We start from the raw sequence: 57,671 nt of genomic DNA on the forward strand, positions 1-57,671 counted from the left end.
CCTGCAGTTGCAACCTCGTGATCATCATCTACTGTGCTTCCGCTTACACCGATGGCTCCGATGATGTTTCCGGTAGAATCTTTAATTAAAACTCCGCCGGGAAAACTGATCAGTCCGTTATTCGAATGTTCGATGTTGTACAAAGGCTGTCCGGGTTGAGATAATTTTCCGATTTCACCGCTGTTCATATTAAAATATCTTGCGGTTTTGGCTTTCTTTTGCGCAATATCGATGGAGCCCAGCCACGCATCATCCATTTTTGCGAATGCTACAAGATTTACACCGCTGTCTACGACGGCGATATTCATTTTTACTCCTAATTCTTTCGATTTTTCAAGGGCGGCTTCAATGGCTTTTTGAGCCTGTTCTAATGTAATGTTCATATAATTTGGATTTGATAGTTTTGTAAATCTACACAAAATCGTGCCGATCAATGAGAATATTATCAATTACTATATTAAATTTCAGATTTTTAGTTTTTCAACCAAATCATCAATCTGCTGATACATTTTATTAAAAAATATTTTACGGTCACGGTTTCCGGAAGTGCTCAGGGATTTTGAGTTTTTGATCTGATGCTCAAAATAATTATAGGTTTCACTGCAGGTTTTGATGTCATTAATCAGAATATATCCGAAAGTATTCAGAGGCAATGCTAAAAGTGAATTTTTGGGATGATTGAAAAATATGTCGTTGGAAAGCTGCATCAGTTCGTTTTCGTAAATCTGATATTTAGGATTGCTGTCTGTTTTCTGTTCGATGTATTCAATGACTTCTTTTACTTCTTTGAGGATAATTCCGGCTTCATTTTTAAGCAAAAGTCTGGTATCGAAATAAAATGAAATTTGCTGGAGAATGCTGGAGATCGTGGTGTCATTCCAAATCTCAATCACGTTTTGTGCTTCATATTTTCTGCGTAGTTCTTTTGTATTTAAATTAAAATTCGGCGGTGAAAATTCTGAGAATGGAACGAAAAACTGTTTTGCATTCAAGAGATTCATCCAGACATAAATTTTAAACCGTGAAAGCAAAGTATCTGAAAGTGTATAGAAAAATGGAATATCTTTCGCCGAATAGTAAATTTTCATCTCATCTGAAAGCGGAAGTTTATCAAAGACACTCAGATTATTCTGAAAAAACGACTGTAAATCATCTGTTGAAATGACAGGCGGAGTTTTCTGTACCACCAACTGATTTTCAGAACTTATAAATTCATTCAGTGAAATCTGATAGTATTTTGCCAGTTCCAGAGCCTCTTCAAAACTGAATTTTGCTTTGAGCGAAGTTCTTCTGTGCGCCGCATCATAGCTGATGTTGAGGATATTGGCGATTTCATCATTCAGAGATTTGTCCCCGATTTTCTTTCTGATCTGTTTCAGCAAAACTTCCTGATGCATATTTTTGCGATTTTCACAAATGTAGAGATTTATTTTAATTTTTTTTCGCATTCGGGTGAGATTGTTCTGTGGGTAGCTTTGAATTATAATTTTAAAAGAACAGTCATGAAAAATTTAATTTTTTATTTATGGTTATCGCTTCTGACAGTGAGCTGTGCAGGTTTTAAAAATATTCAGCCTGCGAAAACTAATAACGGAAAAAATGTTGTTGATAACATTGATGGGACTTATGGAAATCTGCCTTCTTCAGGAAATGGTTTTTATGTGAGGGCGCTTACGGATGTTTTTGACAGGAATACAAATATGTTTAACTGGAAAGAAAAATATGTAGGAGAACAAATAAAAGTTAAACTGCAAATGATTAATAATAAAAGACTTAATGTTTTTATTTCTCAGGATGAAAAAATACTGTTCAATAAAAATCTGAGGGTAAAATTGAAAAACGACGGATACCTGTATTTAAAAGGGAAAAGATTAATGATTGACGGAATTCCTCTGGTTTTAGGAGGTTGGAATATTCAAAAATCCAGGTTAAGAATTGATGAGAATAATAATTTGATTGTGCAAAGTAATTATTTCTTTTGCAACGGTTTTGCGGTTGTAATGAGCGATTGGAAAACACTTCATTATACTTTAACTTTTGAAAAGCAGAAACCATGAAAAGTCTGATAGTATGCATTGCTGTTTTCTTTTCAATATCACTCAAATCCCAGTTGGGAAATGAAAAAGACTGGAAGATCATAGGAATAATTATGTGCACAAGGCTGGAGGCTACCTCTATTGATAACAAAACTTTTTTATCGCTTGGCCCTAAAATCCCGATTAATGAAAATAATTATGTGAGTTTACGGGGTCACTTCAATTGGTGGGATGTTCCCGGAAGGAAATTCATCGTAATTCCCGAACTGGATTATTTCCGGAAAATAGGTTCGTTTTCGGACGATTCAATCACAAACTTGTACCTGGGTGCAGGGATTACTCCAAATGCAGTGTCTCCAAAAGTCGGCGTTAATTTCATCCATCTTTTTTCAGCTGAATTCGGTTACAATTTCGAATATAACACATATAAACATTTTGCTACCGAAGGTTTTAGATTTTCAATCGGAATCAATCTCGTGCTTTAATTTTTGAAATTTTATTATGAAAACAATACCTTATTTACTAATCGCAATACGGTTTCTTTTCGCGCCCATAATCTTTGTTCTTGCTTATTTCATTGGCGAAGAATCACGTTTTTTAATCTTAACTTTAATGTTTCTGGGATTGCTCACAGACATTTTCGACGGAATCATTGCCAGAAAAGTTGGTGTTTCATCGGAAAAATTAAGACGGCTCGACAGTCAGGTAGATTTAGTATTCTGGCTTTCCATAGGTTTTGCAGCGTATTATCTAAATTCTGATTTAATTAAATCTGAATGGAAAAGCGTTTTATTGATTCTGATTATGGAAGCGCTTTGTTACATCGTCAGCTGGATAAAATTTGGAAAAGAAACCTGCACGCACGCATGGCTCTCAAAATTGTGGGGACTGAGTTTACTGCTGGCTTTCACTTATCTCATCGGTTTTCAGAAGGCAGGCTGGGCTTTTGATCTGACGGTAATTCTCGGTTTTATTTCTCATCTGGATGTTATTCTGATTATTTTAATCCTTCCAAAATGGCAGTACGATATTCCGAGTTCATTCCATGCCTGGAGAATCCGTAAAGGAAAACAACGCAAAAAATCAGTATTTTTAAACTGAATCTGATTTAAATTTAAATAATTGATATTCTTTTTAAATAAACGGCGTAAACTTTAATTTGCGCTGTTTTTTTGTAACTTTGCAAACATTAAATTTTCAGACAAAAATTTTATCATCAACAAATGAAAAAGCAAACGATTAAAGAAGTCCTACAAGACTACAAAAAAGTATTACATCATGACATTACAGTTTACGGCTGGGTAAGAGCCTTCCGTTCAAACCGCTTCATTGCACTTAATGATGGTTCTACAATTAATAATTTGCAAATTGTTGTTGATTTCGAAAATTTTGACGAAGAGATCATCAGTAAAATCAGCACTGCTTCTTCACTTAAAGTAGTTGGCGAGGTGGTTGAAAGCCAGGGAGCCGGACAGACCGTGGAAATCATTGCTAAAAAGATTATTATTCTTGGAGATAACTTTACTGAGGAGAGAGATAAAACAATCCTGCAGCCGAAGAAACATTCACTTGAAGTGTTAAGAGAGCAGGCGCATTTGAGATTCAGAACCAACCTTTTTGGGGCGGTTTTCAGAGTTCGTCACGCCGTGAGTTTTGCAATTCACTCCTTCTTCAATAAAAACCAGTTTTTCTACATCAATACGCCGATCGTTACCGGAGCTGATGCAGAGGGAGCTGGCGAAATGTTTGGCGTAACCAACTTTGATTTAAATAACATTCCGAGAGACGAGCAGGGTGATATTGACTTTGCACAGGATTTCTTTGGGAAGAAAACCAACTTAACGGTTTCCGGACAACTTGAAGGCGAAACTGCAGCAATGGGATTGGGAAGAATCTACACTTTCGGACCGACTTTCCGTGCAGAAAATTCAAATACGACCCGTCACTTAGCTGAATTCTGGATGATTGAGCCGGAAGTTGCTTTCAATAATCTTGAAGATAACATCGACCTGGCAGAAGATTTCCTGAAATACGTGATTCAATATGTTTTAGATAACTGTAAAGACGATCTTGAGTTCTTAGACAAGCGTTTTGAAGAAGAGCAAAAAACAAAACCGGAAAAAGAAAGGGCTAAAGAAGGTCTTATTGAAAAGCTGGAAAATGTAATCGCAAAACGTTTCAAAAGAGTTTCTTACACCGAAGCGATTGAGATTTTATTAAACTCAAAAGAAAATAAAAAAGGTAAATTTGCATTCCCAATCGAAGAGTGGGGTGCAGATCTTCAGTCTGAGCACGAAAGATTCTTGGTTGAGAAACATTTTGAATGTCCTGTAGTTTTATTCGATTATCCGAAAGAAATCAAGGCATTCTACATGAAACTGAATGATGATAATAAAACCGTAGCTGCAATGGATGTACTTTTCCCGGGAATCGGCGAAATCATCGGTGGTTCTGAAAGAGAAGCGAGATTAGATGTTTTAAAAACCAAAATGGCAGATATGCACGTAGATGAGCATGAGCTTTGGTGGTATTTGGATACGAGAAGATTCGGGTCTGTTCCGCACGCAGGTTTCGGTCTTGGATTGGAAAGGCTGGTGCTTTTCGTGACAGGAATGACCAACATCAGAGACGTAATTCCTTTCCCGAGAACTCCGAAGAATGCAGAGTTTTAAATTCAAATAAAATTATATAGAAAACCGCTGAAGATCATTGATTTTCGGCGGTTTTTAATTTTCTCCCAAATTTTCAATTTCAGAATTTTTAAACTGATGAATATGTTGAAATTTAATTTTCAGATATCTGTAGTAAATAAATGCTGATGAAAACCCTGCAAAAAATGACGCAATATGGATGATGAAAATGTTTTCTATAATGATTTCTCTTGGATCAAATGAATCGCTGAAATTCATTGTGAGATATGAAATTAAGAAAGTTGCCAAAAATTTCAGACCGAAAAAAAGCAGCAACGCAATAAAGATAGGAAGTCCTCTTTTTTCCTGATACCGGTCGCAGAGATTTCCGAAAACTACAAAGATTATAATAAAAGGTATGAGATAAAAAATGCCCAATAGTAACATAATATTTTTTATTAAATATAAATAAATTATTTCCGCAAAATTTATTTTACCGACTTAAACTCAAAAATACAATGAATTTTTTACAGAAAAAAGCCCTAACGACGTATCGTTAAAGCTTTTAAAGTTCCTAATAGTTTATTATGCTGTCTTTACATCAAAAATCGTGCTAAAATTATTTTTTGTCGAATTTTTTTTATAAATTCGTAGAATAACATTTACATACACCAGATAATAATATGCTAAAACAACATTTACAACTTAGACTTGGTCAGAAACTGGCTCCACAACAAATTCAGTTGATGAAGTTGATTCAGCTCCACACTCTGGAATTTGAAGAAGAACTGGAGCGTGAGCTTGAAGAAAATCCTGCTCTCGAAATTGCCAAGGAAGATAATACAGAAGATGAATATTCGGCTCCTGATGAAACATACGAAAGTGAAGGCAGCGAGAGCATAGAAACCGATTTTGATGTTGATCAGTACTTATACGATGATGAGCCGGGATATAAAACTGCCTCAAGCAACTATTCTGCAGACGATGAAGATTTTGACAACGAAAGTCTGCTTACAGAAGGGCAGTCTCTGTATGATTATCTTAATGAGCAGGTGCATTTGAGCAATATTGCTGAAGACGATCTTAAAATAGCAGAATACATTATTGGAAATTTAGATACCGACGGTTATCTCAGAAGAGAAATAAAAGCAATTGTTGACGATCTCGCATTTTCTCAGGGCGTTTACACCACAAAGGAAAAGGTAGAAGACGTGCTTGAAAATTATGTTCAGAAGCTGGATCCGCCGGGAGTAGGTGCAAGAAGCCTTCAGGAATGTCTTCTTTTACAGATTGAAAAGAAAGTAAGCTCAGACAAAGCCGTTTCTCTGGCAGCGAATATTCTCAGAAATCAGTTTGATGCGCTTACCAACAAACATTATAATAAGATCATTCAGAAATACGATATTGAAGAATCGGATCTGAAAAAAGCTTTGGAGGAAATTGCAAAATTATCACCGAAAGTAGGAGGGAATTTTGATACTCAGACCATTACAATCAATCAGGAAATTATTCCGGATTTTGTGATTCAGGTGAAAGACGGAATGGTAATCCCAATGCTGAACAGCAAAAATGCACCAACCTTGAGGGTAAGCGAAGAGTATAAGGATATTCTTTCTACGTATTCTCACGATAAAAAATCTTCGGAACATAAGCAGGCAGCTTTATTTATCAAACAGAAACTGGATGCTGCAAAATGGTATATCGACGCGATTAATCAGCGCCAGAATACTTTATTACAGACTATTAATGCAATTGTAAAGTTTCAGAAAGCTTATTTTCTAACGGGAGACGAGAAGTCTCTCAGACCAATGATCTTAAAGGATATTGCTGATATCACCGGTTTCGATATTTCAACGATTTCGAGAGTCGTAAAAAGCAAATACGCCGATACACCTAACGGAATTCTCTATCTGAAAGATTTATTCTCAGATTCGTTAACGAATGATGATGGCGAGGAAGTTTCAACAAAAGAAATCAAAAATCATCTTCAGGAAGTCATCAGTAAAGAAAACAAAAGAAAACCTCTTACAGACGACGCTTTGGTAGTAATGCTGAAAGAACAGGGTTACAATATTGCCAGAAGAACAATCGCTAAGTACCGTGAACAGCTCAATATTCCGGTTGCCCGATTGAGGAAAGAATTATAAAAAACGAAAAAGCATTTCAGAACGAAATGCTTTTTTTTATGCTGAAAATTATCCTTAAAAAATTAATTTTCCTGAGAATCAATATCTTTTAACTGTTTTAAACTTTTATCCAATCTTCCCATAATGATGCCGTAAACCAATCGGTAGTAAAGCCAGATCAGAATGACGCAGAGAACAGTACTGATGATAATTCCTGCAATGAAGCCTGTTTTTTCGGAAGATTCCAGATGAACGTTCTGGTGATTGATCACATAAAATACAAAACAGGTAAAAACACTTGTAAATGTGATGAAAAGAATAATATTAATTAAAATAAAGGCATTAACGGTCTTTTTAAAATTAATAATTCTAGTTATAAAAGCCTTAAGATCTTCCTCGATTCTTATTTTACGGTAATTCTGATAAAATTTAATCACAAAATAACCTGTGACCAAAAGGGTAATCGTTTTGATCACAAGATAGATATTTTCAAGATTACTTTTGAGCTCGGCATTTTTTTCCACACCCAATTTCTGAAGGGAAGACATAAAAGAACTCGATTCCTGATCCTGAATAATGTAATAAAATCCGAATAGAGTAAAGAAGAAAAACTCCGCTGCACTGATCCAGAAAATATATTTCATGTAGTTGCGCGATTTTTTGTTGAGCATCTTCAGGATCTCACTGTCGTTATATTTATCTTCAACGGGTTGCTTTTGCCAGGTCGTTTTAAAGCTGTCTAAATCAAAATCAGGCATATTTTTCCATCTTTTCTTTAAGAATTTTTTTCAGTCTGTTCATTTTTACACGGGCATTCACTTCAGTGATACCAAGGTTTTCTGCAATATCTCTGTAAGGAAGATCGTCCAGATACATCATTACAATGGCTCTTTCTACATTGGGCAGCGTTTTGATCACCTGATAAAGTAGTGAAATCTGTTGCTGCTTGTCGTCGTTATCATCCTCATAATCTCTAAGGTTGATGTCGAGCTCATTGGTCTGTAAAGATTTGCTTTTTTTTCTGAATAACGTAATGGCAGTATTTAGCGCCACACGGTACATCCAGGTAGAAATTTTAGAATTTCCTTTAAAGGAATCATAGCTTTTCCAGAGTTGAAGAACAATTTCCTGAAAGAGATCTTCCTCATCCTCAAGAGAATTGGTGTAAAGACGCGACACTTTGATAATCAATCCCTGATTATTCTTGATCAGCTGCGCAAATTCTTTTTCTTTGGTCACCAATTTAGTTTTTCAACTGCACGAAGATATGATATAATTTGAAAGTTTGAAAATTACTAATTTGAAAATGATGCTGCTGCTCATTTTTTAAAGGAAAAAAAGTGTCAATTCATTATCGGAAAAACATTCGATCAACATTGCTGTCATTAATGCGAGTAAAAAAATCTTCACAAGATTGCAAGGTTGGAGAAAATTTTAGGTTGTGGAGAATACGGGGATCTAACCCATAACCTCTAGACTGCCAGTCTAACACTAAATGACGTGTAAACTGAAAATCTGCAAATAATAAGTGAATTTCCACGTATAATAAAATTTACAAATTATCTCATTACTAAATTTTCAAATTAGCTATCTTTGCACCCACGAGAAAACCGGCCTGTTGATTCTCATTTTTTTGAGGGTAGGAAAGTCCGGACACCACAGGGCAGCAAAGCGGATAACATCCGTCATCCGCGAGGATAGGACAAGTGCAACAGAAAGCAGGTACAGTTCGGCTGTAGTGAAACCAGGTAAACTCTTTGCGGTGCAATGGTAAGTATATCGGTTCTTTTCAGATACGAAAATAGGGGCGGCCCGTCCTGAAAACCGAGGGGTAATCAGCTCAAGTTGTGCAGCAATGTACAACGCAGATAAATAACAGGCGTCCTGATTTTTTGGGATACAGAATCCGGCTTACAGGTTTTCTCGTGATTTTTGTTGGGTGCTGGATGTATAAACACCGCAAATCTCATTTACTTCTTGCGTTTTTACCTGACTTCTCTTTGAAATTTTTCAGAAATTTGGACGAGCTTGGTATTCCACTTTGCTCATTATACCTTTACTCTATTTTACAAAAGTTCATAGTGTTATAAATAACATTTCTGAGTTAGCGATGTTATTATCTGTTTCTTTTTACTTTTGCCCTGGCTCTTCCTTACTCACTCTCCAGCTGTTTTTTAGCTTCATCCAAACCTTTTTTATCTTCTTTCGAAAGTTGTGGGAATTGTAAATCCATTTTCTCTAGAGTTTCAATAATAATCTGAATGGCGGCCAACCTCGCAAACCATTTGTTATCCGCAGGAATTACGTACCAGGGTGCATAGTCTTTTGATGTCTCATTGATGGCGGTTTCGTAGCAATCCATGTATTTGTCAAACAACGCTCTTTCCGGAAGGTCTGCAGATGAGAATTTCCAGTTTTTTTCCTGTTCGTTGATGCGGTCCAGGAGTCTTTCCTTTTGCTCGTCTTTGGAAACATTCAGAAAAATTTTGATGATAGTTGTACCGTTATTAGCAAGATGTTTTTCAAAATTGCTGATGCTTTCGTAACGGTTTTTCCAGAATTTGCCGTCGAAATCTTTTACATCTTTCCAGGTCTTTTCACTTAAATTATACTCAGGATGCACTTTGCAGACCAAAACGCTTTCATAGTGTGAACGGTTAAAAATTCCGATCATTCCTTTCTGAGGAACGGCTAAATAATGTCTCCAAAGGAAGTCGTGTGCATATTCTTTTGAGCTTGGTGTTTTGAAACTCATCACATTGCATCCCTGCGGATTTACACCTCCGAACACATGCTCAATTAAAGAATCTTTTCCTGCTGCATCCATTGCCTGAAGTACAACCAGCAAAGATTGACTTCCGTCAGCATACAGTTTTTCCTGCAGGTCACGAAGTTTTTCTTTTTCCTTCATGATCATTTCTAAACCTTCCTCTTTTGTGAGTTTTCCTTTGTATGAAGTTTCTGTTTTTTTAATTGAAAATTTACCGTTTACTTTAAATTCTTCTGAAAAATCGCTGTTCATTTTTTAATATTTTATCTAAAATAGCAAAAAAAAACCATCTCCGGTGAGAGATGGTTTATATAATATTTTATTTCTAAAATTAGTTTGCCGCTTTAGCTTCTTTTGCCGCTTTTCTGGCTGCCTTTTCTGCTTTCTTAGCTTCTTTTGCTGCAATTTTAGCTGCTTTTTTATCAGCTTTTTCTTTAGCTTTTAATTCTTCTGGAGTTAAAACTATTGGCTCAGGCGCTGGTTCAGGTGCTGCTTCTACAGCGTTAGCATCTACATTTCCTTTGATGTAGATAATACTTCTGCTGTTAACAGGGTCATTAGAAAATACTTCAATCATTTTAGTGAAAGGTCCTGCCAAAGCAGTGTTGTATCCTACCTTAATTTTTGAAGATTTTCCTGGTAAAATAGGATCCTGGCTCCATTCAGGGGTTGTACATCCGCAAGATGGTTTCACGTTTGAAAGTACCAAAGGCTTGTCTCCGGTGTTTGTTACAGTAAAAAATCTTGTGCCGTCTGATCCGGGTTTGATTGTTCCGTATTCAAAAGTTGTATTGTCAAATGTGATGGTCTGCGCAGATGCAAAAGCAACTGTTCCCAATAAAGCAATTCCAGCTAGTAAGTTTTTCATATACTTAAAGTTAATATGTATGTTAGATAATTTTGAGGAACAAAGTTAAAAATTATTTTAATTAGTGCTTACATTTTTTTACTTTAAACTATTTTTGCAGATTGTAAGATATAGAAATTAGAATTTATGCAGATTTCAGAAAAATATAATCCTCAGGAAACAGAACAGAAATGGTACAAATACTGGCTGGAAAACAAATATTTCCACTCAGAACCCAACGAAAAGCCGCCTTACACTATTGTAATTCCGCCGCCGAACGTCACAGGAATTCTACACATGGGTCACATGTTGAATAACACCATTCAGGATATTCTGGTTCGCCGTGCAAGAATGCAGGGATTCAATGCCTGCTGGGTTCCGGGAACAGATCACGCTTCAATCGCTACGGAAGCGAAAGTGGTTGCCAAACTGAAATCTGAAGGAATCAATAAATCTGATCTTACCCGTGAAGAATTTTTGAAACACGCATGGGAATGGACTGACAAATACGGCGGAACTATACTTGAACAGCTGAAAAAACTGGGTTGCTCGTGCGACTGGGACAGAACGAGTTTCACCATGGAACCGAAACTTTCGAGTCAGGTGATTAAAGGTTTTGTTGATTTGTATAATAAAGGTTTGATTTACAGAGGTTACCGAATGGTGAACTGGGATCCGGAAGCGAAAACCAATATCTCTGATGAAGAAGTAATTTTTAAAGAACAGAACGGGAAATTATATTTTCTTAAATATAAAATTGAAGGAACTGAAGAATTTCTTTCGGTAGCAACTACACGTCCGGAGACTATTTTTGGAGACACCGCAGTTTGTATCAATCCAAATGACGAAAGATATGCTCATCTGAAAGGTAAAAACGTTATTGTTCCGATCGTTAACAGAGTTATTCCGATTATCGAAGACGAATATGTTGATATTGAATTTGGGACTGGAGCACTTAAAATTACTCCGGCTCATGATCTTAATGACTACGAAATAGGAAAGAAACACAATCTTCCAATGATTGATTCTCTGGATGACGACGCCAATCTTAATGAGCACGGACTGCATTACGCAGGAAAAAACAGATTTGATGTAAGGAAACAGATCGCAAAAGAACTTGAAGAAAACAATCTTTTGCTGAAAGCAGAAGATTACGCCAATAAAGTAGGAACTTCCGAAAGAACAGGTGCTGTGATTGAACCTAAAGTTTCTGTTCAGTGGTTTTTAAAAATGTCTGAAATCGGAAAACCTGCTTTGGATGTTGTGATGGATGATGAAGTGAAATTCTATCCCGAAAAATTCAAAAACACCTATAAACACTGGATGGAAAACATCCGCGACTGGAATATTTCCCGCCAGCTCTGGTGGGGACAGCAGATTCCTGCGTATTATTATGGTGAAGGTGAAAATGATTTTGTTGTTGCTGAAGACGAATATCAAGCTCTTGTAGTATTAGAAGAGCAAAAAGGAATTATTGCTGATTTAAATGACTTGAGGCAAGACGAAGACGCACTTGATACTTGGTTTTCATCCTGGTTGTGGCCAATGTCGGTTTTTGACGGACTGAATAATCCTGACAATAAAGACATCAATTATTATTATCCAACTGCAGATTTGGTAACTGGTCCGGATATCATCTTCTTCTGGGTAGCCAGAATGATTATGGCAGGGTTGGAATACAGAAAAGAAATTCCTTTCAAAAATGTTTATTTTACAGGGATTGTGAGGGACAGACTGGGCAGAAAAATGTCTAAATCTCTCGGAAATTCACCAGATCCTTTGGATTTGATCGAGCGTTACGGAGCTGATGCAGTAAGAGTAGGAATTATGATGAGTTCTGCAGCCGGAAATGATTTAAAATTTGATTCAGAACAGATTGATGAAGAAGGAAATGTTCTGACTGAAAAGCAGATCAAACAGAGAATGGAAGAGGGTAAAGATGCAGTTTACACTTCTCCGTTATGTGATCTTGGAAGAAATTTCGGGACTAAAATCTGGAATGCTTTCCGTTTGATCAACATGTGGAAGCATGAGGACAAACCGGCAAATTCCACAGAGATTCAGACTATCGAATGGTTTGAAAATCAACTCAATAAATCTATCACAGAAATCAATGATCAGTTTGATAAATTCAGGATTTCGGATGCTTTAAATTTAATTCAGAAATTAATCAAAGATGACTTCTGTGGCTGGTATCTTGAAGCTGTAAAACCAAATTTCGGAGAAGGAATTTCAAAAGAAGTTTATACAAAGACCATTGAGTTATTCGAAGAACTGATGAAGCTGCTTCATCCGTTTATGCCTTTCCTTACAGAAGAATTGTGGCAGACGATTGCAGAAAGAAAGACGGAAGATGCTCTGATGATTGCTCAGCAGAAGAAATCAGAAACATTTGACGAAACAGTCATTAAGAATTTTGAAACAGCATCTGAAGTGATTTCAGGAGTAAGAAACTACCGTCAGACCAAAGGAATTTCTCCGAAAGAGTATGTGGAAGTTTACACGAATGCCGCAGAATTTGCCAATGAATCTGTCATTAAAAAACTGGCGAATCTTTCAGAAATTCATTTCGGAACAAAAACAGATAAACCAAGCTTCACATTTCTTGTCGGTTCCACAGAAATTTCAATTCCTTTAAGTGAAAACTTAGATTTAGGAGAAGAAAAAGAGAAAACCGAAGAAGAACTGAAATATTTAAAAGGCTTCCTGATTTCTGTAGATAAAAAGCTTTCCAACGAAAAATTTGTTGCCAACGCAAAACCGGAAGTGGTAGAAGTGGAGCGCAAAAAACAGAAAGATGCTCAGGATAAAATCGCAATTCTGGAAGAGAAACTGAAGAGTTTATAAATAAGTTTTAGGCTGAGATTAAGTTTCAGATTGATCTTTAATCTCAGCCTCTGCCTTAACCTTAAAATTATAATGCAATATATAGAAAATATAAAAAAACTGTTCTCAAAAAACTTCGTGGAAAGTCCACTCATAGAAAGTTTTGAGGTTGGGAAAATCTATCTTTCAAGCGGAAAACTGGTGGCTTGCGATCCGGTTCTGACCAATGATATGAAACCGTTTACCACAGATTTCCCTAAAGGTGAATTTCAGGTTTTACTTCATAAAGAGAGGGAAAGCAACTGCGTGGCATACGGCGAAATTGTTTTTGCAAAAAACGAGATTTTGAATTGGGAAATGGCTACAACACAAGGTCAGAATATTAAGGATCTCGCTAACGAAGAAGTCTTTGGGTATCCTGTGGAAAGCGGAATGGGATGTTTTATGGACCTCGAAAGTCAGAACAGTCTCAATGACCTTGAGCAGAAGCTTTTCCAGAGAAAAGGAGATGATTTCATGGGAATTTATGAAGAATTTTTTCACGAACATTTTTTTGATGAAAACGGAGCCATCGATCAGTACGCATTTTTGAAACCGGATGAAGAGCAGCCAAGAAATATTTTCGCTTTTGAAACCGGATATGGTGAAGGATTTTATGCAAGTTACATCGGATTTGACGTAAATAATAACCCTGTGAAGATAGTTACGGAATTTATTGAAATTCAGTAAAACATATTGTTTTTTGAGTTAAATTAGTCAGCATATTCATATGTAAATGAAATTTTCAAAATCTCAACCCAAAGTAATTGTAGTCGGAAGCTGTACTATCGATCAGATGGTCACGGCAGACAGATTGCCGAAGCCTAACGAGTTTGTTACCGCAAGAAAATCCGAATATTTTTTTGGCGGAAAAGGAGCCAACCAGGCAGTTGGGATGTCGCGTTTGGGAGCTCATGTCTACTTTATCGGTTGTGTTGGGATGGATCCTGCAGGTCAGCAGATCATGAGAAATCTGGTGAAGGAGAATGTGAATGTAGGTTTTGTTACCGAAACCGATCAGGAAACTACAGGAAGTGCCTTTATCACAAAAACAGATCAAGACTATTCAGTCGTAGTTATTCCGGCAGCAAACCAGTGTTTAACAACCCAAAAGATTGATGCCGCAGATAAATACATACGCGAAAGCGACATGCTGCTTGTACAGCTCGAAATTTCTGACGAACTTCTGAAACATACCGTTTTAAAAGCCAAACTTCATCATAAAACTGTAGGTCTTTACGCTTCGCCTGCCCGTAAAATTGATCAGATTATTTTAGATCAGGCTGATTTTATTATTGTAAGAAGCAACGAACTTCCTTTACTTTTTGAAGATGAAGATCTTGAAACTATTGTAAAGAAATTTTCCAATAAATTATTTGTGCGTGACGAAACCAATTCCACTGTTTATCATGATGGAAAAGAAATGAAGTATCAAAGGGAGGAAAATGAGACGATGAAATATCAGATTGGAATGGGAGATGGCTTCACATGCGGATTTGCATACGCTTTGGCCCATGGAAATCAACTTGAAGACTGTGTACACCTCGGAAATAGAGTTTCGGCAGAAGTTTCTCTGAAAACAGGCGCTCAGACCGGGCTTCCATATCTGAAGGATCTCCTTTAAAAGTTATTTACAGCATATTTAAAAAGCGTTTCCAAACTTTTTTAATCACATAATTTTTCCACCTTTGAGGTGGAAATTTTCTTTATGGAAAGAATATATCTTACCAATCTGAGTGGTGCTAAAATCTGTCTTCATATCTTCAGTCCTGACATTGAAAGTGACAGCAAAAAAGTTCTGCTCATCAACTCTGCCACCGGCGTTCGGCAGCAGATTTATTTTTCCTTTGCGGCGTTTGCCAGAAGAAATAATATCACTGTAATTACCTATGATTACGAAGGAATAGGACTTTCAAAGCCTGCAAATCTAAAAAAATCAAAAGCTTCCATGCGGTCGTGGGGAAATTCTGATTTTAAAACGGTCACTGATTTTATAGTTAAAACTTTGCCGGATCATACAAAATATTGCCTCGGGCATTCAGTTGGAGCATTGATTTTAGGGATGAATAAAGATTCTGCAATATTTGAAAAATTTTTCTTTGTCGCCACCCAAAATGCATTTATCGGAAACTTAAAATGGAAAACAAAAGTTGAAGCTTTTTTCGGTTTTGGTATTGTACAGCCATTTTTCACAGCGTTATTCGGTTATTTTCCAGCACATTGGTTTGGGCTTGGAGAAAGTCTTCCAAAAAATTGCGCTTATGACTGGAGAACCTTAATTTTGAACCGGAAATCCACCAATAAATTACTGGGTAAAACGAATGATTATTCTAAAAATTTAAATCAGAAAGTTTTGGTTCTGTATGCTGAAGATGATACGTGGCTGACGGAAAAAGGAGTGAAGTCTTTACTGAATGAAACTTATCCAAATTTAAAACCTCAATTCAGAATTCTAAAAATTTCGGAATCTGAACAGGAAAAAATAGGTCACATTAATTTTTTCAGAAGCTACAATGAAAATCTTTGGGATATTATTCTGACTGAAATTGTATAGTTGGTTGAGACACGAATACATGAATTTTTTCTTTATTGAAAACTGAAAAATATTCGGCTAAATAATATTCGTGCGTTGGTGGCAAAAATAATTAAAACTTAAAAAATGAACAGCACAATCCAAAAAACAATAGAATTCGTAAAGCAAAAACTGGAAGGAGCAGAAGCCGGTCACGACTGGTTTCACATCGAAAGGGTCTGGAAACTTTCAAAAAAAATTGCTAAGACTGAAAACTGTAATATGGAAGTCGTTGAATTGGCTGCCTTGCTTCACGATATCGCGGATCCGAAATTTCATGATGGTGACGAAACTTTAGCTCTAAAAATTTCAAGAGAGTTACTTGAAAAATTAGAGGTCGATGAAAGTGTGATCATGGAGGTTTTATTTGTGATTAAGAATATTTCATTTAAAAACAGAGGAGAAGCGCCGAAAGATTTACCAATCGAATTGAAAATCGTTCAGGATGCCGACAGAATCGATGCTATCGGTGCTATTGGTGTTGCAAGAACATTTAATTTCGGTGGTTTTAAAAATAATCTGATGTATCATCCTGATATTCAACCTAAATTGAATATGTCGAAAGATGAATACAAAAAATCAGACGGAACAACAATCAACCATTTTTACGAAAAATTGCTGCTTCTGAAAGATTTGATGAATACTGATGAGGGCAAAAAAATTGCCGGAGAAAGACATCAGTTCATGATTTCGTTTCTGGATCAGTTTTATAAAGAATGGAATGTTGATTAATGTTTTAGGCTAAAAAATCAATTCATATCTTTGTTTCATGGGATTTATTCTTTCTTTGGTTTTTGTAATTCTGGTACTCTCGCTTTTTCTTTCAAAAGTCAGAAAAGGACGGGCAGGTGAACTGGCCAGACTGTTCCGGATTTTAAGTCTCGTTTTTGCCATTTCACTTTTTACCTATTGGTTTATCAAAAAAAGTACAATCAGGATTGTTGATCATTCTGTTTCGCTTCAGCTGATCAATAAACTTCCGCAGGCACTCGATTTTTATCTGATTAAAGTTAACAGAAGTGCGACGGAACAGGCCTTGGAAACCAGTCACATCGGAAAAATCCGCCCCGAATATTACCGTGTGGAGTATCTTTCCATGAAAAATTCAGATGAGTACTGGATTGCTGGTTATCTTGGCAAAAAAAATCTAGTTTATTTCTCACAGCATTCTGTACCCAATAAAAATATGGATCAGATGATTGAAGTTCAGAATTACATCAATCAAAGTGAAAAACTGTCAGCTATTGCAAAAAAAGAGATTGAGGAAGACAATTACCAGAATATGTTTTCCGGAATTTGGGTTACCCTCAATCTGCTTCTTGTTTTTCTGAATCTTGTTTTGATATTGCGGAAGAAAAATTAAAACAAACTCGGTGGGTTTTCCTGAGCAAGTTTAGGAATGTGCATATCTGTCTTCCATTCTTTATTCATCTCTTCAATGAAGTGAGCAGAAAGCAGCGGTGAAGCTTTTTCAAGGTTTTGGTGAACGAAAAAATAGAGATTTTGCAAGCCTTCTTTTTTCCATCTCGTCAGATGTTTCAACCAGTCATCCAACCGTTCGTAATCGCTTTCATGATTGGCTCCCACGTATCTGATGAACGCGTTTGGAGTCGTAAGTCTCATGTGAAGCATATCTCTTCTTCCGGCTGTGTCAACGATGATGTTGGTAATGTCATTATCCTCAAAAAGCTGGCAGGTTTTATCAAAAATCTCTTCATCAGTAAACCATTCAGTATTTCGGAGTTCGATTGCTAAAGGCACTTCTTTGGGCCACTTCGTCACAAACTGTTCGAGTCTTTCGTAGTCTTTCGGCTTGAAATTATCGTGAAGCTGAAGGAAAACCATTCCCAGTTTTTCATCAAAATTTAAAACGGCTGTTGCAAACTGAGTCACCACGTCATCAATATTCAAAAGTCTTCTGAAGTGAGAAACGGTATTGGTAAGTTTTGGGAAAAATTTAAAGTCAGCCGGCGTTTTTTCTTTCCACGTTAAAACCTGTTCTGAGGTTGGCATTCCGTAAAATGTTGCGTTCAGTTCTATTGAATTAAACTGTGTCGAATAATATCCCAGTTCGTCTTTCGTACCTTTTGGGTAGAAACCTTTTAGATCTGTTTTATTCCATTTTGCACAGCCGATAGAGATATTTTCAAGTCCTTTTTTATTTTGCTTTAAAATTTCTTTGGTTCTTGAATGGTCTTTTGGTAATGTAAAATCTATTTTTGACGGGTCTTCTACTTGTCCGAATTTCATTGTCTTGGGTTTTAGAAATTGTTGATTTAGTTCTTAGCTAGAAGCAAATATAAATAAATTACAGCGATTGATTTGAATTATGAGAATGTAAAATCTCGTCTGTTTTTATCATTATTTCTGAAATGATTTTTTCTAAATTTTCCATGACATCTTTGTTGGTAAATCTGATTAAATGCAATCCATCAGTTTCTAAATTTTGAGTTCGTTCTTTATCTTTTTCAATTTGTTCCTGAATATTGTGATAATCACCATCAATTTCTATGACTAACTTTAATTGATGGCAATAAAAATCAACAATATATAAACCAATCGGATGTTGTCTTCTGAATTTGTATCCTTTAAGCTGATTATTTCTGAGTTTCGCCCATAAAATCTTCTCTGCCTGGGTTTCATCTTTTCTTAGAGCTTTGGCTTTTACGAATGAACTTTCTGGCGCTCCCTTCCACATCCCTTCATCGTAATTTGGCTTACATTTTTTCATCTGTGATTTTTATTAAAGCTAATAAATTTTATCGAAATCAAAAATCTTTACCCCGACCCTAAAGGGAGGATTTTTGAAAGGGAATTTACGCTTTTTCAGTAATCTTGTATTAAGAAGATGAACTTTGTATTGAAATTTGCACCCTTTAGGGTTGGGGAAACAAATTTCAAATGTGATAAATTAGATTTAAGCACATCGAAAATCTTTGCCCCAACCCTAAAGGGAGGATTTTTAATAACAGAAGTTCCCGGGAATTGAAATTTGCACCCTTTAGGGTCGGAGAAAACAAATTCAAACGCGATAAATTAGATTTAAGCAAATCAAAAATCTTTGCCCCAACCCTAAAGGGAGGATTTTTGATAACAGAAGTTCCCGTGAATTGAAATTTGCACCCTTTAGGGCCGGGGTAACAAATTTCAAACGCGATAAATTAGATTTAAGCAAATCAAAAATTTTTTACTCCAACTTTAAAGGGGATTTTTGATAACAGAAGTTCCCATGAATTGAAATTTGCACCCTTTAGGGCTGGGGAAAACAAATTTCATAGCGAAATCTTGTTTGAAACATATTCAAACTCAATCCCCATCCTCCAGCATAAAAATATCCTCCACCTTCTTCCCGAAATATTTCGCAATCTTCAAAGCCAAAACCGTCGACGGAACATATTTTCCGGCTTCCATAGCGTTGATGGTTTGCCTCGAAACGCTGATTATTTTTGCTAAATCTTCCTGAGTAATACTTTTTAAAGCTCTCTCAATTTTTATCGTGTTTTTCATTTTTTAAGCAGTAAATAATTAAATCTGAAAACATACAACACCAGCGGCAGAAACATAATGAGAATCATGACGGTAAGAAACAGGCTTCCAAAAACAGTAACAAATAAAATAAAAACGATAGAGTAGGAGACAATCATACTCCAGAAAACGGATTTTAAACGCAGGCTTGAAATGTATTCGTCCTCAATTTTTTCTTTAGAAAACCCCACCAAAATTCCACCGATGATAATTAAAAGACCAAATAAATTCGGAAATAAATCAATCTCAGCAGTTTTAAAAAAGCCCTGATTTTCATCGCTAAAAAACCCTGAATTGTAAATCACAGGCAAGGAAACCTCAAAATTCATCACTCCCGAAAGAGAAATCAATCCCAAAATTAGTGAGGGAAGAAAAATAAACCATCCAATCATCTTAAAACGGTTTGGTAAAAGTTGTAATCTATTCATATTGTAAAATTTTATTGAAACAAATGTAAAGAATATTTTACAATATGTAAAGTTTATTTTACTTTTTTTTAAAAATAAAAACCACGGCAAATTCCCGTGGTTTTAGTTAATATCTACATAGTATACTTTTCTGTTGCAGTATTAAACACTTTTTCCCAATTATGTTCTCCTCTAAAGATGATATAATTTCCGTCCGGAAAAATAACAACCGCAGAATCGCAGGGATATTCCATTTTAAAAAATAGATTTTCTATTGCACCTGAAGTATCATCTATCCAGGTTGTTATATCAAGCCTGTTTTTTAAACCTTTTGTTTCTTTGTAAACAAAATACAGATTGGAATTTGATTTTTTGAATTTTCTGTTATAGTTCCTGATGTCATCAATTACAAACTGATTTTTATCGGCATGCTGATTACACGCATCCAGGCCTTGATAGTAATGAATTACGATATTTTTTGTATCAGCTTCTAAAACATTAAGTGATTTTTTTAATTTACTGAATTCTGTGGTTGTAAGTTTTCCTTTACCTTCATGCTCCACACGAACTCTATACAGAACAGAATCAGTTTCAATGTTTTGAAGACGGTAATTTACTCCACGCTTTTTGTAATCTTCTTTGGAAATGATTTCCAGATGATCATTAATGTAAATCTCTTTTTTCTGTGAAAACAAAATTTGATTTAAAGTAAGCAGAATTATGGCTGTTAGTAGTTTTTTCATCGTACCTCAAATGTATAAAAAATACTTAAATTTTATTGTTTCTGAAAACAAAAAAACCGCAGAAAAAATTCCACGGTTAATATTCACAGCCAACTTGGCTCTTCTTACTTTTTACTTGGCTCTTCTATTAAGCTTCACAAGCCGAACAGCTCACAAAATTCACCATCATTTCCTTAGAAACAGACGAACTTCTTTGGTAATACAAAGTTTTCACACCTTTCTTCCATGCCTCAATGTAAAGATAATTCACATCTTTCACAGGCATCGTAGACGGAATCTGTAAATTCAGAGACTGCGCCTGATCAATGTACTGCTGTCTTTGTGCAGCCTGAGAAATAATCTCCATCGGAGAAATTTCTTTGAAGGTTTTGAATACTGCTTTTTCTTCGTCAGTCAGTTCAGTTAAGTGCTGTACAGAACCGTGGTTCAACATAATTGTTCTCCATGTTTCTTCGTTGTCAAGACCTTTATCTTCAAGCAATTTAGCCAAATATTTATTCTTACGCATAAAGTTTCCTTTCGCCAGACCCGCTTTGTAGTAATTTGACGCAAAAGGCTCGATTCCCGGAGAAGTCTGACCTAAAATCGCAGAACTTGAAGTGGTAGGAGCGATCGCCATTACCGTTGTATTTCTCATTCCGTAACCTTTCAGAAGTTCAGGCTCACCGTAGATGTTTGCCAGTTCTTTCGATGCAATATCTGCCTGAGCTCTGATGTGTTTGAAAGCTCTTGCATTAAACTGCGTTGCCTCAAAACTCTCAAAAGGAATCATGTTTTTCTGAAGGTAAGAGTGGTATCCCAAAACTCCCAAACCAAGCGCTCTGTGACGCATCGCGAAGTCTCTCGCTCCTTTCAGGTAATAATTTCCTTCCGTTTTTTCGATAAACTCAGACAAAACAGCGTCAAGAAAATAAATCGCCAACTGTACTGCGTTCGTATCTTTCCACTCGTCGTACAATTCTAAGTTCATAGAAGACAGACAGCAGATAAAAGACTCCTCTCTGGTTGAAGGAAGCATAATTTCCGAACAAAGATTACTCGCATTTACGGTCAATCCAAGATCTTTGTACACCTGAGGTTTGTTTCTGTTCACGTTATCCGTAAAGAAAATGTAAGGAAGACCTTTTTGCTGACGGCTTTCCAAAACTCTCGCCCAGATTTTACGTTTGTCGGCATCACCGTCAATCATATCCTGCATCCAGTAATCAGGTACACAAATCCCTGTAAACAGGTTCTGAATCGGACTACCAATGTCTTTAATTGATAAAAATTCTTCAATATCACCGTGGTCAACATCAAGATAAGCCGCAAAAGCACCTCTTCTTACACCACCCTGAGAAACGACATCCATAGACGTGTCAAACAGTTTCATAAACGAAACCGCACCCGAAGATTTTCCGTTATCGGTCACCGCAGTTCCTCTGTTACGAAGTTCCCCGAAATATCCCGAAGTTCCGCCCCCGATTTTCGTCTGCATAATCACTTCACCCATTTTGTGGGTAATTCCTTCAATGCTGTCCGGAATATGCACGTTGAAACAAGAGATTGGAAGACCTCTCTGCGTTCCCATATTCGCCCACACCGGAGAAGAAAAACTGATCCATCCTTTCATGATCATCTCCTTGAAAGCCGGCTGCAGTTCAGGTTTGTATAATTTTTTTGCTGCGGCAGTCGTGATTCTGTCGATTGCACCGTCTACGGTTTCCCCTTTCAGAAGGTAACCTCTGTTCAGCATTTGCTCAGATTCTTCGTTGAGCCACCAGATATTGTTGTTTTGTTCTTCCATCTTTTATATTGTAAAATGTACGAGGTACACTATTATGTTATTATTCTTTGGGAGCAGAAAATTTTGTCTGTCTCCTCACTGTTCTACCTGCTTTCCGCTATATCTTTTTTGTGATTGCGGACAACATTATTTTATCATTTCACTTTTCTGCCACCGCAATCACAAAAAAGGATGCCGCTGCAATCAGGGCTAAGACGACGTTTTGTTTTCCCTTACCACTGAATCCCGTTTTTGCGAGGAACGAGGCAATCCATTAATAAGTTTTGGCTAAAGCCAAATGAACTTCCTCTTTTTGCAAACGGGCTAAAGCCCGTTCCTAGTGATATTTAAACAGGCTGTAAAAACTCTACTTTATGAGAATCATTCAGTCCGCTTTCGTCTCTTAACCTCTGAAATTCTTTGAAGGACGGAATGTTTAAAACCTCATTCTGCACTTCTTCGTTTTCATAATTTGAAAAATGAACAAACGTAACACCGTCTTCTTTCACAAAAACTTTATACTCAAATTTTGTCTGGTTTAAAGTTTTAAAATCATTCAAAAACTTCTGAATATTGCTTTTGTTTTCAGAAACAAACTCAGGTTTTACGGTATAACTTACGATTACGTTAATCATCTTTTCTATTTTTGTCATTGCGAGGAACGAAGCAATCTCATCTTTTATACAAATGCTTCGAAAAGCTCAGCATGACATGTCTAATACTAACTGTTTCGGCGCTAGCTTTGTAAGTTTTGGCTAAAGCCAAATGAATTTCTTCTTTTTTAAACGGGATAAAGCTCGTTCCTATTGATATTTAGTCAAACCGTTAGGTTTTTCTAATTATTTTTTGAGTTGACTAGTCATAACTCTCTTTTTAGAATATGCAATAAATTTATTAGCAGTAAGAGTTAAGAAAATCAATTGTATTGTTGTTAATACCAATACACGAAACATCACCTGTGGTTTCTGTTATTAATAATTGCTCGTCATCTGTGATAAACGTTGAAAAAATCTTTTGCAAATCGTGTCCTATTGATGTAGAAACAATAAACCATGTATTAGGGAAAACTTCAATAAAATTAGAAGAAACAAGTTTTATTTTATTCTCTAATTCTATATTTTTCTTGAAAATATTAGAATGATATGATATGAAAAATATACCCATTTTATTTCAATTTAAAACAAGTCATTCGCCGTAATACTCTTATCATGCTTTGTATAATCCACCGGTCTTTTTGCGAAGAAATCATCCATAGAATTAGCAAAAACTTCTTCTTCAAACCATTTCATCGGGCTGTACTGTTCTGCAGTAGTATTATAACGTTTTTCCATGTTGATTTTGGTTAAACTTTCGTCAACACGGTATTTCATAAAGTTAATCAAATCCTGTTTAGAGAATTTATCCAGTTCGCCCATTTCAAAAATCCAGTCAAGAATTTCTCCTTCAAGTTCGATAGACTGATCTACCAAAGTGTAAATATCTTCAATATCAGAATCAGTCAAAAGATCCGGCTGCTCTTCACGGATTTTATTTATCAGGTAAATTCCGCCGTTCGCGTGAATCTGCTCATCGATAGACGTCCAGGCAATAATATTGGAAACGTTTTTCATGAAGCCTTTAAATCTAGTGAATGATAAAATAATCGCAAACTGCGAGAATAAAGACACATTCTCAATCAGAATACTGAACAGAAGCAAAGACGAAACATACTCTTTAGGCGTTGCAGAGTTGGCATGTTTCAGCACATTAGATAAAAACTGAATTCTCTTTTTCAGGGCAGGAACTTCCACCACATGAAGAAACTCTTCATTATAGCCCAACACCTCAAGCAAACGCGAATACGCTTCCGAATGACGGAATTCACATTCTGCAAACGTCGCTCCCAAACCGTTCAGTTCAGGCTTCGGAAGGTGGTTGTAAAGATTACCCCAAAACGACTTTACCGAAACTTCGATCTGAGCAATCGCCAAAAGTGCATTTTTTACCGCATTTTTCTCGTGCGGCTCCAGCTGCGACTGAAAATCCTGAACATCTGCCGTGAAATCTACTTCCGAGTGTACCCAGAAAGATTTGTTGATCGCTTCTGTAAACTGAAGAACTTCAGGATACTCAAATGGCTTGTAGCTTACTCTTTTATCAAAAATTCCCATATCGAATTGTAATGTCTTTAAAATTTAAAAAAATGATCACTGTGTATAAAACTCAGGCGATGTATAACTTTCTGATTCGTTGATGTTTAAATCTTGAACTTATCAACCGTCATGCTCATTCATCTCCTGTACCGTGCGAAGCACAAAGTTCGAAAAAAAGAACTGATTTAAAAAGGGGTAAAGACTAATTGGCTGTCTTTTAACCTTAAAAGTTTTCCACAATTACCCAAAACTCGCTCTGCTATTGGTTTAGAGTGCATTATGGCAATTAAAAACCGTCTCTGTGAAATCTGGAGTTAAACAGTTTTTTGTATTGGTCTGATTATTAAGTTATTTAATGTTAAACATGTCTTTTTTTCTAATTAATTGCGGTATTTGTAACAAATCTTTTCTGCCTACTACTTATAGAGTACAAAAACAAGGACCACTTCATGCTAGTAATTCAGGATTTACACAAATCATACGATACAGGAAAAAGCAAACTTCACGTACTGAAGGGCATTGATCTTACCATTTCGGCAGGAGAATTTGTCTCCATTATGGGAAGTTCCGGCTCCGGAAAATCTACGTTACTGAACATCATCGGAATTCTCGACGAGAAAGACAGCGGCGTTTACGACCTCGACGGAATTCCTATCGAGCACCTCAATGAAGTGAAAGCTGCGGAATACCGCTCAAAATTTTTAGGTTTCGTGTTCCAGTCTTTCAATCTGATTGGTTACAAAACCGCTTTAGACAACGTCGCTCTTCCTTTATATTACCAAAACGTGCCGAGAAAAGAGCGCAACCTCAAGGCAATGGAATATCTTGAAAAAGTAGGTCTTGCACAATGGGCAACGCATCTTCCCAACGAACTTTCGGGTGGACAGAAACAAAGAGTGGCAATCGCAAGAGCTTTGATCACTGATCCAAAAGTCGTTTTGGCAGATGAGCCAACCGGAGCATTAGACTCAAAAACAACGCACGACATTATGAAACTCCTTCAGGACATCAATAACGAAGGAAAAACCATCATCGTAGTAACCCACGAACCCGACGTAGCCGCCCAAACCAAAAGAAACGTCATCCTGAAAGACGGAATTATTGAGAGTGATGAGTTTATTAAGCAGATTGTGTTGTAAAGTGAATTGTGAATGGTCAATTTTGCTTTGCAAGTGAATTTATATAAAGAGAACACAAATAATTTAAATAAGAAAAAAAATGTTTTTAAATCTAAATCATTATAAACTTGATGTGTACAAATCTGCCAAAGAACTAAGATTTGAATGTTATAAAATATTAAAAGTACTTCCAATAGAGGAGAAGTATAACTTAACAGACCAAATGCGAAGAGCTTCTACGTCAGTCGTTTTGAATATTACAGAGGGTTGTTCAAGAAGATCTGAGAATGAAAGAAAGAGATATTTTGAAGTGGCAAGAGGTTCCGTAATAGAATTAGATTCTTGTTTTGATATTGTTGTAGAGTCTGAGTATTTAGCTTTGCATGATTTAGAAAAAGTAGGAAATAAATTAAAAACAACATTCATTCTTTTGAGTGGAATGTTGAAGTAATCAATTGTGAATAGTCAATTTTGCGTTGAAAGAATTTGATAGAATTTAATTAAAAATTGATTGCATGAGCTTAAAATTGACATTGAAAATAATTGACTTGCTTGCAAAATTCACTGCGAAGCAAATTGACTTTTTACAAAGTAAAAAACAAAATTATGTTTGACTTAGACCGTTGGCAGGAAATATTCAGTTCAATCCGGAGCAATGTTTTGCGTACGGTGCTTTCGGGCTTTACCGTGGCGCTGGGGCTTTTCATTTTTATTGTTCTTTTCGGAATTGGTAAAGGCCTGCAGAATGCTTTTACAGAAGGTTTTGCGAGAGATGCACAGAACCTGATTACAATTGCAACAGGAAAAACTACCATTGCCTACAAAGGTTTGCAAGCTGACCGTGAAGTGATAATGAATAATGATGATTACGATTTTCTGGTCAATGCAGATAAAGAAAAAGTAGGTTACGCAAGTCCGAGATACACAGCCAGTCTCTTGGTAAAATACGGAAAAGAAAGTGGGAATTATCAGATAAACGGCTCGGTTACCGATGAGAAATTTATTGAAAACAGAAAGCTTTTGGATGGCAGATATCTTTCTCCGAATGATTTGAAAAACAAGCAGAATGTAGCGGTAATCGGCAGAATGGTGCAGCGGGATTTAATTAAAAACGGAAATCCTGTAGGAAAAGATATCGACATCAACGGAACGATGTTCAAAGTGGTCGGCGTCTTCTCAGATGACGGTGGTGACTGGGATGAAAGACATATTTCTGTACCGATTTCAACGCTTCAGCAGATGAAAAAAGGTTCTGATACGGTGACTACCACTTTTATTGCGTACGACGAAAAACTGACACCCGATCAGGCAATCAAGTACGGAGATGAACTGAAGGAGAAACTCAAATCGAGAAAAAACGTGTCACCTGATGACGAAAACGGTGTCCGCGTATGGAACAATGCACAGAATATGAGTGATACCTTCGTGTTTATGGCTGTTCTTACTGCAATTGTCGGTTTCATTGGGTTAGGAACTCTCCTTGCCGGAATTATCGGCATCAGCAACATCATGGTCTATATCGTAAAAGAGCGTACAAAGGAAATCGGTGTCAGAAAAGCCATTGGAGCAAAACCTTCAAGTATTGTCGGACTGATTGTGCAGGAAAGTGTTGTCATCACAGTGGTATCAGGTCTTGTAGGTGTTGGGATTGGAATTTTAACCCTACATCTCATTGGTGACAGTCTGGAAGAATACTTCATCAAAAACCCGAGCGTCGGGACTACAGAAATTGTAATGGCTTTCGTAGCACTGGTGCTTTCAGGTTTGATTGCGGGATTTGTTCCGGCTTACAGAGCTTCGAAAATAAAACCGATTGAGGCATTGAGAACGGAATAGTTTGAAGTGAATGGTGAATGGTCAATTTTACTTCGTAAGTGAATTTTTAATGAATAAAATTCACGATTGATTTAAAGAAATTGACTTGCGAAGCAAACTTCACTGCAAAGCAAATTCACTTTTACAAAGTAAAAAATTGATATTAAAAAAATGAATATTCTATTTAGCAAAGATACATGGCAGGAAATTTATTATTCTTTGAGGAATAATCAGCTCCGTACCTTTCTTACCATGATTGGTGTGGGCTGGGGAATGTTTCTCTACGTGAGTCTTCTCGGTGCTGCAAAGGGTATGGAAAATGGTTTTGATAAACTTTTCTCAGGATTTGCGACCAATACCATTTTTCTGTGGGCACAGAATACTTCTATACCTTACGAAGGTTTTCCAAAGGGCAGAGAGATGGATCTTCACCTTTCAGATATTGACCTTCTGGAACGGAAAGTGCCGCAGGTAGACTATATCTCTCCTCAAAATTCGCGGGGTAATTTTGGAAGTGCCGGCGAGCAGATGTCAAGAAACGGAAAATACGCTACCTACACGCTGACGGGAGATTCACCGATAGGAAATAAAATTTCAGAGAAAAAACTGATTTTCGGAAGATATCTGAATGATGCCGATTTATCACAAAATAAAAATGTAGCCGTCATCGGAGAAGAAATTTATAAAAACTTTTTTGATGCAAAGAAAAATGAAAATCCTCTTGGGAGATCTATTAATGTAAAAGGGGTCTTCTTTAATGTTATCGGAGTTTTCAGAGTAAAAAGAGGTGGCCCGATGGAAAATGACAGGACTGTCTATATTCCGCTTTCATCTTTCACAAGATTATTCAATAACGGAGATAAAATCGATGTGTTTTCAGTGGTAAGCAAGCCCGATGCTGAGGTGAGTGAAGTGGAAGTACAGATTAAAAACGTTTTAAAGAATAAAAACAAAGTTTCGCCTGAAGACACCAACGCGTTTGGAAGTTTCAATCTCGGAAAGGAATTTAAAAAACTGACAGGATTTTTGGATGGAATGCAGCTTTTAACCATCATCGTAGGAACTTTAACGATTCTTGCCGGAGTTATCGCCATATCAAATATTCTTCTGATTACTGTAAAAGAAAGAACCAAAGAAATCGGAATCCGGAGAGCTTTAGGGGCAAAACCGTCAGAAGTCCGCAATCAGATTCTGCTTGAAAGTGTTGTAATTACACTGTCCTCGGGGCTTTTAGGATTTATTTTCGGAATTCTTTTACTGATGGGATTGGATTTGGCAACACAGGGACAGGAAGAATTTCCGTTCTATAATCCAACCGTGAACTACGGAAACGTTTTTTCAGCAATGTCTGTGATGGTCTTTTTAGGTCTTATCATCGGAATGATTCCCGCGCAGAGAGCTGTGAAAATACGGCCGATAGAGGCGTTGAGATCGGAGTAGGTTTTTGAAGAGCCAGATAAAAAGAGCCAAGTAAAAAGTAAAAAGAACCAAGTTTAAAAACAAAAGTTTAAAAGCCTTTATCGTGCGGAAGTCAATATCTTGTAAAATAATAGATTTTGAAAAAATTCCTGAAATCGAAGATTATACATAGTAAAGGGCGGGATCATTTTAGAAAATAAATGAAATAAATAAAAATTGTATTCACTCAAAATTCAATTTAAATAAAAATAAAAAAAATAAACTATATATGAAAAAGAAGTTCAGCTGGAAAAAAGCGATCTACATTGTCCTCGGAATTATTTTCGCAGGCATCCTCATCCTGGGAATCAGATATCTGGTGAAATCAAATTCCAAGGAAAGCGTAACCTTTTTAACGAGAAAACCTACCGTTCAGACTATGGATGACAAGGTGATGGCTACGGGAAAAATTATTCCAAAGGAAGAGATTGAAATTAAACCCAACATTGCCGGAATTATTGATAAAATCCTGGTAGATGAGGGCGACAGAGTAGAGGCAGGACAGTTGATTGCTACCGTGAGAATTATTCCAAACATTGCGGAGGTTAATAATGCAACGCAAAATGTTCAGAATTCACAGCTTCAGATCAGCAATGCTAAAATGAATCTTTCCAACGCGCAGACTCAGTTTGGAATGTCTGAAAAACTTTATAAACAAGGCGTAATTTCCAAACAGGAATATCTTACGGCCCAACAGCAACTGTATACACAGCAACAGGCTCTCAGAAATGCAAATCAGCAACTGGTAACGGCTCAGAAATCTTTACAGATCGTAAAAACGGGTGCTATTCCTGAATTGCAGGGCTTGGCAACTACACAAATCCGTTCAAAAGCTGCGGGAACTGTACTTGAAGTTCCTGTGAAAGTGGGAAGTCAGGTAATTGAAGCGAACTCCTTCAATGCGGGGACAACGATCTGTTCGATTGCAGATTTGAATTCACTGATTTTCCAGGGTGAAATTGATGAAGCTCAGGCAGGAAAACTGAAGCAGGGAATGGGAATGAACATCGTTATTGGTGCACTTCAAAACAAAACTTTTCCGGGAACACTTACGATGATTGCTCCGAAAGGGAAAGACGAAAACGGAACCATTAAATTTCCTGTAGAAGGTGATGTGAAAAATCCAAATAATGAATACATCAGAGCCGGTTTTTCTGCCAATGGCGAAATCGTTTTAAAATCAGAGAAAAATGCTCTGCTTTTGGATGAATCTTTAATTCAGTACGATAAAAAGAACGGAAAAGATATTCCTTTCGTTGAAGTGAAACAGGCAGACGGAAAATTTAAAAAAGTAAATGTAAAACTGGGTGCCAGCGACGGTATCAATGTTCAGATTCTTTCCGGTATCGGTAAAAATGCTGAGGTGAAAGTCTGGAATCCGTCAGATAAAGACAAAGAAGAACTGAAGGAAAAATCGAAGAAGTAATTTCTATAAATCATTATATACAAAAAGTCCCGGTAATTCGGGACTTTTTTGCATTTGTACTTGACAGTTGATGAAATTTGATCTGTCAGGATTTAGCTTAAAAACTTGATTTCCTTATCTTTAAATTTGTTTTTAACGACAATTTTGTTCATCGTTTTCATCATTTTTCTTCTGAGCTCTGCCAGTTTTCTGACGTTTTTATCTTCACTGTAATCAAAAATATTATCTTTAAAACTGAAAGTGTCACCGTCTTTAAATTCAATTTTGTTTTTCTTGAATTCTCCCAGAAGCATCAGATTGGTCATGCTTTCCAGAATGTAATGTTCCGTTGTACTCAGCGATTTCAGAGAATTCAGCAGTTGTTTTTTATATTTTTTCTTTCCCATAGTTCAGGCTTTTCAATTTTTAAGATTATGCAAATATATCATTTTCATTAAAACCAATTGTCGTGCCTTACAATTCATTATTTGTGAGTTTCGGTGAAGTATTTCAGAAAACCTATAATTAATGTTCACATTCTTCAGTTTTAAAATTTTATTCAATTTTGACCTAACCTTTACCAAAATTTCTTATCTAAATTAAGGCTTGATTTCAATGATAAGTATCTGATTTTAAATTAACATTTTATTAACTCAACAATACTTAGCTTTTGAAATCCACTGATGAAAAAATCTCGTAAATCATTATAAACCGGATAGAGATTATCTTTTGAGTTTACAGTTTATTTGCCTGAAATTTGATCACATTTGATGGTTTTAAAAATGATAAATATTAAACAATGTTCAATAAAGATAAAATGAAAAATATACTGGTTTTGATAGCTTTCGTTTTCGGGATTACAGCTTTTGCAAATTCATGTGAAAAGGCTGTAAAATCTAAAGAAAGTTCATCTGAACGTGAAAAAAAAGAAGAGATGGATAACAAAAATCTGAAGGAGGTTTATTTTGCGGGAGGATGTTTCTGGGGAACTGAGCATTTCTTTCAGCAAATCAGGGGAGTGGTCGCAACAGAAGTTGGTTACGCCAACGGAAATAAGAAAAATCCAACCTACGAAGAAGTAATCAGTCACACAACAGGCTTCGCAGAGACGGTAAAAGTAAAATACGATCCGGAACAGGTAGATTTAAAATTACTTATTGATCTGTATTTTAAAACGATCGATCCTACCAGCAAAGACCAGCAGGGAAATGACAGAGGAAATCAATACAGAACAGGGATCTATTCTACAGATAAAGAAACAGAAGCAATCATAAAATCGGAGGTTGAAAAACTAGCTAAAAACTATAAAAAACCGGTGTTGGTCGAAACCATTCCGTTGAAGAATTTTTATAGTGCAGAAGCTTATCATCAGGATTATCTCGTAAAAAATCCGGGAGGTTACTGTCACATTGAACCGGGATTGTTTGAGATGGCAAAAAATGCAAATCCACTTCCTGCCAAATCTACAAAATATGAGAAGCAGGATAAAAATACCTTAAAAAAGAACCTGACTTCCGAGCAATACAGAGTAACTCAGGAAAATGGAACTGAAATGCCGTTTGAAAATGAATACTGGGACGAAACACGTGAAGGAATTTATGTGGATATCACAACAGGCGAGCCGCTTTTCATCTCAACAGACAAATTTGAATCAGGTTGTGGATGGCCAAGTTTTTCTAAGCCGATTACGCAGAAACTGATCGACGAGAAAGTAGACCGCTCAGCCGGAATGGAAAGAACAGAAGTAAGAAGTAAAACTGGGAACGCCCATTTAGGTCACGTTTTCGACGACGGACCTAAAGATAAAGGAGGATTAAGATACTGCATCAATTCAGCATCGCTGAAGTTTGTTCCGAAAGCGGAAATGAAAGGCAAAGGCTACGGAGATTATATTTCTCTTTTAGATAAAAAATAATACGTTTTCATAGTTTATTAGTGTTTGGTTAGAGATCGCCGCGAGGCGGTCTTTTTTTATTCATAAATCCACATTAAAACCGGTTTTGAAGAACTTTTCAAAATTGGGTCGACCTGTAAAAATGCATTGTTGGACAGCGTGGGGCAACCCCAGCCTTCCGGTGATCCTTTTGGGAAGATTTCCTCATCATTCATTCTTTCCCACGAATGAAAAACGATAACTCTTTTTAAGGCATTGCTGTTGGTATTTTCGAGGCCGTGCATCAGATATTTTGTTTTCACGCCCCATTCGCTCACACCTCTCGCCCCGATTTTATATTTACCCAAAGATGAAAGGTGGCTTCCATCTACATTACTGAATTCCGGACTGTCTTTTGAATCATCCGAGCTCCAGCTGTTATTTCCGCAGCCATGACCGACAAGATGTTGCTGGGTTATTTTTTTAGTTTTAAAATCATATACAAAAAATCTTTTTAGACCTGAGTGCAGACTCATATCAATTAAAATTGCAAAATCTGTATTGAATTTATTTTTCTTACAGAAATCCAAAGCTTCACTAGCTTTATTATGTGTTTTTACTGAATCTAAAACTGGTTTTTCGTCGGTCTTATTATTTTCGAAGGCGACAGACAACGTAGTCTTATCCTGAGATTGTGAGCAGGAAGTTACGCTCATCAAAATTAAAATCAGGATTAGATTGTTGATGAATTTTGTTTTCATCCAAATTTAATTTTATTTAAAAGTATAAAAAAAACAAAAGTGATCCATAAAGAATCACTTTCTTGTAATAGTAATATTTCAATTTTATTCAAATTTCAAATTTCAAATTTCAAACGTCAAATTTCAAATCAACTTACCAATCTCTCTTCTTCAAAATCAAATAAGATCCTCCGATAAATATTGCACACCAAACGATGCAGGCAATTAGACTTTCTGTAGGATAGGTAAATTCGTATTTTAAATTCATCATTTTTGCCATATTTGTCCTTACCATCGGATTGGGAATTAAACTGGACATACTTTCCAAAGGAAAAAGTTTACTGATGAAAAAGTCGTTCTGTAAAATTTTCGTGCGTTCTGCGGCTTGCGTTCCGGCAACTTTAGTGTAGGTTTCAATTCCGGCAAGAATAGATTCTCCCACCCAGATCCCAAAAAAAGCTAAGAAAACGAAGATGGATTTTCTAAGTAATATAGATAAAAACATCAGAAAGCAGAAGAATGTAAACAGTTTAAGGAAATAATTTCCAATGAAAAATATTTCCTGATAAACAAGAGCTGAATCTGTTGTGTTTGAATACTGATATCCCAAAAACAGCGTGATCGCAAACACAAGAATTGTAGAAATCAATGTGAAAATACCGATAGTCAAAAGTTTTGAGCCAATAAATTCTTCTCTGCTTAAACCGTCAATTGTATTTTGTTTAAACATTCTGTTGCTGAATTCCTGGCAGATTGAAAAAACAATGATCAGCCCCAAAAATATTTTCAGCAATGCAACTGTCCAGGTTGTAAAATTCCACACGCCCGGGAAGTTGTACATTCCCTGTTCTTTCAGATTGATGGTGCTTCCAAAAACTTTCACGTCAATCAAACCGATACACAGAAAAATAACCAGTATCGCAAAATACATGATTGTAAAAATCTTAAATGGTGTATAATTCAGATTTTTATAGTATTCTAATTTTAATAGTTTAATCATGATTATTTAGTGTTTTTTACAAGTTCAAGGAATTGAGTTTCAAGAGAAAGTTTTTTCTTATTCAGATGAGAAAGATAAATGCCTTTTTCTGCCAGATTTTGATTCAGCATAGATGCTGAAATTGAAGCATCATCACGGATATGAGCTTTTACAAACTCACCTTCAGAAGTTACAGAACTGAACCAGTTCAGACTCTCCAAAGTTTGCAGAAGTACAGCATTATTATCAGCTTTCAGTTCAAAAAATCCTTTATTGCTGGTCATTTCATCCACTCTTCCGCCGTAAATGGCCGTTCCCTGTTTTAAAACGATCACGTGGCTGCAGATTTTTTCGATTTCATCCAGAAGGTGACTGGCGATAATGATGGTAATTCCCTGTTTTGCGATCGTTGAAATGATTTCTCTGATCTGAATTATTCCTTCAGGATCGAGTCCGTTGGTAGGCTCATCCAAAATTAAAACTTCAGGATTGTTGAGCAGGGAAGAGGCAATCGAAAGACGCTGTTTCATCCCGAGTGAAAATGTTTTGAAGGCATCTTTTTTTCTTTCCAGAAGCCCTACCGTTGCCAAAACTTCGTCGATTCTGCTGTGAGGCGTTCCCTTAATTTCAGCTACGATTTTCAGATTTTTCTCTGCACTCAGATAAGGATAGAAATTGGGTTGCTCGATGATAGCACCGATTCTTTTCAGGGTTTCCGGATCTGTACCTTTTTTCCCAAACCAGTACCACTCGCCTGAAGTGGGATTGATAGTAGAAAGAAGCATTCCGAAAGTGGTAGATTTTCCGCTTCCGTTCGGACCGAGAAGTCCGTAGACGTTGCCTCTTTCAACATCAAAAGAAATTCCGTTCACCACGACTCTTTTGAATTTTTTTGTCAGATTTTTTACTGATAAAACTTTTTCCATGTTTATTTTGCTTTACGATTAAATAGTAGGAAAACTCACAGGTTTGTTACAAAGTCGATGGAATGTTTTAAATAATTAAATTTCTAATCTATAAGAAAAACATTCAATACGGTAAGTTTTAACGTTAAATTTAAAATCATCTTTTTTTCTGCTATCATTTATAAATTCGTAAACTCTACCATTTTTACTGTCCAAATAGAATTGATTATTTCTTAAAGCTTCTTTTCGATTAAAGTCTTTCAAAATTTTATTATAAATCTCATTTGTTTTCCGTAAACAAGAATCATTTTCTTCAATTTTATATTTATCGACTCTATTAATACTATAAATATAATTTTGAAATATTTTTGGTTTTAAATGTAAATTTGTTTCAGTATTTAAAATATTTTCCATTAATTCTTCGAAGATCAATCCAAATTCTTCCTGAGTAAGATTTAGCTCAGTAACAATCTTTTTTAGTTCAATAGAGAAATTGGTATTAGTTTTCTCATATAATTGTTTTTGTTTTTCACCCTCAAAATTCCAATAATCAAAATACATGTTTGAAAAGAAAGGAATTGCATAGAATTTATTTTTTTTACGAAAAACTAAAATTTCATCATAGTCAATTTTTTCTGGATTTCTATATATAGAAATAGATAAAGAGTCTAAATCTAATTCCTTTGATTTCTCTAATTTTCTATCTATCATCGGAAAATCTTTTAAAATAGAATTAATACTTTTTTCAGCACTGTCAAAGCCTGAATTTTGTTTTTCACAAGAGGTGATAAAAATAGATAATAAAAGAAGTAGAAAATTTGTAAGTAATCTCATGATTTCTCCCAATAATTTTAGTTTGTTATAGAACCTAAATATAAGGATAATTTGTTGCTGAAGTTTTCGGAATCAATATTCGAATCTCAAATCTCAAATCTCAAATCTCAATTTTGCAAAAGCAAAATTTAGTATATTTGAATATGAAGCTTACAGAACTCGCACACGAACTCAGCATAACTCCCGAAGCCATTAAAAGATTTATTCAGGATTTTGATCTTGATCTCGGAGAGTGTATTTCCACCAATTTTGAGGTAAAAGATGATTTTGAAAAATTTGCCCGCGAAAATTCAGATTTTCTGCGTCAGTACGAGAAAGATCTGGATGAAAATAAATCGGCCAAAGAAATAGCTGAAACCATAAAACAACCTCAGGGAAAGGTTGAGGAAGTTATTAAGGAAAATCAGAATAATATTTTCGACAACGGTTTTTTCAGATCATCGGTTTCCAGTTTTGGAGTTGATCAGAAACTGGGCGGAAACTATCAGTTCGTTTACAATTATTTCGGAAATAAAACCAGCCTGCAAAAAAGAGATTTCATCGGTTACCGTGATCTGTTCTTTTACATTTCGGGAGTTTTGGAACCGTTTTTAAATCCTCAGCAGATCAAAGACTGGGGAATTCATAAGCCTGCAGGAATTATTTTATATGGGCCTCCCGGAAGCGGAAAAATTTTCTGGGCTCACAAAATTGCTGAAATCATCAGCTATGAATTTAAGGAAATCAAAAAACATTACCTTTCAACTTCTTTCGTAGATGGTACCCAGACAAGTTTCAACGATTTTCTGCTTACAATACTCAAAAATGGAAAGACGGCTCTTTTTCTGGAAGATTTTGACGAAATAATGATGGACAGAAATCCCGAAAACAGTATTGCCGCATGCAATCTGGAAACGCAGGAAGTTATTCTTCACAACATCAGCAGATTCACTTCAGAAAATATTCTGATGCTGGGTTCTGCCAATTCTGTCTCGGAAATTGATGAAGAAATCCTCGCTCCCGGCAGATTTGATGTTCTGGTTCCTGTTTTTCCTCCCAACGCCGCTGAGAGAGCGGAGATTATTCTGTATTCAATGCTGAAAGGTCTTGAAGAAGATTCTTTACTCTACAAAATTCTGAAACACAACAAAGCAGATAAAATTCCGTTCTGGCATACGGTTTCGGGGAGAATGAAAACGTTCAGCAACACGATGATTATCGATTTCAGCCAAAGTTTAAAGAAGAGAATTAAAAATCTCTATCAGAAAACCAGAAACGAAAAATTAATCATTGATCAGAATCTGATCAATTCTGCGCTTCGGGAAGCTGCCGCAAAACTCACTCCCGAATACCTCGATCAGGTTGCCCAGTTCCTTAACGATGCAGTGATTAATAATCTTGAAGATTTTCAGTCGAGAATAAAAGCATTAAAATCAGAACTGGAATCTTACAAAGCTGTGGAGCCGCCGCGGCGTGCGATAGGTTTTCAGCACAATGAAGGAGAAGATAAAAAAGGTTGATTGCGTATTGCTGACAGATTTTAAAAAGACGCTGGTTCCTTGGATCAGTTAAAATCTAAATTTTCAATTCAGATAATTTTTACAGTCGCATTTTTTAAACCTGAACAGACTGAAAATAATTGTGATTTGTAATCAGTTAAACTTAAAATATTTTAGTTCTACACGTAAATGATGGTCAGTTGGCCATCATTTATTTTGTTTAAGGATTTTTAAATTTTATTAAGAATCAAAAATACCAAAATTTCCCATTCGGTTACGATTTTAGTTTTTGAACATGAATTATACAGTGAAAGCCATTTTTTATTGTTAAAAAATCAGTTTAAAAAACTTCAGAGTATGAAATGAGTATCCTGAGTACCACGTTTATATACGTTTTCCACTACATTTGTTCGTCTTCTATTTCTTTTAAAAGTGAATACTTAATTTTCAGTAAAATGATTATTTCGGTATTTAGTTGATTTCATTATTAATCTTTTCAGTATTTAAATTAACGTAAAATTTTAAATCACTAAAGTATTCGTAATTGGAAATAGTTAGACTTAAAAAAATTAAACCTAAAACAGTTAACTATGAAAAAACAACTCCTCTCTCTTGGATTGGTTTTGGCTTTTGCCGTTGCAAACGCTCAAACTTACCAGACCATTTCACTTTCAGGATTCAATGCTGATGTTATCGCAAACGGAATTGGTGCAGCATCGTCATCTACCAACGCAAGTCTGGATAAGCCGACAGATAACTTTGCTTATATGTCTAAAGACTACAAACTCACTTCCACATCTGCAACACTGACGTACGGTCTCCCAGAAAACGGATTGATAGCTTCTGCAGCAGCGGGAACCAGTGGTTTAACTTTTCAGCTGGCACCTTACAGTGCGAATAATTCCTTAAGGCTTCCCAATGCCAACGACACCGGAACACTTACATTTGCCATTCCCGGATCTGCAACCACACTTTACGTTTTGGCGGTAAGTGGCAGTGGTCCGTCTACCGGAGAAATTACAGTAAATTTTCAAGATGGGACGACGCAGGTTTTTGCCAACACCAGTTTTCAGGATTGGTATGACGGAACCAGTTTTGCGATTCAGGGAATTGGAAGAATCAACAGAAATTCAAATGGTTTGGAAAACGGTGGCGGCACAAATCCGAGAATTTACCAGATCCCTTTGACTCTTTCCACAGCGAATCAGTCTAAAATGATAACGTCTGTTACCGTAAAGAAAACATCGACAGATGTTACGGTTGTGAATGTTTTTGCAATCTCTGCCCAGGGACTTGTTTTGTCGGTTTCAGATGCCAAGGCAGAAAAGAAATCAGCAGTTTATCCAAATCCGTTTACAGATTCGATTAATTTTGATAACATTAAAGATTTGGCTTCAGTAAGCATTGTTGATTTTACGGGGCGCACTTTAATGAAAGACATTCAGCCTCAGTCTCAATTAGATCTTTCTTCTCTGGAAAGCGGTAACTACACTGTTGTTCTTAAATTTAAAAACGGTACACAGACTTCAAAGAAAGTCATTAAAAAGTAAATTTTTTCATAGAATTATTTTTTGTTAGAAACAGTAAAATGTTTGTTTGGAATCAGACCTCATCATCTTTTTGAGGTCTGTTTTTTATGCTGAATCTTCGTGATTTATCCGTAAATTTGCAGTTCAAATTTTTATGTTTTGATCAACAACGACCAGATAAAAGAAACACAGTCCCGAATAGAAGATCTTCAGAAATATCTTCAGATTGATAAAAAGAAAATCGAAATCGCCAACGACGACGAGAAAACCGCTTCTCCGGAATTTTGGGATAATCCTAAAACCGCTGAAGTGTTCCTGAAACAGCTTCGCTCCAAGAAAAAATGGGTGGAAGATTATGAAGATATCCATACTCAGTTTGAAGACCTTCAGGTGTTACTGGAATTTGCCAGAGAAGATCCCGATTCTGAAAAAGAACTCGACGAAACTTTTCCTCTTTTACTGGAAAAAATAGAAAACATAGAGTTTAAAAATATGTTGTCTAATGAAGGCGACGAGCTTTCTGCTGTGCTTCAGATCACTGCCGGAGCGGGTGGAACAGAAAGTTGCGACTGGGCTGCGATGCTGATGAGAATGTACAATATGTGGGCAGAGAAACAGGGCTACAAAATCCGTGAACTCAATTATCAGGAAGGGGAAGTTGCCGGTGTAAAAACCGTTACCATGGAAATTGACGGTGAGTTTGCTTTCGGATATCTCCGCGGTGAAAACGGCGTGCACCGACTGGTAAGAATTTCACCTTTTGATTCCAATGCAAAAAGACATACAAGTTTTGTTTCGGTTTATGTTTATCCTTTAGTGGATGATACGATTGAAATTAACATTAATCCTGCCGATATTTCATTTGAAACCATGCGAAGTTCAGGTGCTGGTGGACAGAACGTAAACAAGGTTGAGACCGCTGTCCGCCTTCGCCACGCCCCGACAGGAATTATCATCGAAAACTCAGAGTCGCGTTCCCAGCTTCAGAATAAGGAAAAAGCAATGCAGCTTTTGAAGTCCAGACTTTATGAAATGGAACTGGAAGAAAGATTAAAGGCAAGAAACGAAATTGAAGCCGGCAAAATGAAAATCGAGTGGGGAAGTCAGATCAGAAATTATGTAATGCATCCATACAAACTCGTCAAAGATGTACGTTCAGGACATGAAACTTCGGACGTTGACGGTGTGATGAACGGTAATCTTACGCCCTTCCTCAAAGCCTTTTTAATGGCTGACGGAACGGCAGTTTCAGACGACGATCTTGACCTATAAAATATCATCTTTATATTTAAGTTAAAATATGCTAATATATTTTCAGCATAATTTTATTAAGCTTATTTTTGTTCATCATCATTATATATGGAATACAATAGCTGGAGAGATTTATTAAATCCCGAATTTTACATCAACATGGGTGGATTTTGGGTAATCTTGTTCATTATTTTTGCCGAAACAGGCTTGTTTGTAGGTTTTTTCCTTCCCGGAGATTCACTGCTTTTCGTTTCCGGAATTTATGCCGTAGACATTATCTCAAAAACATTCGGTTCTACAGGAAGTGATTTTCTGGATACTACTTTACTTGCCACTGCTGTTGCATTTGCTGCAGTCGTTGGAAATCAGGTAGGATATTGGTTCGGAAGCAAAACAGGACCGGCTTTGTATAAAAAACAGGATACTTTTCTTTTCAAAAAGAAATACCTGTATCAGGCACATGATTTCTTTGAAAAAAACGGAGCTTTAGCTGTAATTATGGCGAGATTTTTACCTGTGGTAAGAACATTTATGCCGATCGTTGCAGGTATTGTAAACATGGATAAAAAAGCTTTCCTTCGGGACAATATCATCGGTGGTGTATTGTGGTCATTCAGTTTGATTTTTGCAGGGCACTATCTGGATAAACTGTTCATGGATCAGTTTGGAATCAATCTGAAAGAAAAACTGGAGTTCATCATCATTATTATCGTTTTGGTAACAACTGTTCCTGTAATTCTGAAATTCGCTTTCGGAGCACCAAAAGAAAATCCAATTGTGGAAGATGAGGTTCTGGAAGAATTAATTGATAAAGAAGAAGAGAACGACAAAGAAAAATAAAATACCAACCTGCTCCGGCAGGTTTTTTTGTTTTGAACTGAGGTTAAGGATGAGGTTAAGGTTAAGGTTAAGGTTAAGGTTAAGGTTAAGGTTAAGGTTGCGAACTTGCAATTTTTTTCGAAAGGATTTAATATTTCTAAATATCACCCATCATCCATCATTCATCACTAATTACTCATTACCCATTACTCATTCCTAATCCACTCCAAAATATTAGGATAAATAATACTGTCTCTTTTTGTCTTATTAAAAAACCGTGGCGCATGACCCGTATTTTCCATAAAAACCAATTTATGGGGAATATTCATCTTAGTTAAAACAGAATCCAACGCCAGTCCCTGTTTCTGATTTACAAGAAAGTCTGTATTTCCCTGAAACAAAAGCGTCGGTACGGAAGAAACATTTGCTACCGGACTTGCTGTTTTAAATTCTTCGGAAAGATTTTTTCTTTTAAATTTTGTCCCCACCATTTTCTGGATTGTTCCGGAAGTATATTTTGAGTAAAAAGATTTCAGATATTCTTCAGAATAAAAGTCGGTTGGTCCGCTCAGTGAAATTATTTTTTTGATTCTGTCAGGATTTTTGTAGCCGTAGAGCAGAGCCAGATGTCCACCGGCACTTTCGCCCAGAAGAATATAATTATCAGGTGACAATTCTGATTTTTCGGTAAGAGAATTGAACTTTTCAATAGCCAGATCGATGTCCTCAAGCTGTTCGCGGTAGGTAATTCCTTTTTTTACCAAACGGTAATTCATATTGACACTCGGAATATTATTGTCGAAAAGCATTTTCTGAATCTTAATCATGTGCTCCTTTCTGCCATATTTCCATGCGCCACCGTGGATGATTAAAACGACAGGAGATTCTCTGGGGTAATCGGCGGGAAGAAAAACATCCATCTTTTGGCGTTTGTCATCACCATATTTCAGGTTGTAAACTTTTTGAGCATCATTTCCTACCCAAACTCTGAATTTTGAATTGCAGGAATTTAAAGCAAAACCCGCTAATCCTAAAACGAAGTAATGGTAATTGAGAATCAGCTTTTTCATAGAGTAAAAGTAGGGAAAATTTGATTTTATATATGTCTATTTTGAATATTAAGAACTAAAAAAATGGAATGTATCACCATGAACTTCGGTACACTTTCTAAAAAACTCCTTTGGAATTCCATTCGAGAAATTGATTTTTGAAATAACTCTTGCGTCACAATCATTATTTTTATTTTCAAATATGAGCTTATTTTTTTCTAATCTTGCTGGTAGATCCGACATCATTATTAAATTATATTCGCCCACATATTCATTTAAATCATTGTAAACTAGTATTTTATTGGTTGCTCTTTTAGACAGACCCCAAATCCAGACATAGTTCATTAAATGATATACCTTATCCTTCTTAGTCTTTACTTTTCCCAGATAAGTTAAATGTGTTTCCATACCACCACTTATGTTCCACTTGCCATAAATAATTTTTTTGCCGATGATAGCCTGCTTTAAAGTTTTAGTGCGGATATTTTCATCAAAGTTTTGACACAGTAAGAATTGTGGATAAATCAAGAGTAATAAAGTGATTATAAGTAAATTGTTTTTGAATATTTTCATACTTACTATTTGATTTTTTTTATTTACTATTATTTTATACAAGAAATAATTCAGTATAACTTAAAATTAAAAATTTTCAAAACCAAATTAAAACATTATTTTTGCTCTTGGTTTAATTTTAACAAACCTTAAAAATAAATTAAATTTTATGGCTTCAGGCTTTTTTGCGCTTCTTGATGATGTTGCAGCTTTAATGGACGATGTGGCGGTAACCACTAAAATAGCTACAAAAAAAACAGCAGGAATTTTAGGTGATGATCTTGCCGTGAATGCCGAGAAAGCTACGGGGTTTATGTCTTCAAGAGAAATTCCTGTGCTTTGGGCAATTACCAAAGGGTCGTTTTTAAACAAACTGATTATTCTACCTATTGTATTTTTACTGAACTGGCTGTATCAGCCTGCAATCAACTATATTTTAATTGTCGGAGCAATGTATCTGGCTTTTGAAGGCGTTGAAAAAATTATTGAGTTTCTTTTTCACCGGAAAAAGGAAGGGCACGAGGTCATAGAAGAGCGGGAAGCTGATACACAAACCGCCGAGGAAATCGAAAAAGCAAAAGTGAAATCTGCAGTGACCACAGATTTTATTCTTTCACTGGAAATTGTAATTATCGCACTGGGAACTGTGCTGGAAGAAAGCCATCCTTTCATTACCCAAATTCTTGTAACAAGCCTTGTTGCCATAGTAGCAACAGTTGGTGTATATGGAATTGTAGCATTAATTGTGAGAATGGATGATGCCGGTTTCAAATTAATCAAAAAAAGTAACGGTAAAGGTTTTGCATCAAAATTAGGTCAGTTCTTGGTAGATGCGTTGCCGTGGGTAATCAAATCTTTAGGTGTGATTGGAACGATTGCTTTGATCATGGTTGCTGGAGAGATTTTTGCCCATAGAATCGAATATCTTCATCACATTTTACCTGACTGGAACGCCACCTTAAAGCAGGTTGTTTTCGGTTTGGTCGGCGGTTTAATCGGTGTGGCTTTATTCACTGCGGGTAAAAAAGTGTACAGTCTTGTTTCAGGTAAGTAGAAACTGTTATTAATTAAAATATAAAGGTTTACGAAGATGTTTCCGGACGGTTTTCGTAAACTTTTTCGTTTAAAATGAGAAGCTTAGCGATAGATCTTTTGAAAATTGTTCTCGCCATATTTGTGGTCGGGCTGCATATTCATTTTCTCAGAGATTCTTATCCAATACTCAGCTATCTGCTTGTGAATGGGCTTTTCCGTCTGGGAGTTCCCGTTTTTCTGATTATTACCGGCTATTATTTTTCCTTTGTTAATGATTTTTCTAAACTTAAAAAGTGGCTTTTCAGAATCTTTATTTTATACGCAATCTGGACGGTCATCTATATTCCGCTTTGGAAAGAAGGTGAAGCAGTTACGAATATCGTTTTCGGCTACCATCATTTATGGTATCTCAACGGAACTTTATTTGCCGGAATTCTTCTGTTTTTTCTCAGAAATAAAAGCCCGAAACTCCTGATTTCATTGGGTTTTCTTTCTTTTCTTTGTGGTTATGCAATTCAATATTTAGGGAACTCTCATTTTTTTGAAGGCGAAACGAATGAGCTCTTCAACCGCTACCCGATGTACCGAAACTTTCTTTTCGACTGCTTCCCGTTTTTAACCATTGGTTTTCTGATTAAAAAATACGAATGGGATGTGAAAAGAAATCCGTCGCTCTGGCTGGTTTTATTATCAGTTACAGCTGTCATCGCGGAAGCCTTTGTCAATATTCAGATTCTTAAACTTTCGAAAAAGGAAAGTGTCGATCTCTTATTTTCCCTGTTGATAGCTTGTCCGCTCCTGTTTATTTACTTTAAAAATTTAAAATATAAAACGGATTCGAAGATTCTCGCAAGCATTTCAACTGCAATCTATTTCATTCATCCGCTGCTGATGTTTTATGTTTATAAATCTGAAAATCTTTTTGTACTGCAGCATGCAGATTTATTTTTTGTAAGTTCTCTTATTTTGTCAAGTTTAGTTTTGGTATTTTTAAACCGAAGGCTAAAGTATCTTCTTTAAAAAAAAATGCTTACTTACCACAGTGGGCACCCAGGATTCCACTACGAGCATAAAATGTAGTGAACTTTGTGTAAAAACCTTTGTGAACCTCGTGGTAAAATATAGATGCAGAAAATCAAAAGTTATTATGCAAAGTGAAAATCTGCAACATCAAAATCTTTAAAATCATACGTCTCAATTGAAAAACTCAGACGTCTAACTTCTCTGATTTAGACGTGTAACTTTTTTAAATCAGACGTCTCATTTTTAAGGCTTATGCGAAAGCCCGTCATCACGGCATCTGCAAAAATAAAATTTCGATTTAAAATGCCCCTGAAAAACACTAATCCTGCCCGTTCATGGGAATGATTTTTCCGTTTTCATCGTATTTCAATTCCCTCACTTTTAAACTTCTTAGGTAACTTTTTCCTCCAGATAATTTACTGTCGTGGTAAAATAGATATGATTTTCTGTCGATTTCAACAATGCTGTGGTGCGTCGTCCAACCCACAACCGGACTTAGAATTTCTCCCTGAAAAGTAAATGGACCGTAAGGATTGTCGCCGGTGGCATACACGAGTTTATGCGTTTCTCCTGTGGAATAGGAGAGGTAGTATTTGTTTAGATATTTGTGAACCCAGACTCCTTCAAAGAACCTCCGGTGCTGGTCGCCGGCCTTCAGAAGATTGCCGTTCTCATCCAGAATCTGAATGTCTTTTGGTGCTTCTGCCAGTTCTATCATATTGTTTTTCAGCAAAGCCATTTTGGGAAGAAGAGCGTTTTCGTCTTTGCCCAGTTCAGGATACTTTTCAGAATGTACATTATTTCTGTACTGATGAAGTTGTCCGCCTTTCAAACCTCCAAAATAGATATAATATTTGCCGTTGTCTTCCAAAACCTTAGGATCAATACTGTAAGTTCCTTTGACAGGTTCTTTTTCTGCTTTAAAGGGTCCCTCAGGATTTTTAGAACTTGCCACACCGATTCTGAAAATTCCGCTTTTATCTTTTGCCGGGAAATAGAAATAATAGTTTTTGCCTTTCTTTGCAATGTCAGGCGCCCAAAGCTGTTTCTCCGCCCACGGAATATCTTCAAGTTTTAAAATCATACCTTCATCTTTTGCTTTGTGAGAAGGAGATTCCAGACTCAAAACATGGTAGTCTTTCATGTTAAAATGCCCTCCGTTGTTGGCATCCGTCACTTCAGTCTGAATATCATGAGAAGGGTAAATGTAGATTTTATTATTAAAGACATGCACCGAAGGATCGGCAAAATATAAATCATTAAAAAGATAATTTGGGGCCTCCTGAGCATAAAAAATTTGTGAAAATATGATGAATGCAAAAATCTTCTTCATGGTTGGAAAGTTTTAATTATTTTAAAGAAAGGTTATTGATGAAAGCCAGTTTAATATGAGCAGCATCAACGAATTCAGAATGATTAAGGTCGATTTCTCTGTCGGTTTTTAATTTTTCAAAAAAGCTGATGATTTTTTCTTTGTTAATACTGTTTTCAATATAATGATTAAAAAACAGCTCAGAAGTTTCGTGATCGGCATGGCAAAGTAGAAAAGCAAGCGGAACTAAAGAATCTTCGCAGTAAGGGTTGAATTTTGTTCCTTTATTTTTTAGAAATTCAACAGCAGTTTCTTTAGCATCAAAGATTTTAAAAATTGGGAATACAAACTTTTGAATATTCTTCACAATTTCACTGATTGATTTTTCATGAGACAATCCTGCTAAATTCCATTTTTTCCAGGTTTGGAGTGGTGTAATATATCCGATGTGGTTGGCATAAATTAATCCGGTGCAAAATTCACTTTTGATATTTTCAATCTGCCATTTCTTTAGACTTTTAGAATAAATAGCCATACTGGGATTGATCATAATATGAGAAGAATGATTGTTGAAACCAGTCTGAAAGGTGAGTTCAAAGAAAATATCTTGATCCGATGCAACTTTTTTCAGCCGTCGCCCTTTTTCATAGATTTTAAAATCTCCAAGCTGATTGGCTATTTCATTACAGGAGTTTAAAAAAACAATTTTGGAATCCATTAATTTTTGTAAATGTCGGGGTGTTCAAACAAATATAGATTAAAATTTGATGAATAAAAAAAGGAGGCTTAAAAAAGCCTCCCGTATATTTAATTGAATAGATCCTTCACTTTATCAAAGAAAGTTTTTTCTTTTCCTGACGGTTCGGCTTCCATTTCACCACTGCTCATCATCTTTTCAAAGAAATCTTTTTGCTCTTTATTCAGTTTCTGAGGTGTCCACACATTAATGTGAATAAACATATCGCCTTTTCCGTAGCTGTCGATGCTTGGCAGACCTTTTCCGGCAAGTCTGAGGATTTTCCCCGACTGAGTTCCTGCATCAACGGTTATTTTAACTTTTCCCCCAACTGTAGGTATTTCCTTTTTTGTTCCCAATGCAGCTTCAGCAAAAGAAACATAAAGCTCCTGATGAAGATTGTCGCCTTCTCTTTTGATCGTCTGATCAACCTCTTCTTCTACAATCACCAAAAGATCACCGGGAACTCCGCCAAATGGTGCGTCATTACCTTTTCCTCTTACATTCAGCTGGATTCCGTCTCTGGCTCCCGCAGGAATGTTGATTGAAATTTCTTCTTCATCTTTTATCAAACCCTGTGCATTGGCTCCCGCAGGAATTTTATCGGCAACTTTCCCGATTCCCTGGCAGGTTCCACAAGTGGTTTGCGTCTGCATCTGTCCGAACATCGTGTTCATTACTTTCATCTGAACTCCGGCCCCGCCACAGGTAGGGCAGGTTTTAGACGTAGCACCTTCCGCCATCTTCATCTTTTTGACTTTGATGGTTTTCTGTGTTCCGTTCACCATTTCTTCAAGATTAAGCTTGATACGGATTCTGAGATTCGAACCTTTTACCTGCTGACGGCCACCGCCGCCACCGCCAAATCCGCCGAAACCACCACCGAAAATATCGCCAAACTGGCTGAAGATATCTTCCATATTCATTCCGCCGCCGCCGAAGCCGCCGCCTCCAAAACCGCCGGCACCGCTCATTCCTGCATGACCATATTGGTCGTAGCGCGCTTTCTTGTTGTCGTCGCTCAATACTTCATAGGCCTCTGCAGCTTCTTTGAATTTTTCTTCAGCTTCCTTGTCACCCGGATTTTTATCAGGGTGATATTTGATCGCCATTTTGCGGTACGCTTTCTTAATTTCGTCGGCTGATGCAGATTTGCTGATCTCAAGAACCTCGTAATAATCTCTTTTTGACATCTTTTCTATGGGTAATTGGCAATGGGTAATCAGCAATCAATATTGCTCATTACCCATTACTCATTTGCTTTTATTATTAATTTCCTGTTACTACTTTCGCGAATCTGATTACTTTTTCTCCCAAAGTATATCCTGTTTCGATTACGTCTACGATTTTTCCTTTCAGATCTTCAGACGGTGCAGGAATTTGTGTAATTGCCTCGTGATAATCTACATTGAAACTGTCTCCCGCTCTTACTTCCATGGCTTTAAGACCTTTCTCAGTAAGTTTGTTTTTAAATTTCTGATAGATCAGTTCAACACCCTGAAGTTCAGCTGCATTTTCATTTTTCGCAATTTCCTTGATCGCTCTTTCAAAATCATCCAAAACGCCAAGCATAGAAACCATCATTTCCTGATTGGCATACTGGAAGTACTCCATCTTTTCTTTTGATGTTCTCTTTTTATAATTTTCAAACTCAGCATAGAGACGAATGTAACGATCTTTTTCCTGTGCCAAAACTTCCTCTGCCGTCGGTTCTGCTGTCACATTTTCCTCAGAAACTTTTTCTTCCTGAACCTTTACTTCTTCCTGTTGATTGATGTTTTCTTCGTTGATATCCTGATTTTCCATATTTAAATAACTTTTACAAGGTGTTTTGACAAAGATTCTGCCAAAGAAAAAAAAGTGACAATTAGGCAGATGAGGAAGAGGCAAGGCAAAAGTAAAAAGAGCCGTAAAGAAAGAGCCAGATCAAAAGTATAAAGAATCAAGTTTAAAAATGCTGTTAAATCATAATTTTTTTTTTCTTATCTCAACCTCAACCCAAATCTCGCCGCGGGATCCCGAACTAAAATCTCAAACCTCAAATCTCAAATCTCATATCTCAAATCTCATATCTCAAACCTAAAATTTCAAATCATTTAGGAGCTAATCCGGCTATCCGCTGTATCTTTTTTGCAGCGGTCTCCTCTCCGTTCCGTCCGCCACAAAAAAGGATGCCGCTTCTATCCGGGCTAGTTTTGAAAGAAACAAGATTGTAAGAGCTATGTAAAAAGTATAAATAACCTTATTGGAAGAACCAAGTAAAAAGAGCCAAATTTTGAAATAAGCTATTAAATAATGATATTTTTTATCTCAACCTCAACCTTAACCTTAACCTCAGCCTCAACCTCAACCTTAACCTAATCCGTAAAAGTCTGGTACAAAAGATAAATATTGAGCACAATAATAATCACCGCAATAATCCAGACACAGGTTTTCAGAAATGGTTTATTAGCAAATTCTCCCATTTTTCCCTTGTCATTGGTAAACATAACCAAAGGAACAACAGCAAAACTCAACTGCATCGACAGAATTACCTGACTTAAAACCAGAAGATCAGTAGTTCCCTGTTCGCCATAAATTATTGCTACAATCAATGCCGGAATTACTGCGATCAATCTTGTGATCAGTCTTCTCAACCAGGGTTTTAACCTGATATTCAGAAAACCTTCCATTACGATTTGTCCTGCCAGAGTTCCCGTTAACGTTGAATTCTGTCCCGATGCCAAAAGCGCAATGGCAAAAACAATACTCGCCATCGAAGCTCCAAGGATTGGGGTGAGCATTTTGTAGGCGTCATGAATGTCTGCGACGTCTTTATTTCCGCTGGTGTGAAAGGTTGCAGCCGCCAGAATTAGAATTGCAGCATTAATGAAAAACGCCAAAATCAATGAAACTGAAGAGTCTAAAGTGGCAAATTTTATAGCTTCCTTCTTTCCTTCTTTAGTTCTGTCGTAATCGCGGGTCTGAACAATACTGCTGTGAAGATAAAGATTGTGAGGCATCACCGTTGCACCAAGAATTCCAATTGCAATGTACAGCATTGCCGGATTGCTGATGATCTCTTTTTTTGGAACGAGTCCTCCGAAAATTTCATTTAACGCAGGTTCTGAAATCACGAGTTCATAGACAAAACATCCGAGAATAATAAAAATGAGTCCGCCAACTATACTTTCAATCCAGCGGAAACCTTTTGCCTGAAGCAAAAGAATAATCAAAACATCAACAGTAGTAATCACAATTCCCCAGGTAAGCGGAATTCCAAAAAGTAAATTTAATGCAATTGCAGATCCGATGACCTCTGCCAGATCACATGCAGCAATGGCAATTTCACATAAAATCCAGAGCATAAAATTGGTCTTGGGACCATAATGATCGCGGCATGCCTGTGCCAAATCTCTTTCTGCAACAACACCCAGTTTTACTGAAAGATGCTGCAAAACCATCGCAAATATATTTGAAATCAGAATTACTGAGAGAAGGGTATAGCCAAACTGCGCACCACCGGCAATGTCTGTAGCCCAGTTTCCTGGATCCATATATCCCACAGCTACCATCAGACCAGGTCCGGCAAAGGCAAGGTATTTTCGCCAAAAACTTCCATTTTTGGGGATCTTAACGGAAGAGTAAACTTCGGGAAGAGAATGCATGGTTTTTTCTTTACGCCAAGCACTTTTTAATTTCAGATTCATATTTGTTAGAAATGACTAACAAATGTAATTAAATCTATACCAACTTAATCATATTTAAACAAAAAAATCCCAAAGATTTACTTCGGGATTTAATTTTTATTGATTCTAAAGAATTTATTTGGCGAATCTTACAGACATTTTTCTGTCAGTTGCTCTTTCAGAATCTGAAGCAGATGCATCTACTGTTGCAAATTTACTTCCATATCCTTCGGCTCCTAAAACCTGCGCACCAACGCCGTTTTTACCAAGCCAGTCTTTGATGAAGTTAGCTCTGGCTGTAGAAATTCTCACGTTAGTAGCTTCGTCACCGGTTTTGTCGGTATAACCTCCGATTTTAATTTTTGCATCAGGATAAGCTTTCAGGATAGCTACAAGATTATTCAGCTGACCTTCTGAGCCGGTCTCTAATTCAGATGAACTGTTCATTTTGAAATTCACATGGTCAAAATCATACCACTGATCTTTCAAAACAGCATCATCTGAGGCATTTTTATAGCCATCAGTTTTAAGAAAAGCAATCATCTGATCTTCCATTCCACCTTTGTAACCCATCAGCGCAACTCCGTTCAAATCGATGTTTTCGTCTGTGCGTGCTTCAGCTGGGGAGTTTGCAGAATCTCCGGTATAGGCATCAACGGTATCAGACCTGTTAACTGCGGTAGAATCATTTGCTGTTGTTGTAACTGTTGTTTCTTTTTTCTCACATTGTTTCCAGACAAAATATCCTGCAGCCAATAAAAGCAAAAGAGGAAGCAACCATTTCCAGATTGAGCCGCCTTCGCTGGTATTTCTGTCGGGAAAAGTGCCTCCGTCAGCTACACTTCTTGTTACTTCAACCTGAGGCTCAGCTTTGGGAGTGGTTGTTGCGGGATTTTCATTTCCGTCAAAACCATAACCTTTTGCCCAGTTTCCAAGATTTAATGAAGCTAAAGATAATCCTGCAGGCAATAAACCTGAAACAAGACCTTTCTGTTCATTCAAAAGATGTGAAATTCCTGATCTGTCGAGATTCTGATCCTGAGCATACTTTGCCACGGATCCTGCTGTAGCTCCGGTTACAAGATTTAAGAGTGATCCTGCGGAGTTGGAACTGATTCCTGCGTAGGTTGCTACAGAATTAATCAAAGTAGAAAGCTGTTCACCAAAAATACTTCTTAAAAGCGTGTTGATCCAGCTGTTTCCCTGTACGTTTGCACTGAGATTCGAAACAGAATCTCCGGAACCAGCTCCTGTAATGGAATCCAGTACTTCCGGTTTATCAGAATTGTTGGCCAGTCCACCTAAAACTGCCGGGAGAAGTCCGCCGACAGCTTTAGAAATTCCGGATTCACTTTCTCCCAGCTGTTGGGCTGTCTGCGATGTAAAAGCCGGTCCGAGCTGGCCTTTAATAAGATCAATTAGATTCAATGACATAATAATTTATTTTGTAGTTAATGTATTTTAAAATTAATAAAAAACTTTTCAATATTTTAATTTTAATTGAAAAATTTTGATTTAAAATAGGTTTTTAATATGATTTAAAGCTTTTTGTTGTGAAATATTCATTTTAAAATTCATCAGAATTCCCTTTACCTGAAAGCATTATCTATAAAGTTAGATATAAGATTTTTGAAGATTATTTTTTCTGTAGCATTTAAAAATTTCCGCACATCTACAATCCAACCTTTTTTGTCTGGAATTATTTTTTACCTGAAAATAATGCCCATGCAATCAGAACAGGCTGCATAAAAAGTCGTGCAAAACGTCTGGAATCTGTATCTAAAACGAAAGCATCTTTTCTGTTGAGGTATTGAGAAATATTTCCTGGAAATACAGCGGCGAAAAATGTTCCTGCAATGATTCCAGCGGGTTTCTGATATTTTTTCGGTGCTAAGATTAAGCCGGTTCCCAAAGCTATTTCTGCAATTCCGGAGTAAACAACGGTATCATCTTTTTTGAGCGGAACCCAATCGGGAACCTGCGCCTGAAATTCTTTGCGGGCAAACGTTAAATGTGCAATGCCTGCTGCAACGAGCATTCCGCCTAGAGCGATCTGTGCTATTTTTTGATTTTCCATAATATATTTTTGTGGGTTGTATGTAAAAAATCAACTTCAGTACCAAAAAGCAGATTGCTGTAAACAAAAAAAGACCGCCGTAGCGATCTTCTTTATATTTTGAAAGAATTTTTTTAATAAGCTTTTGCAAATAAAACTCTTCTAGCTGAAGGTTTTCCTGTAACCAAAGAAACACCTTCTTCCACATCATCATCTGAAGGAATACATCGGATCGTAGCCTTGGTTTCATTTTTAATCTGCTCTTCCTCTTCTGCTGTTCCGTCCCAGTGAGCGTAGATAAATCCGCCCTTTTCGTCTAAAACTTTTTTGAACTCTTCATAAGAATCTACCTTTGTAATATTATCTTTTCTGAAGTTTAAAGCCTTTTGGTATAGATCAGTCTGGATGGTTTTTAAAAGATTTTCAATGTGAGAATCCAAACCTTCGATAGAAACAGTTTCCTTTGTCAGATTATCGCGTCTTGCAATCTCTACAGATTTATTCTCAAGGTCTCTTGGTCCCATTGCAATTCTTACCGGAACTCCTTTCAGTTCGTATTCTGCAAATTTCCAGCCCGGTTTATTCTGAGTATCATTATCAAATTTTACCGAAATTCCTTTTGCCTTGAGTTTTGCCTGAATGTCTAAAGCGACCTCACTGATTTGAGCCAGTTGTTCTTCACCTTTAAAAATAGGAACAATCACCACCTGAATCGGTGCCAGAGTAGGAGGTAAAACCAAACCTAAGTCGTCAGAATGCGTCATGATCAAAGCACCCATCAAACGTGTGGATGTTCCCCATGAAGTTGCCCATGCGTGCTCTATTTTTCCTTCCTTGTTGGTGAATTTTACGTCAAATGCTTTCGCGAAATTCTGTCCTAAAAAGTGAGATGTTCCAGCCTGAAGAGCCTTTCCATCCTGCATTAATGCCTCGATGCAGTAAGTATCATCTGCACCTGCAAATCTTTCAGAAGGCGTTTTTACACCTTGAATAACCGGCATTGCCATAAAGTTTTCGGCAAAATCGGCATATACTTTATTCATTTTTTGAGCTTCTTCTACAGCTTCATCTTTCGTTGAGTGAGCGGTATGGCCTTCCTGCCACAGGAATTCTGCTGTTCTCAGAAACAGTCTCGTTCTCATTTCCCAACGTACTACGTTTGCCCATTGGTTGATCAGAATCGGAAGATCTCTGTAAGACTGAATCCAGTTTTTATAGGTGCTCCAGATGATGGCTTCAGAAGTTGGTCTTACGATAAGCTCTTCTTCAAGCTTAGCATCAGGATCAACAATCAGTTTCCCCGGATTGTCTGGATCATTTTTAAGTCTGTAATGGGTAACTACTGCGCATTCTTTTGCAAATCCTTCAGCATTTTTTTCTTCAGCCTCAAATAAACTTTTGGGCACAAAAAGAGGGAAGTAAGCATTCACGTGACCGGTCTCTTTAAATTTTTTGTCCATTTCGTCACGCATCTTCTCCCAGATGGCGTATCCGTACGGTTTTATCACCATACATCCACGAACTCCTGAGTTTTCTGCCAGATCAGCTTTTACAACAAGCTCATTATACCATTTGCTGTAATCATCGCTTCTTGAGGTAAGTTTTGCCATTATTTTATAGAATTTTTTTAACTTTTATTAATAATTGTAATCTAAAATAAAAAGTCTATTTTTGATTGAATTTTATACCGTTTATTTGGTATGTTTTTGGTACAGAATGCAAATATAATTTAAATAAAAAATTTTTACGTCATCATGAAAAGAAATATACATAAAAATTTGCTTGGGATTTTAAGGTCAAAGGGTATCCTGGCCATTTCCAGCGGATTACTTTTAGTTTCTTGCGGGGCTCAGATGGGTGGCTACAGCGAGACAGACGGGGTATACTACGATCCCAGCAAAGATACTTTACCTGAAGGGGTTATCGTAAATGAAGGTGGAAACAGAGTAGGAGAATATTACGATTATTATCAGCAGGATAATACTACAATCCAGAATGCTCAGGCAAACAATTATGAGCAAAGCAATCTTTACAATACCTGGAATACCAACTATGATCAGGGCGCAACAGATTCAGACTTTGGGAACTATGCAGGAAGCGAAACCAATTACTATGATAACTCATGGGGTTGGGGCGGCTGGGGCGGTCCCTGGGGAATGTACGGCGGCTACGGCGGTTGGGGCTGGGGCGGCGGCTGGGGCATGGGAATGTCTTTCGGCTGGGGCAACAGCTGGGGCTGGGGATACAGCCCGTGGGGTTGGAACAACGGCTGGGGCTGGGGTTCTGGCTGGGGAATGGGAATGTATAACCCTTACTGGGGCTGGGGTGGCTATCCTTATGGAGGATGGGGCGCCGGTTACTGGGGCGGAAACTACTACCAACCATATAACAGAAGAAGTGCGGCAAATGGTTATGGATTTACCAACAGGAATTCTAATATCGTAAGCAGAAATACTGCTCCGGGATATGGATTCAGAAATTCAAACAGTTCAGGCTTCAGAAATTCCAACAGTTCAGGTTTTAGAAACTCTAATAATTCCGGTTTCAGAAACCAGGGGAATTCAGGTTTCAGAAATCAGGGACAGGGTGGATTTAGAAATAATAATGGTGTAAGACCGCAATCCGGTTACAACAGACCTCAGGGTCAGGGTGGTTTCAGAAACAACAGTGGTACAAGACCTAATTATAATCAATCTCAACCCCGTTATAATAACCAGAATAACAATGGAGGCTTCAGAAATGAGTCAACACCGAGATCCAACGGCGGATGGACATCACCAAGTAACGGTGGCGGCTTCAGAGGAGGCGGCGGTTCTACCGGAGGCGGCGGTGGCTTCAGAGGCGGCGGCGGTGGCGGCGGTTTCCGTGGAGGCAGATAGAAATTAAGTTTCAACATATTCTAAAAATAATAATGTTAAAAAAATCTTTAGTTATAATGAGCATTTCTGCGGCCTTCTTCGTACAGGCGCAGGATGTTTCATTGATCAGAAACACGTTGGACGTGTATTCGAATTCTCAGATTGGAGGTTCGGCAAGGTTTAATGCGATGGGAGGATCGAACGGTGCTTTAGGAGGTGATGCCAACGCATTGCTTACCAACCCGGCAGGTTTAGGTGTTGCCATTTCCGGAGAAGTATCAGGAACGCTTTCTGTGATGTCTAATAAGAATACATCAAATTATGCAGGTTCTTCTTTTGGATACAAAGTGAATAATGCAGATTTAGGGAATGTAGGTGGTGTGATGACTTTCCAGCTGATGACAGAAAGCGCGTGGAAGTTTGTTAATATTGGTGTGAATTTTTCAAACCAATCCCTTGACAATTACATTGAAACTCCCGGGAACACTAATGTAGTTTATGACTTTGATGCAACCAACAGTTCAGCGTTGGCAAGACATGCATACGACAGATACGGAACTTTGTCTAAAACAAGTTTCGGTGTCGGTGCCAACTATAATCACAGCCTTTACATAGGTATGGGTCTGAATTTCTCTAATGTTTCTCTTGATCAGTCTGATACAGCAGCCTTTCAATCTTTGGAGAATGGTAGCGTAGATTATTTCAGCAAACAGAATACACCTTATTTTGAAAGATCTTCAGGTTTTTCTGCCTCTTTAGGGGTTATTGGAAAATTGGGACGTAATTTCAGATTGGGGGCGTCACTTGAAACTCCTACGTTTTGGGATATAGACAGAAGTTATAATTTCTATAATGATCCTCAGCTTGGCGATGATTATGCGGTTGAAAACAGAAGGCTGACTTCTCCTATGAAGGCTACTGTGAGTGCAGCATTTGTGGCCAATAAAAATTTCTCGATAAATCTTGACGGTACTTTGGGGTTGACGAAGCCAACTTATAAAGAATACGGCGGAGCAGAAGTACAGCTAAATGATTTCTTTGATGAAAATCAAAAAACCATGGCTGAAGTTAAATTAGGAGCTGAATACAGGGTTAAGCAATTCAGACTGAGAGGTGGTTATGCGTATACTTCAAGTCCATTTGACGCGCTTACCGTAAGTAGATTTGCAAACAATGGAGATGTAGCAGATCAGTCTTACAACAATATGATTTTAAGTGACAGAAACGCTTTGTCATTTGGTTTAGGATATGATTTCAAATCTTTCTATATTGATGCAACGTACCAGAATATCAGTTCGAAATTCAACAATCCTTTCCTTTACGGTGAAGTAGGTGGCGGATTGGAAGATGGTTATTATTCGCCTTCCCGATTGATCAGCAGCTCGACTTTTGTGGTGTCTGATGTGAAAAATGTGATCAATAACTTTTACTTAACATTCGGCTGGAAGTTTTAAAATCCAATCAGTTGATGATATAAAAAGAGCTCTGCAGTATTACTGCAGAGCTCTTTGTTTTATTAATTTTAATCAAAATATTAATGGTGGTGATCATGACTGTGAAATAAATGCATGATCAAAGCTAAAGAAACTCCCACAATCACAAGCCCGATTTTAGACCAGTCAATATTGTGGTTTTTATTGCTTTCAAATATAATGACTGATGAAATGTGAAGGAAAATACCGCCAACTATTGCTAAAAAGTAAGGTTGCCAGTTTGGATTAAAATAATTTCCTAAAAACATTCCGAATGGCGATGCTAAAGCAAATAAAGCCACAATCAGCATCGAAGGGTAAGACATTTTTGATCCTTTTCTGTTGAATAAAAATGCCCCCAGAATAAATGAAATCGGAAGATTGTGAAAAACAATTCCCATCAGATAAGGAGAAAACGGATTCGTTTCATTGGCCAAAGGAATTCCTTCAATAAAAGCGTGGATGAAAAGTCCGACCATCAAAGCCATCGGAAGAACTGTGCTGTCGTTATGATGATGAAAGTGACCGTGCTCAAAACCTTTAGTTAAAGCCTCTAAAATCATTTGTAACAGAACACCGCCGATTATAAAAATCCCGAGATTAATTCCGGATTCATTGTGATGATGATAGACTTCAGGAAAGACTTCATTGAGACAGATTGTTATCAGAAATCCTGCACTTAAAATAAGCAGATTTTTAGAGAACTTCTCTGTCTGTCCGAAATATTTACCCAGAAACACACCGGCAAGAACACTTAAAATAAGTAAAATGACAATCATATTAAATAAATAGGGGTGATAAACAATATAAAACTATGAGTAGATTTATACTTATTAAAATAAGATGTATTCTAAAAATTATTTTATTTTCAAACAATATTTTCCTGATAATAATTAAAAGTATTCCGGTTATTAACAGCAAACCAGAAATGACAAACGGCAACGGAGGAGTGTGACTGTGAAAATATCCTGATTCAATTCCAGCGTAGATTGAAAGTAAGGTTGCTATCGTAAATATAACAATGGTCTTCATTCCCGAACTTTTTACTTCTAATTACTTCTTTCGAAATAAATTAATACATCTCGGTGAAACTTCTGCGTCAAAATCATTCAGCTGATAATCGCCCCAGATTTTCACCCGCTCAAAACTATTGTCCTCAGCGTATTTTTGTATTGAATCTGGTGTATGCAGTTTTACTTTTTCGAAGAAATTAAAATCCTGTCCGTCAGCAGTAAATTTAATTTCTTTTACAATATGTTGATTTTCAATTTTCTTAAGAATTTTAAAA

The 57,671-nt window shown here is 36.8% G+C and carries 58 protein-coding genes and 1 other RNA gene (1 of these 59 running past the window's edge); 26 read left to right on the forward strand and 33 right to left on the reverse strand.

From position 1 onward, the window contains the following. Nucleotides 1-383, reverse strand: a 383-nt coding sequence (locus tag ASG21_RS05910; RefSeq protein WP_056082180.1) for a heme-binding protein, incomplete at its 3' end; no start/stop codon positions are given. Between the two features lie 81 nt (nt 384-464). Further along, nucleotides 465-1,397, reverse strand: coding sequence for a hypothetical protein (locus ASG21_RS05915; protein WP_056077001.1), 933 nt, complete (start codon nt 1,395-1,397; stop codon nt 465-467). Nucleotides 1,398-1,502: 105 nt separating this feature from the next. Here ASG21_RS05915 and ASG21_RS05920 point away from each other — a divergent pair, with 105 nt between their 5' ends. From ASG21_RS05920 to asnS, 4 genes are all read left to right on the forward strand, one after another. Further along, nucleotides 1,503-2,057 carry a hypothetical protein gene (locus ASG21_RS05920; RefSeq protein WP_128414222.1) on the forward strand — a complete coding sequence of 185 codons (555 nt, stop codon included), beginning with the start codon at nt 1,503-1,505 and terminating at the stop codon, nt 2,055-2,057. Further along, nucleotides 2,054-2,521 (forward strand): hypothetical protein, encoded by a 468-nt coding sequence (locus ASG21_RS05925; protein WP_056077004.1) that lies wholly within the window; start codon nt 2,054-2,056, stop codon nt 2,519-2,521. Before ASG21_RS05920 ends, ASG21_RS05925 begins: the two co-directional genes overlap by 4 nt. 16 nt (nt 2,522-2,537) lie before the next feature. Next, nucleotides 2,538-3,137: a CDP-alcohol phosphatidyltransferase family protein gene (locus ASG21_RS05930; RefSeq protein WP_056077005.1), complete on the forward strand. Its 600-nt coding sequence runs from the start codon at nt 2,538-2,540 to the stop codon at nt 3,135-3,137. Nucleotides 3,138-3,259: 122 nt separating this feature from the next. Further along, nucleotides 3,260-4,708 (forward strand): asparagine--tRNA ligase, encoded by a 1,449-nt coding sequence (asnS, locus tag ASG21_RS05935; RefSeq protein WP_056077007.1) that lies wholly within the window; start codon nt 3,260-3,262, stop codon nt 4,706-4,708. 54 nt (nt 4,709-4,762) lie between these two features. Here the strand turns inward: asnS and ASG21_RS05940 are convergent, their stop codons facing one another. Continuing rightward, nucleotides 4,763-5,113, reverse strand: a complete 351-nt coding sequence (locus ASG21_RS05940; protein WP_056077009.1) for a hypothetical protein — start codon at nt 5,111-5,113, stop codon at nt 4,763-4,765. Between the two features lie 236 nt (nt 5,114-5,349). Here ASG21_RS05940 and rpoN point away from each other — a divergent pair, with 236 nt between their 5' ends. Beyond that, a complete protein-coding gene (gene rpoN, locus ASG21_RS05945; RefSeq protein WP_056077011.1) occupies nt 5,350-6,813 on the forward strand; it encodes an RNA polymerase factor sigma-54 in 1,464 nt (487 codons plus the stop codon). Between the two features lie 62 nt (nt 6,814-6,875). On the opposite strand, the gene ASG21_RS05950 is transcribed toward rpoN, so the two are convergent. Beyond that, on the reverse strand, nt 6,876-7,550 hold the full coding sequence (locus ASG21_RS05950) for a hypothetical protein (protein WP_056077013.1): 675 nt from the start codon (nt 7,548-7,550) through the stop codon (nt 6,876-6,878). Next, the gene (locus ASG21_RS05955; protein WP_056077017.1) at nt 7,543-8,034 is read right to left on the reverse strand and encodes a sigma-70 family RNA polymerase sigma factor; all 492 of its coding nucleotides are present in this window, start codon (nt 8,032-8,034) and stop codon (nt 7,543-7,545) included. Before ASG21_RS05955 ends, ASG21_RS05950 begins: the two co-directional genes overlap by 8 nt. A gap of 360 nt (nt 8,035-8,394) precedes the next feature. Between ASG21_RS05955 and rnpB the strand changes: the two genes are divergently transcribed. Beyond that, nucleotides 8,395-8,722: RNase P RNA component class A (gene rnpB / locus ASG21_RS15420), an RNA gene on the forward strand. Nucleotides 8,723-8,944: 222 nt separating this feature from the next. Here the strand turns inward: rnpB and ASG21_RS05960 are convergent. Both ASG21_RS05960 and ASG21_RS05965 read right to left on the reverse strand, forming a co-directional pair. Further along, nucleotides 8,945-9,814 carry a PPK2 family polyphosphate kinase gene (locus ASG21_RS05960; RefSeq protein ID WP_056077019.1) on the reverse strand — a complete coding sequence of 290 codons (870 nt, stop codon included), beginning with the start codon at nt 9,812-9,814 and terminating at the stop codon, nt 8,945-8,947. Between the two features lie 79 nt (nt 9,815-9,893). Beyond that, nucleotides 9,894-10,430, reverse strand: coding sequence for a DUF1573 domain-containing protein (locus ASG21_RS05965; protein ID WP_056077022.1), 537 nt, complete (start codon nt 10,428-10,430; stop codon nt 9,894-9,896). Between the two features lie 126 nt (nt 10,431-10,556). Between ASG21_RS05965 and ASG21_RS05970 the strand changes: the two genes are divergently transcribed. The 6 genes from ASG21_RS05970 to ASG21_RS05995 all read left to right on the forward strand — a co-directional run bounded on the left by ASG21_RS05970 (nt 10,557) and on the right by ASG21_RS05995 (nt 17,209). After that, nucleotides 10,557-13,256: a valine--tRNA ligase gene (locus ASG21_RS05970; protein ID WP_056077024.1), complete on the forward strand. Its 2,700-nt coding sequence runs from the start codon at nt 10,557-10,559 to the stop codon at nt 13,254-13,256. Nucleotides 13,257-13,328: 72 nt separating this feature from the next. Then, nucleotides 13,329-13,964, forward strand: coding sequence for a DUF4241 domain-containing protein (locus ASG21_RS05975; RefSeq protein WP_056077026.1), 636 nt, complete (start codon nt 13,329-13,331; stop codon nt 13,962-13,964). Between the two features lie 46 nt (nt 13,965-14,010). Next, nucleotides 14,011-14,898 (forward strand): PfkB family carbohydrate kinase, encoded by an 888-nt coding sequence (locus ASG21_RS05980; RefSeq protein WP_056077028.1) that lies wholly within the window; start codon nt 14,011-14,013, stop codon nt 14,896-14,898. 84 nt (nt 14,899-14,982) lie between these two features. Continuing rightward, complete coding sequence (locus tag ASG21_RS05985; RefSeq protein WP_056077031.1) at nt 14,983-15,828, forward strand: alpha/beta hydrolase; 846 nt, start codon at nt 14,983-14,985, stop codon at nt 15,826-15,828. 105 nt (nt 15,829-15,933) lie between these two features. Continuing rightward, a complete protein-coding gene (locus ASG21_RS05990) occupies nt 15,934-16,578 on the forward strand; it encodes an HD domain-containing protein (RefSeq protein WP_056077033.1) in 645 nt (214 codons plus the stop codon). A gap of 37 nt (nt 16,579-16,615) precedes the next feature. Beyond that, a complete protein-coding gene (locus ASG21_RS05995) occupies nt 16,616-17,209 on the forward strand; it encodes a hypothetical protein (RefSeq protein WP_056077035.1) in 594 nt (197 codons plus the stop codon). Here the strand turns inward: ASG21_RS05995 and ASG21_RS06000 are convergent. The 9 genes from ASG21_RS06000 to ASG21_RS06040 all read right to left on the reverse strand — a co-directional run bounded on the left by ASG21_RS06000 (nt 17,206) and on the right by ASG21_RS06040 (nt 24,436). Then, the gene (locus ASG21_RS06000; RefSeq protein ID WP_056077037.1) at nt 17,206-18,096 is read right to left on the reverse strand and encodes a DUF72 domain-containing protein; all 891 of its coding nucleotides are present in this window, start codon (nt 18,094-18,096) and stop codon (nt 17,206-17,208) included. The two genes, ASG21_RS05995 and ASG21_RS06000, sit on opposite strands and share 4 nt — an antisense overlap. A gap of 58 nt (nt 18,097-18,154) precedes the next feature. Continuing rightward, a complete protein-coding gene (locus ASG21_RS06005) occupies nt 18,155-18,577 on the reverse strand; it encodes an endonuclease domain-containing protein (protein WP_241773462.1) in 423 nt (140 codons plus the stop codon). 575 nt (nt 18,578-19,152) lie between these two features. Beyond that, nucleotides 19,153-19,353: a helix-turn-helix transcriptional regulator gene (locus tag ASG21_RS06010; RefSeq protein ID WP_056077039.1), complete on the reverse strand. Its 201-nt coding sequence runs from the start codon at nt 19,351-19,353 to the stop codon at nt 19,153-19,155. Continuing rightward, the gene (locus ASG21_RS06015) at nt 19,350-19,799 is read right to left on the reverse strand and encodes a hypothetical protein (RefSeq protein WP_128414223.1); all 450 of its coding nucleotides are present in this window, start codon (nt 19,797-19,799) and stop codon (nt 19,350-19,352) included. The genes ASG21_RS06010 and ASG21_RS06015 overlap by 4 nt, the downstream gene beginning before the upstream one ends. A 113-nt stretch (nt 19,800-19,912) precedes the next feature. Further along, nucleotides 19,913-20,521, reverse strand: coding sequence for a hypothetical protein (locus ASG21_RS06020; protein WP_056077043.1), 609 nt, complete (start codon nt 20,519-20,521; stop codon nt 19,913-19,915). A gap of 127 nt (nt 20,522-20,648) precedes the next feature. Continuing rightward, nucleotides 20,649-22,307 (reverse strand): ribonucleoside-diphosphate reductase subunit alpha, encoded by a 1,659-nt coding sequence (locus tag ASG21_RS06025; protein ID WP_056077045.1) that lies wholly within the window; start codon nt 22,305-22,307, stop codon nt 20,649-20,651. A 326-nt stretch (nt 22,308-22,633) separates the two neighbouring features. Beyond that, nucleotides 22,634-22,921 (reverse strand): hypothetical protein, encoded by a 288-nt coding sequence (locus ASG21_RS06030; RefSeq protein WP_056082185.1) that lies wholly within the window; start codon nt 22,919-22,921, stop codon nt 22,634-22,636. A 259-nt stretch (nt 22,922-23,180) separates the two neighbouring features. Further along, nucleotides 23,181-23,450, reverse strand: coding sequence for a hypothetical protein (locus tag ASG21_RS06035; RefSeq protein WP_056077052.1), 270 nt, complete (start codon nt 23,448-23,450; stop codon nt 23,181-23,183). A gap of 11 nt (nt 23,451-23,461) precedes the next feature. Continuing rightward, the gene (locus ASG21_RS06040) at nt 23,462-24,436 is read right to left on the reverse strand and encodes a ribonucleotide-diphosphate reductase subunit beta (RefSeq protein ID WP_056077054.1); all 975 of its coding nucleotides are present in this window, start codon (nt 24,434-24,436) and stop codon (nt 23,462-23,464) included. A gap of 431 nt (nt 24,437-24,867) precedes the next feature. On the opposite strand from ASG21_RS06040, the gene ASG21_RS06045 reads away from it, so the two are divergent. The 5 genes from ASG21_RS06045 (at nt 24,868) to ASG21_RS06065 (ending at nt 30,235) form a co-directional block, all read left to right on the forward strand. Next, entirely contained in the window at nt 24,868-25,557 is a 690-nt protein-coding gene (locus tag ASG21_RS06045) for an ABC transporter ATP-binding protein (protein WP_056077055.1), read from the forward strand. 79 nt (nt 25,558-25,636) lie between these two features. Beyond that, nucleotides 25,637-25,987, forward strand: coding sequence for a four helix bundle protein (locus ASG21_RS06050; protein WP_056077057.1), 351 nt, complete (start codon nt 25,637-25,639; stop codon nt 25,985-25,987). Nucleotides 25,988-26,142: 155 nt separating this feature from the next. After that, complete coding sequence (locus ASG21_RS06055) at nt 26,143-27,372, forward strand: ABC transporter permease (RefSeq protein ID WP_056077059.1); 1,230 nt, start codon at nt 26,143-26,145, stop codon at nt 27,370-27,372. 150 nt (nt 27,373-27,522) lie between these two features. Next, nucleotides 27,523-28,791, forward strand: coding sequence for an ABC transporter permease (locus ASG21_RS06060; RefSeq protein ID WP_056077061.1), 1,269 nt, complete (start codon nt 27,523-27,525; stop codon nt 28,789-28,791). 247 nt (nt 28,792-29,038) lie between these two features. Beyond that, complete coding sequence (locus tag ASG21_RS06065) at nt 29,039-30,235, forward strand: efflux RND transporter periplasmic adaptor subunit (protein ID WP_056077063.1); 1,197 nt, start codon at nt 29,039-29,041, stop codon at nt 30,233-30,235. Between the two features lie 92 nt (nt 30,236-30,327). On the opposite strand, the gene ASG21_RS06070 is transcribed toward ASG21_RS06065, so the two are convergent. Next, nucleotides 30,328-30,621, reverse strand: coding sequence for a hypothetical protein (locus ASG21_RS06070; protein WP_056077064.1), 294 nt, complete (start codon nt 30,619-30,621; stop codon nt 30,328-30,330). Nucleotides 30,622-31,031: 410 nt separating this feature from the next. On the opposite strand from ASG21_RS06070, the gene msrB reads away from it, so the two are divergent. Beyond that, entirely contained in the window at nt 31,032-32,129 is a 1,098-nt protein-coding gene (gene msrB, locus ASG21_RS06075) for a peptide-methionine (R)-S-oxide reductase MsrB (protein WP_082482440.1), read from the forward strand. Between the two features lie 56 nt (nt 32,130-32,185). On the opposite strand, the gene ASG21_RS06080 is transcribed toward msrB, so the two are convergent. From ASG21_RS06080 to ASG21_RS06095, 4 genes are all read right to left on the reverse strand, one after another. After that, entirely contained in the window at nt 32,186-32,848 is a 663-nt protein-coding gene (locus tag ASG21_RS06080; RefSeq protein WP_056077068.1) for a murein L,D-transpeptidase catalytic domain-containing protein, read from the reverse strand. A 133-nt stretch (nt 32,849-32,981) separates the two neighbouring features. Beyond that, nucleotides 32,982-33,827, reverse strand: coding sequence for an ABC transporter permease subunit (locus ASG21_RS06085; RefSeq protein ID WP_056077070.1), 846 nt, complete (start codon nt 33,825-33,827; stop codon nt 32,982-32,984). Nucleotides 33,828-33,829: 2 nt separating this feature from the next. Next, nucleotides 33,830-34,732, reverse strand: a complete 903-nt coding sequence (locus ASG21_RS06090; RefSeq protein WP_056077072.1) for an ATP-binding cassette domain-containing protein — start codon at nt 34,730-34,732, stop codon at nt 33,830-33,832. 75 nt (nt 34,733-34,807) lie between these two features. After that, the gene (locus ASG21_RS06095; RefSeq protein ID WP_056077074.1) at nt 34,808-35,545 is read right to left on the reverse strand and encodes a hypothetical protein; all 738 of its coding nucleotides are present in this window, start codon (nt 35,543-35,545) and stop codon (nt 34,808-34,810) included. A gap of 143 nt (nt 35,546-35,688) precedes the next feature. Between ASG21_RS06095 and ASG21_RS06100 the strand changes: the two genes are divergently transcribed. The 4 genes from ASG21_RS06100 to ASG21_RS06115 all read left to right on the forward strand — a co-directional run bounded on the left by ASG21_RS06100 (nt 35,689) and on the right by ASG21_RS06115 (nt 40,643). Continuing rightward, nucleotides 35,689-37,044: an ATP-binding protein gene (locus ASG21_RS06100; protein ID WP_056077076.1), complete on the forward strand. Its 1,356-nt coding sequence runs from the start codon at nt 35,689-35,691 to the stop codon at nt 37,042-37,044. A gap of 569 nt (nt 37,045-37,613) precedes the next feature. Next, entirely contained in the window at nt 37,614-38,573 is a 960-nt protein-coding gene (locus ASG21_RS06105; RefSeq protein WP_056077078.1) for a T9SS type A sorting domain-containing protein, read from the forward strand. Between the two features lie 138 nt (nt 38,574-38,711). Next, a complete protein-coding gene (prfB, locus tag ASG21_RS06110; protein WP_056077080.1) occupies nt 38,712-39,824 on the forward strand; it encodes a peptide chain release factor 2 in 1,113 nt (370 codons plus the stop codon). Nucleotides 39,825-39,911: 87 nt separating this feature from the next. Further along, a complete protein-coding gene (locus tag ASG21_RS06115) occupies nt 39,912-40,643 on the forward strand; it encodes a VTT domain-containing protein (RefSeq protein WP_056077081.1) in 732 nt (243 codons plus the stop codon). Nucleotides 40,644-40,828: 185 nt separating this feature from the next. On the opposite strand, the gene ASG21_RS06120 is transcribed toward ASG21_RS06115, so the two are convergent. Beyond that, on the reverse strand, nt 40,829-41,692 hold the full coding sequence (locus ASG21_RS06120) for an alpha/beta hydrolase (protein ID WP_056077083.1): 864 nt from the start codon (nt 41,690-41,692) through the stop codon (nt 40,829-40,831). Nucleotides 41,693-41,740: 48 nt separating this feature from the next. Then, nucleotides 41,741-42,244: a hypothetical protein gene (locus tag ASG21_RS06125; protein WP_128414225.1), complete on the reverse strand. Its 504-nt coding sequence runs from the start codon at nt 42,242-42,244 to the stop codon at nt 41,741-41,743. Nucleotides 42,245-42,392: 148 nt separating this feature from the next. Between ASG21_RS06125 and ASG21_RS06130 the strand changes: the two genes are divergently transcribed. Together ASG21_RS06130 and ASG21_RS06135 are read left to right on the forward strand one after the other, a co-directional pair. After that, complete coding sequence (locus ASG21_RS06130) at nt 42,393-43,277, forward strand: DUF808 domain-containing protein (RefSeq protein ID WP_056077087.1); 885 nt, start codon at nt 42,393-42,395, stop codon at nt 43,275-43,277. 74 nt (nt 43,278-43,351) lie between these two features. Next, a complete protein-coding gene (locus tag ASG21_RS06135) occupies nt 43,352-44,278 on the forward strand; it encodes an acyltransferase family protein (RefSeq protein WP_056077093.1) in 927 nt (308 codons plus the stop codon). A 322-nt stretch (nt 44,279-44,600) separates the two neighbouring features. Here ASG21_RS06135 and ASG21_RS06140 read toward each other — a convergent pair whose 3' ends face one another. The 8 genes from ASG21_RS06140 to proS form a co-directional block, all read right to left on the reverse strand. After that, nucleotides 44,601-45,614, reverse strand: coding sequence for a glycoside hydrolase family 43 protein (locus tag ASG21_RS06140; protein WP_082482369.1), 1,014 nt, complete (start codon nt 45,612-45,614; stop codon nt 44,601-44,603). Nucleotides 45,615-45,630: 16 nt separating this feature from the next. Then, a complete protein-coding gene (locus ASG21_RS06145; RefSeq protein WP_056077095.1) occupies nt 45,631-46,311 on the reverse strand; it encodes a hypothetical protein in 681 nt (226 codons plus the stop codon). A gap of 89 nt (nt 46,312-46,400) precedes the next feature. Further along, entirely contained in the window at nt 46,401-47,522 is a 1,122-nt protein-coding gene (gene dnaJ, locus ASG21_RS06150) for a molecular chaperone DnaJ (protein WP_056077097.1), read from the reverse strand. A gap of 76 nt (nt 47,523-47,598) precedes the next feature. Next, nucleotides 47,599-48,135: a nucleotide exchange factor GrpE gene (locus ASG21_RS06155; protein ID WP_056077099.1), complete on the reverse strand. Its 537-nt coding sequence runs from the start codon at nt 48,133-48,135 to the stop codon at nt 47,599-47,601. A 551-nt stretch (nt 48,136-48,686) separates the two neighbouring features. Next, the gene (locus tag ASG21_RS06160) at nt 48,687-50,018 is read right to left on the reverse strand and encodes an Nramp family divalent metal transporter (protein ID WP_056077101.1); all 1,332 of its coding nucleotides are present in this window, start codon (nt 50,016-50,018) and stop codon (nt 48,687-48,689) included. Between the two features lie 114 nt (nt 50,019-50,132). Next, a complete protein-coding gene (locus ASG21_RS06165) occupies nt 50,133-51,431 on the reverse strand; it encodes an OmpA family protein (RefSeq protein WP_056077104.1) in 1,299 nt (432 codons plus the stop codon). 265 nt (nt 51,432-51,696) lie between these two features. After that, a complete protein-coding gene (locus ASG21_RS06170; protein ID WP_056077106.1) occupies nt 51,697-52,074 on the reverse strand; it encodes a hypothetical protein in 378 nt (125 codons plus the stop codon). Nucleotides 52,075-52,187: 113 nt separating this feature from the next. Further along, nucleotides 52,188-53,663 carry a proline--tRNA ligase gene (gene proS, locus ASG21_RS06175; protein WP_056077109.1) on the reverse strand — a complete coding sequence of 492 codons (1,476 nt, stop codon included), beginning with the start codon at nt 53,661-53,663 and terminating at the stop codon, nt 52,188-52,190. A 144-nt stretch (nt 53,664-53,807) separates the two neighbouring features. Here proS and ASG21_RS20305 point away from each other — a divergent pair, with 144 nt between their 5' ends. Together ASG21_RS20305 and ASG21_RS06185 are read left to right on the forward strand one after the other, a co-directional pair. Further along, nucleotides 53,808-54,932 (forward strand): hypothetical protein, encoded by a 1,125-nt coding sequence (locus ASG21_RS20305; protein ID WP_056077111.1) that lies wholly within the window; start codon nt 53,808-53,810, stop codon nt 54,930-54,932. A 56-nt stretch (nt 54,933-54,988) separates the two neighbouring features. Then, entirely contained in the window at nt 54,989-56,365 is a 1,377-nt protein-coding gene (locus ASG21_RS06185) for a hemin receptor (protein WP_082482441.1), read from the forward strand. An 80-nt stretch (nt 56,366-56,445) separates the two neighbouring features. On the opposite strand, the gene ASG21_RS06190 is transcribed toward ASG21_RS06185, so the two are convergent. Next, nucleotides 56,446-57,162 carry a ZIP family metal transporter gene (locus ASG21_RS06190; protein ID WP_056077115.1) on the reverse strand — a complete coding sequence of 239 codons (717 nt, stop codon included), beginning with the start codon at nt 57,160-57,162 and terminating at the stop codon, nt 56,446-56,448. Between the two features lie 274 nt (nt 57,163-57,436). Continuing rightward, nucleotides 57,437-57,671, reverse strand: the end of a protein-coding gene (locus ASG21_RS06195) for a class I SAM-dependent methyltransferase (RefSeq protein WP_056077116.1). It continues 491 nt past the right edge of the window; the window shows 235 of its 726 coding nt (coding positions 492-726); its start codon lies off the right edge, out of view; it ends in the stop codon at nt 57,437-57,439.

It is taken from the genome of Chryseobacterium sp. Leaf394 (genome assembly GCF_001424105.1).
Lineage (GTDB): Bacteria > Bacteroidota > Bacteroidia > Flavobacteriales > Weeksellaceae > Chryseobacterium.

Excerpts from the sequence above, each read along its gene's own strand:
- ASG21_RS05930 (WP_056077005.1), top strand. The coding sequence starts at position 2,538 with ATGAAAACAATACCTTATTTACTAATCGCAATACGGTTTCTTTTCGCG.
- ASG21_RS06165 (WP_056077104.1), bottom strand. The coding sequence starts at position 51,431 with ATGTCATTGAATCTAATTGATCTTATTAAAGGCCAGCTCGGACCGGCT.
- ASG21_RS06125 (WP_128414225.1), bottom strand. The coding sequence starts at position 42,244 with ATGAAAATATTCAAAAACAATTTACTTATAATCACTTTATTACTCTTG.
- ASG21_RS06080 (WP_056077068.1), bottom strand. The coding sequence starts at position 32,848 with ATGAAAACAAAATTCATCAACAATCTAATCCTGATTTTAATTTTGATG.
- ASG21_RS06005 (WP_241773462.1), bottom strand. The coding sequence starts at position 18,577 with ATGAAAAAATGTAAGCCAAATTACGATGAAGGGATGTGGAAGGGAGCG.
- ASG21_RS06135 (WP_056077093.1), top strand. The coding sequence starts at position 43,352 with ATGAGAAGCTTAGCGATAGATCTTTTGAAAATTGTTCTCGCCATATTT.
- ASG21_RS05985 (WP_056077031.1), top strand. The coding sequence starts at position 14,983 with ATGGAAAGAATATATCTTACCAATCTGAGTGGTGCTAAAATCTGTCTT.
- ASG21_RS06025 (WP_056077045.1), bottom strand. The coding sequence starts at position 22,307 with ATGGAAGAACAAAACAACAATATCTGGTGGCTCAACGAAGAATCTGAG.
- ASG21_RS06070 (WP_056077064.1), bottom strand. The coding sequence starts at position 30,621 with ATGGGAAAGAAAAAATATAAAAAACAACTGCTGAATTCTCTGAAATCG.
- ASG21_RS06130 (WP_056077087.1), top strand. The coding sequence starts at position 42,393 with ATGGCTTCAGGCTTTTTTGCGCTTCTTGATGATGTTGCAGCTTTAATG.
- ASG21_RS06055 (WP_056077059.1), top strand. The coding sequence starts at position 26,143 with ATGTTTGACTTAGACCGTTGGCAGGAAATATTCAGTTCAATCCGGAGC.
- ASG21_RS06050 (WP_056077057.1), top strand. The coding sequence starts at position 25,637 with ATGTTTTTAAATCTAAATCATTATAAACTTGATGTGTACAAATCTGCC.
- msrB (WP_082482440.1), top strand. The coding sequence starts at position 31,032 with ATGAAAAATATACTGGTTTTGATAGCTTTCGTTTTCGGGATTACAGCT.
- ASG21_RS06015 (WP_128414223.1), bottom strand. The coding sequence starts at position 19,799 with ATGAATAGATTACAACTTTTACCAAACCGTTTTAAGATGATTGGATGG.
- ASG21_RS05920 (WP_128414222.1), top strand. The coding sequence starts at position 1,503 with ATGAAAAATTTAATTTTTTATTTATGGTTATCGCTTCTGACAGTGAGC.
- ASG21_RS05915 (WP_056077001.1), bottom strand. The coding sequence starts at position 1,397 with ATGCATCAGGAAGTTTTGCTGAAACAGATCAGAAAGAAAATCGGGGAC.
- ASG21_RS06010 (WP_056077039.1), bottom strand. The coding sequence starts at position 19,353 with ATGAAAAACACGATAAAAATTGAGAGAGCTTTAAAAAGTATTACTCAG.
- proS (WP_056077109.1), bottom strand. The coding sequence starts at position 53,663 with ATGGCAAAACTTACCTCAAGAAGCGATGATTACAGCAAATGGTATAAT.
- ASG21_RS06030 (WP_056082185.1), bottom strand. The coding sequence starts at position 22,921 with ATGATTAACGTAATCGTAAGTTATACCGTAAAACCTGAGTTTGTTTCT.
- ASG21_RS06170 (WP_056077106.1), bottom strand. The coding sequence starts at position 52,074 with ATGGAAAATCAAAAAATAGCACAGATCGCTCTAGGCGGAATGCTCGTT.
- ASG21_RS06085 (WP_056077070.1), bottom strand. The coding sequence starts at position 33,827 with ATGATTAAACTATTAAAATTAGAATACTATAAAAATCTGAATTATACA.
- ASG21_RS06040 (WP_056077054.1), bottom strand. The coding sequence starts at position 24,436 with ATGGGAATTTTTGATAAAAGAGTAAGCTACAAGCCATTTGAGTATCCT.
- ASG21_RS06065 (WP_056077063.1), top strand. The coding sequence starts at position 29,039 with ATGAAAAAGAAGTTCAGCTGGAAAAAAGCGATCTACATTGTCCTCGGA.
- rpoN (WP_056077011.1), top strand. The coding sequence starts at position 5,350 with ATGCTAAAACAACATTTACAACTTAGACTTGGTCAGAAACTGGCTCCA.
- ASG21_RS06160 (WP_056077101.1), bottom strand. The coding sequence starts at position 50,018 with ATGAATCTGAAATTAAAAAGTGCTTGGCGTAAAGAAAAAACCATGCAT.
- ASG21_RS06120 (WP_056077083.1), bottom strand. The coding sequence starts at position 41,692 with ATGAAAAAGCTGATTCTCAATTACCATTACTTCGTTTTAGGATTAGCG.
- ASG21_RS06045 (WP_056077055.1), top strand. The coding sequence starts at position 24,868 with ATGCTAGTAATTCAGGATTTACACAAATCATACGATACAGGAAAAAGC.
- ASG21_RS06105 (WP_056077078.1), top strand. The coding sequence starts at position 37,614 with ATGAAAAAACAACTCCTCTCTCTTGGATTGGTTTTGGCTTTTGCCGTT.
- ASG21_RS05970 (WP_056077024.1), top strand. The coding sequence starts at position 10,557 with ATGCAGATTTCAGAAAAATATAATCCTCAGGAAACAGAACAGAAATGG.
- ASG21_RS06115 (WP_056077081.1), top strand. The coding sequence starts at position 39,912 with ATGGAATACAATAGCTGGAGAGATTTATTAAATCCCGAATTTTACATC.
- ASG21_RS05940 (WP_056077009.1), bottom strand. The coding sequence starts at position 5,113 with ATGTTACTATTGGGCATTTTTTATCTCATACCTTTTATTATAATCTTT.
- ASG21_RS05925 (WP_056077004.1), top strand. The coding sequence starts at position 2,054 with ATGAAAAGTCTGATAGTATGCATTGCTGTTTTCTTTTCAATATCACTC.
- ASG21_RS06190 (WP_056077115.1), bottom strand. The coding sequence starts at position 57,162 with ATGATTGTCATTTTACTTATTTTAAGTGTTCTTGCCGGTGTGTTTCTG.
- ASG21_RS05980 (WP_056077028.1), top strand. The coding sequence starts at position 14,011 with ATGAAATTTTCAAAATCTCAACCCAAAGTAATTGTAGTCGGAAGCTGT.
- ASG21_RS06095 (WP_056077074.1), bottom strand. The coding sequence starts at position 35,545 with ATGAGATTACTTACAAATTTTCTACTTCTTTTATTATCTATTTTTATC.
- ASG21_RS06060 (WP_056077061.1), top strand. The coding sequence starts at position 27,523 with ATGAATATTCTATTTAGCAAAGATACATGGCAGGAAATTTATTATTCT.
- ASG21_RS05950 (WP_056077013.1), bottom strand. The coding sequence starts at position 7,550 with ATGCCTGATTTTGATTTAGACAGCTTTAAAACGACCTGGCAAAAGCAA.
- ASG21_RS06155 (WP_056077099.1), bottom strand. The coding sequence starts at position 48,135 with ATGGAAAATCAGGATATCAACGAAGAAAACATCAATCAACAGGAAGAA.
- ASG21_RS20305 (WP_056077111.1), top strand. The coding sequence starts at position 53,808 with ATGAAAAGAAATATACATAAAAATTTGCTTGGGATTTTAAGGTCAAAG.
- ASG21_RS05995 (WP_056077035.1), top strand. The coding sequence starts at position 16,616 with ATGGGATTTATTCTTTCTTTGGTTTTTGTAATTCTGGTACTCTCGCTT.
- ASG21_RS05965 (WP_056077022.1), bottom strand. The coding sequence starts at position 10,430 with ATGAAAAACTTACTAGCTGGAATTGCTTTATTGGGAACAGTTGCTTTT.
- ASG21_RS06000 (WP_056077037.1), bottom strand. The coding sequence starts at position 18,096 with ATGAAATTCGGACAAGTAGAAGACCCGTCAAAAATAGATTTTACATTA.
- ASG21_RS05975 (WP_056077026.1), top strand. The coding sequence starts at position 13,329 with ATGCAATATATAGAAAATATAAAAAAACTGTTCTCAAAAAACTTCGTG.
- ASG21_RS06100 (WP_056077076.1), top strand. The coding sequence starts at position 35,689 with ATGAAGCTTACAGAACTCGCACACGAACTCAGCATAACTCCCGAAGCC.
- asnS (WP_056077007.1), top strand. The coding sequence starts at position 3,260 with ATGAAAAAGCAAACGATTAAAGAAGTCCTACAAGACTACAAAAAAGTA.
- ASG21_RS06035 (WP_056077052.1), bottom strand. The coding sequence starts at position 23,450 with ATGGGTATATTTTTCATATCATATCATTCTAATATTTTCAAGAAAAAT.
- ASG21_RS06090 (WP_056077072.1), bottom strand. The coding sequence starts at position 34,732 with ATGGAAAAAGTTTTATCAGTAAAAAATCTGACAAAAAAATTCAAAAGA.
- ASG21_RS06185 (WP_082482441.1), top strand. The coding sequence starts at position 54,989 with ATGAGCATTTCTGCGGCCTTCTTCGTACAGGCGCAGGATGTTTCATTG.
- ASG21_RS06145 (WP_056077095.1), bottom strand. The coding sequence starts at position 46,311 with ATGGATTCCAAAATTGTTTTTTTAAACTCCTGTAATGAAATAGCCAAT.
- ASG21_RS06020 (WP_056077043.1), bottom strand. The coding sequence starts at position 20,521 with ATGAAAAAACTACTAACAGCCATAATTCTGCTTACTTTAAATCAAATT.
- dnaJ (WP_056077097.1), bottom strand. The coding sequence starts at position 47,522 with ATGTCAAAAAGAGATTATTACGAGGTTCTTGAGATCAGCAAATCTGCA.
- ASG21_RS05990 (WP_056077033.1), top strand. The coding sequence starts at position 15,934 with ATGAACAGCACAATCCAAAAAACAATAGAATTCGTAAAGCAAAAACTG.
- ASG21_RS06140 (WP_082482369.1), bottom strand. The coding sequence starts at position 45,614 with ATGAAGAAGATTTTTGCATTCATCATATTTTCACAAATTTTTTATGCT.
- ASG21_RS05960 (WP_056077019.1), bottom strand. The coding sequence starts at position 9,814 with ATGAACAGCGATTTTTCAGAAGAATTTAAAGTAAACGGTAAATTTTCA.